Genomic DNA, 43,231 nt, shown 5'->3' with positions numbered 1-43,231 from the left:
GCCCCGGCCCCGCAGGCCGCGACCTACACCGGCCCGGCCGAAGGCGAGTACGACGTGATCGTGCTCGGCGGCGGGCCTGGCGGTTACTCGGCGGCGTTCCGCGCGGCCGACCTGGGCCTGAAGGTCGCGCTGGTCGAGCGCTACGCGACGCTGGGCGGCGTGTGCCTGAACGTGGGCTGCATCCCGTCCAAGGCGCTGCTGCACGTGGCGGCGGTGATGGACGAGGTCAAGCACTTCGCCGACCTGGGCGTCGAGTTCGGCGAACCCAAGGTCGAGCTGCCCAAGCTGCTGACGCACAAGAAGAAGGTCATCGGCAAGCTGACCGGCGGCCTGGCCATGATGGCCAAGATGCGCAAGGTCACGGTGATCCGCGGCTACGGCACGCTGCTGGATGCGAACCACCTGTCGGTCGAGGAGACCGGCGGCGAGGGCCAGGAGCGCACCGGCAAGACCCAGACGCTGAAGTTCCGCAAGGTCATCCTGGCGGCGGGCTCGCAGGCGGTGCGCCTGCCCTTCATGCCCAACGACCCGCGCGTGATCGACTCGACCGGCGCGCTGGAGCTCGCCACGAGCCCGAAGCGCATGCTGATCGTCGGCGGCGGCATCATCGGCCTGGAGATGGGGACGGTGTACTCGACGCTGGGCGCGCGCCTGGACGTCGTGGAAATGCTGCCCACGCTGATGACCGGCGCGGACCGTGACCTGGTCAAGGTCTGGCAGAAGATGAACGCGCCGCGCTTCGACAACATCATGTTGAACACGAAGACGGTCGCGGCCGAGGCCACGCCCGAGGGCATCAAGGTGACCTTCGAAGGCGAGGGCGCGCCGAAGGAGCCGCAGGTCTACGACCTGGTGCTGCAGGCGGTGGGCCGCACGCCCAACGGCAAGAAGATCGGCGCGGACAAGGCCGGCGTCGTGGTCACCGACCGCGGCTTCATCCCGGTGGACGTGCAGATGCGCACCAACGTGGCCAACGTCTTCGCGATCGGCGACATCGTCGGCCAGCCGATGCTGGCGCACAAGGCGGTGCACGAGGGCCACGTGGCCGCGGAAGTCATCGCCGGCGAACTGCTGGGCGACGACGCGCTGGCCAAGTCGCGCTTCGATGCGCGCGTGATCCCGAGCGTCGCCTACACCGATCCGGAGGTGGCCTGGGTCGGCGTGACCGAGGACGAGGCCAAGGCCCGCGGCATCAAGGTCAAGAAGGGCCTGCTGCCGTGGTCGGCCTCGGGCCGCGCGATCGCCAACGGGCGTGACGAGGGCTTCACCAAGCTGCTGTTCGACGAGGAGACCCACCGCATCATCGGCGGCGGCATCGTCGGCACGCATGCGGGCGACATGATCGGCGAGATCGCGCTGGCGATCGAGATGGGCGCGGACGCGGTCGACATCGGCAAGACGATCCACCCGCACCCGACGCTGGGCGAGTCGATCGGCCTGGCCGCGGAAGTCGCGCACGGCTCGTGCACCGACGTGCCGCCGCCGCGCAAGTAAGCCGCCACCACGGAGCCCGCGCCCGGATGCTGGTCCTCGACGCCGCCGCCACCGCGCGGGCGCTGCCGTGGTCCCTCCTGATGGAGGAGATCGCCCGGGTCTGTCGCGAGCATCGCGACGGCCGGCTCACCTGCCCGCCGCGGCAGGTGCTGCCGCTGCGCCAGGACGGCGTGCTGCTGGTGATGCCTTGCCTGAGCGACACCTTGTCGATCACCAAGCTCGTCAGCGTGCATCCGCGCAACGCGGCGCTCGGGCTGCCGACGATCTCGGGCGAGGTCGTCGTGCTGGACAGCCGTACCGGCCAACGCCTGGCGGTGCTGGACGGTCCCGCGCTGACCGCGCGCCGCACGGCCGCGGTCAGCATGCTCGCGCTGCAGCACCTGGCGCGCCAGGCGCCGCGCCGCGCGCTGGTGGTCGGCGGCGGCGTGCAGGCGCGCGCGCATGTCGAGGCGCTGCAGGCGCTGCATCCGCAGGCCAGCATCCATGTGCAGGGACACCAGTCGGTACCGGGCTTCGTCGAGGAACTCGGCGTCCAGCCGCTGGCCCCGGAGGCGCAGACGCGCCAGCCCTGGGACCTGATCGTCTGCGCGACGACGAGCCGCGTGCCGGTGCTGCGGCCGGGCGTGGGCGAGGGCGCGGTGGTGATCGGCGTCGGCGCCTTCCGCGACGACATGGTCGAGCTGCCGCCGGAGCTGGTCCGCGGCGCGCAGGTCTGGGTGGATGACCCGGTCGGCGCGCAAGCCGAGGCGGGTGACCTGATGGCGGCTGGCCGCTTCGAACCGCAGGACGCGATCGAGGATCTGGTGATGGGTCAGCAGCCGGTCGACGACCACCGCACGCGGTTGTTCAAGAGCGTGGGCTGCGCCCGCTGGGACCTGGCCGCCGCCCGAGTGGCAGTCCGCCCCTGACCCCTTCGCCCATCGACGTCACGCCCCCTTCGCCACTCGCCCCTCGCCGCCCCCTGGCTTCGCAAGACGATCTCAAGCCTCGTCGAGCATGTCCCGCAGCGTCTCATCCCACTGTTCGAGTTCGTCTTCGGGGAGGTGGAGCCAAGCCAATGCCGCGTCGCGGTTGGCTGCCCAATCCACGTCCGCGTCGAGTCCTTCGTGCTGTCGCATCAATTGCTCAGCGATGAGTCCAGCCGCGATCAGCGTGCGGACTTCAGGATCGATGCTGTCGTCATGGAGCGCCTCGAAGTCGTGATGAAGCCGGATGGCGGTCATCAACTCGGGCGCGAGGTTCCAGACCTTGATGACGAGCGCGCCGACGACGGCGTGGTCGGTGCGGTGGTTGACGTTCTCGGTCTTGATGTAGGGCCGGTCGATGCGTGCGGCGGCTTCGACCATGGTGGCGCCGTAGCCGCGCACGCTTTGCAGCAGTACCGGCATGCCGACATGGCAGAACAGGCCATAGCTTTGGGCGAGGTCCACGCGCATGCCGGGCAGTTGGCCGGCGATGAAGCCCATGGCGATGGCGCGTTTGGTCGAGCGTTGCCAGAAGCGCAGGAGGTGCGGGCTGTTGACCGGGATGGCGTGTCGCACCAGGAAGGCCTGCATCAGCGCGACGCTTTCGTCCAGGCCGAGGCGGTACATCGCCTGTCCGACGGTGGTGCAAGGCACGTTGCCTGCCACGAGGTGCAACGGGCTGTTGGCCACGCGCAGCAGCGTCGCGGACATGGCGACGTCGGCGGCGGCGACGCGACCGACCTCGTTGAGGTCGGGTTGCGGCAGCGACATCGCCGCGCGCAGCCGCTGCAGCAGCTCGGGGCACGGGGGGATCTGGATCTGGCGCAGCGGCCCGTTGGCGCGGGCCTGTTCCAGTTCCTGGCGGACGGCTTGGGTCTTCATGTGAGCGCCGGATTATCCCGGCGGGGCCCACGCGGGTGCGTGACGGCGGTGCGGCAAATTGCCGGTTGTCCGAGGCCGCGTCGTGGTTCGCCCGGGCGGGTGCACGGAGGCAGATACATTGCAGCGCATGTCACGTTTCGTCACTCGCACAGCGACGCGCGCTGCCCGGACCGTCCGGCCGGCGCTGGCGGCGCTGGCGTGCGTGGCGGGCTTGTGGTCCGCGCTGGCCTGGGGCTGGGACAAGGACCGGCTGGCCGAGTCGGCCGCCAAGCTGTCCCCGAAGACGCAGGCGGCGGTGCGGGCGATGGTGCAGATGGCGGACCGCGCGGCCGCCCAGGCCGACGAGCGCGACCGGCTGACCACGGTCAACAATTTCTTCAACCAGCGCGTGGCGTTCCGCGACGACATCGAGGTCTGGGGCCAGGTGGATTACTGGGCCACGCCGCTGGAGCTGCTGGACAAGGGCGCGGGCGACTGCGAGGACTACGCGATCGCCAAGTACATGAGCCTGCTGGCGGCCAACGTGCCGCAGTCCCGGCTGAGGATGGTCTACGTGCGGGCGCAGTTCCAGGGCCGGCCGCAGGCGCACATGGTCCTGGCCTACTATCCGCAGCCGGACGCCGAGCCCTTGATTCTGGACAATATCAATCCCGAGATCCGGCCGGCGTCGCTGCGGCCGGACTTGACGCCGGTGTTCAGCTTCAACGGCGAGGGCTTGTGGACCGGCGTCGGCGCGACCACGGCGGGCAATCCGCTGGCGCGCCTGTCGTTGTGGCGCGAGCTGCTGGCCAAGGCCAAGGCGGAGGGGTTCTGATGAGGCGGCCCGGCGACGGAGAATTCAACACATGTCCCTGATAAGACAAATCTGGTGCCTGGTCCTGGGCGCGGTGCTGGCCTCGGTGCTGGGCGGCGTGGCGGTGAGCACCTGGTCCTTGCGCGAGCTGCTGCAGACGCAGGCGCAGCTCAAGAACGCCGACAACGCCAACGCGCTGGCGCTGGCGCTGTCGCAGCAGAAGGGCGACGCGGAGTTGATGTCGCTGCTGATCTCGGCGCAGTTCGACGCCGGTGCCTACGAGAGCGTGCGCTGGCGCGACGGCAGCGGCGCGCAGGTGTTCGAGCGCCATCTGGAGACGCCGCAGCTCTCGCATGCGCCGGGTTGGTTCGTCGCGCTGCTGCCGCTGGACGTGGCGCCGGGCCTGGCCAAGGTGTCCGACGGCTGGAAGGCGGTCGGCGAGATCGAGTTGCGCGGCCAGACCGGCTACGTGCACGAGGCGCTGTGGCGCGCCACGCTCAGCACCGCGTCCTGGCTGGCGCTGGTGGGCGTGATCACCGGCGTGGCGGCGGCGGTGGTGCTGTCGCGGCTGCGCCGTCCGCTGGACACCGCGGTGCGCCAGGCCGAGGGCGTGACGCAGGGGCGCTTCGAGACAGTGCTCGAGCCGCGCGTGCCCGAGATGCGCGCGCTGACCAGCGCGATGAACACGATGGTGGTGCGGACCCGGCAGATGTTCGAGGCGCAGGCCGAGCAGCTGCGCACGTTGCATCACCAGTTGCTGTGCGACGAGCTGACGGGGCTGTCGCACCGGCGGCAGTTCGTGGCGGAGTTGAATTCGGCGCTGGAGCGCGACGACGGTCCGTTGCGCGCGGGGCTGGTGCTGCTGCGCCTGAAGGACCTGCAGGGCCTGAACCAACGGCTGGGCCATGGCGCGACCGACCAGGCGCTGGTGGCGATCGCGCAGGCGCTGCGCGTCTATCCGGAGCAGGTCCGCGGTTGCCTGGCGGGCCGGCTCAATGGCTCGGACTTCGCGTTGTGGCTGCCGGCGCCCAATGTCGTCGGCGACACGGCGCAGGCGTTGGCCGACGCGTTGCGCGCCGGCTTGCAGAACCTGGGCGCGGGCGTGGGCGTCGCGCTGGGCGCGGTCGAGCTGATGCGCGACCAGCCGATGAGCGCCTGGTTCGCCGCGGCCGACGCGGCGCTGGCGAAGGCGGAGCAGGGCGACGGCGTGGTGCTCGAGTTGCGCGAGGCGCCGCCGTCGGACGAAGTGGCGCAGGGCGAGCGCGCCTGGCGCGCGCTGATCTCGGACGCGCTGGCGCAGCAACGCAGCCGGCTGCTGGAGTTCCCGCTGATCGGCCGCGACCGCCAGGTGCTGCACCTGGAATGCCCGCTGCAACTCAAGCTCAATCCGGTCGGCGAATTCGAGCCTGCCGCGCGCTGGTTGCCGCTGGCGTTGCGGCACCGGCTGAGCGCCGAGGCGGATCTTCAGGCCTTGGCGCTGGCGCTGCAGGCGTCGCAGCAGGACCATCGCGCGCGCTGCGTCAACGTGGCGCCGGCCTCGCTGAACGACGGCAGCTTCATCGCCCGCGCCCGCGAACTGGTGCAGGCGGCACCGGCCGTGGCGCGGCGCCAGATCGGCCTGGAGCTGGCGGAGCCGGCGGCGGTGCAGCACTTCGAGGCGCTGCAGGAACTGGGGCGCCAGTTGCGGCCGCTCGGCGTGCAGCTGGGGCTGGAACACGCGGGGGCCGGACTGGCTCAAATCGATCGTCTTTTCCAGGCGGGCCTGGACTACGTGAAGCTCGACAGCGCGGTGGTCTCGGGCGTGTCGGCGGACGCCGGCCGCGCCGCCTTCGTGCGCAGCCTGGTGGTGATGCTGCGCAGCCTGTCGCTGAAGGTCTACGCCGAAGGCGTGACCGATGCGCTCGACGCGCAGGCGCTGTGGGACTGCGAGCTCGACGGCATCACCGGGCCGTGGGCGTCGGCGCAGGAGATCAAGCCCTGACTCATCCAAGTCGGTGAATCGCTTGATGGGCATCAAGCACTGTTGCAATCCGATTTGAAGCTCTCAGAATCCGCGCCTTCCTCTTGTCGTTGAAAGAGCAGGCGCAGAATGTCCGCACTTCTCCAGCCCATCGATTCCTTCATGCCTCGCGCAGACTTCCACGTCCAGATCGACGAGCAACTCAAGGCCCGTGTCGAGGCGTTGGCGAGTCGCCTCACGGTCGACATGAACGAGCTCGTCGAGTTCCTCGTCAAGCGCTGGGTCGAGCGCACCGATCCCGACGAGCCGAACGTGACGATTCACGAGGTGCTGATGGAGCGTCAGGAGGACAACGCCGTGAAGGCCGCCCTCCGTGGCGACACGGTGCCGCATGACGAAGTCATCGCCAAGTTCGACCAGTTGCTGGAACACGGGCGTGAGGACGGAGGGCGGTCGCCATCCTCGTCATCGGGTTCTGGCACACGGCGCAATTGAGGCCGATGCCCGACGGCGTGGGTGGCTGACGCGTCAGTCGATGTCCGCGGTGTGCAGCGGATACCCGGTGCCCGCGCGCCGGTCCTCGAAGAAGCGGCGCAGCGTTTCCTCGATCGTGTGGAAGGCGATCTCGTCCCAGGGGATCTCGTGCTCGTGGAACAGCCGCGCTTCCAGCGTCTCCGGGCCCGGATCGAACTCGGGGCTCAGCAGCGCGGCGCGGTAGAAGAGATGGACCTGCCCGACGCGGACCACGTTCATCACGCAGTACAGGTTCTGCAGCTCGATGCGCGCGCCGGCTTCCTCGACGGTCTCGCGCTGCGCGCCTTCGGCCAGCGTCTCGCCCAGTTCCATGAAGCCCGCCGGCAAGGTCCACTTGCCCCGCCGCGGCTCGATCGCGCGCTTGCACAGCAGCACCTGCTCGCCCCACACCGGCAAGGTGCCGACGACGTTCAGCGGGTTCTCGTAATGGATCGCGCCGCAGGCCGTGCAGGTCGCGCGCGGCCGGTTGTCGTCGGCCGGGACGCGGTAGTCGATCTGGCCGCCGCAGGTGGGGCAATGCTGGTAGCGCCGCGCTTGGAACATGGCGCGCAGTGTAGCGGCCTCGCGTGGCATGATCCCCCGCCATGCAGCTCTACAACTACTTCCGCTCGTCGGCTTCGTTCCGCGTGCGCATCGCGCTTGCGCTCAAGGGCATCGACTTCGACTACCGGTCGGTCCACCTCGCGAAGAACGAGCAGTTCAACGAGTCGTACGCGGCAGTCTCCGCGTCGCGGCTGGTCCCGCTGCTCAAGGACGAGGACGCGGTGGTCACCCAGTCGATGGCGATCATCGAGTACCTGGACGAGACCCATCCCGAGCCGCCGCTGCTGCCCGGCGACGCGCTGTGCCGCGCCTACGTGCGCGCGATCGCGCAGGACATCGCCTGCGAGATCCATCCGCTGAACAACCTGCGGGTGCTGCGCTACCTGGTCAAGGACCTCGGCGTCAGCGAGGACGACAAGACCCGCTGGTACCGCCACTGGGTCGAGAGCGGGCTGGCGATCGTCGAGCAGCGCCTCGCGCATGAAGGCCGCGCCGGGCGGTTCTGCTTCGGCGACACGCCGACGATGGCCGACTGCGTGCTGGTGCCGCAGGTGTTCAACGCACGGCGTTTCGATTGCCGCCTGGACCATGTGCCGACGGTGATGAAGATCCACGATCACTGCATGGCGCTCGACGCCTTCAACAAGACCCAGCCGAGTGCCTGTCCCGATGCGGAGTGACGCGGACGCCGGCCTCGACGCGCCGCATGCCGACTGGTTGCGCCCGGACTGGCGGGCGCCGCGGGTCGAGGCGTTCATGACCACGCGCGCCGGCGGCGTCAGCGGCGGACCGCAGGCGCCGGCCGACCAGCAGGGGTTGACCAGCCTCAACCTCGGACGATCGGTCGGCGACGAGCCGGCGAACGTCGCCGAGAACCGACGCCGCGTGGCCGCCGCGATCGGCGCCACGCCGGTTTTCCTGAAGCAGGTTCACGGGACCACGGTGTTGCATCTGCGCGCCGATCACGCGCTGCCCGGCGCGGATCCCGAGCCGGCCGATGCGTCGATCAGCACCGATCCGTCGCTCGCCTGCGCGGTGATGGTGGCGGACTGCCTGCCGGTGCTGTTCGCGGGGCCGGGCGTCGTCGGCGCCGCGCATGCCGGTTGGCGCGGCCTGGCCGGCGGCGTGCTGCGTCACACCGTCGACGCCATGTGCGACGCCGCGTTCTGCGCGCCCGACGAGCTGCAAGCCTGGATGGGCGCGTGCATCGGTCCGGCGCGTTTCGAGGTCGGTGCCGACGTGCTCGCGGCCTTCGGCGCCGAGCCGCTCGAGCGCGACCAACCGCTGTTCCGCTTCCAGCCCAACGAGCAGGGCGAGCCGCGCTGGCGCGCCGATCTCTACGGTCTCGCGCGGCAGCGGCTCGAAGCCGCCGGCGTCGGCGCCGTCAGCGGCGGCGGCTGGTGCACGGTCGGCGAGCCGTCACGGTTCTTTTCGTTCCGACACGAACGCGTCAGCGGCCTGCGCAGCGGGCGCATGGCCGCGGTCATCCGGCTGCGTTGACGTCGGCGTGGACCCGCCCGCCGCCGCGTCCGAGTGCGGAACGTCGGACATCTCCGCCTTGCGGCGTGCGGCGCGCCGCCGGGGCGCGCCCATCACGTAGATCACGATCGACAGCGGCAGCAGACCGTACAGCACGAACGTGACCAGCGCCCCGAGCACCGTGCCCTGCGGGCTGAAGGCCTCGACCACCGCCATCATCAGCACCACATACATCCAGGCGATGGCAACCAGATACATCAACGATTTCCTCGGGTGCTTCGCGACACCACCGTCACGCGGGGGTAAGCTGAACGGGCTACAAAGCGCCTGAGCATATGCGAAGCGCCCGGCCCGATCCCGCGATCGGCTGTGGCAAGCTTCTTGCTCGGGTCCGCAAGAGGAGACACATGAGCGCCAACAACGCCGAGGCCGGATTCACCGGCGCATCGTTCCCGGGTTTCGATCATTGGGCCCAGCAGGCGCAGCAGGCCGCCGGCAGCCTCTCGCACGGATTCGGCGACGCCCTGCGGCAGCTGCAGGCGATGCAGGTCGCGCCCGACGCCTGGAACCAGCTGCAGTCCGACTACCTCCGCCAGGCCGGCGAGCTGTGGAACACCGCGCTCGGCGGGCCGGAGGGCGCCGCGCCGGCCGCGACCGCCTTGAAGGACCGCCGCTTCGCCGACACGTCCTGGACCGACAACCGCCTGGCCCACTTCACCGCGCAGCTCTACCTGCTCAACGCGAAGACGCTGCAGCGCATGGCCGAGCAGGTGCAGGGCGACGACAAGACCCGCGCCCGCGTCCGCTTCGCGGTGCAGCAGTTCGTCGACGCCGCGTCGCCGAGCAACTTCCTGGCGCTGAATCCGGAAGCGCAGCAACGCGCGATGAACACGCAGGGCGAGAGCCTCGCCCGCGGGCTGCAGCTGCTGATGGCCGACGTCCAGCGCGGCCACGTGTCGCAGACCGACGAGACGGCCTTCGAGGTCGGCCGCAACGTCGCGACGACCGAGGGCCACGTGGTCTTCGAGAACGAGTTCTTCCAGCTGCTCGAGTACAAGCCGCTGACCGCGAAGGTCCACGCGCGGCCGCTGCTGATGGTGCCGCCCTGCATCAACAAGTACTACATCCTGGACCTGCAACCGGAGAACTCGCTGATCCGCTACGCGGTGGCGCAGGGCCACCGCACCTTCGTGGTGAGCTGGCGCAATCCGGACGCCGACTGCGTGCGCTGGACCTGGGACGACTACATCGGCCAGGCCGCGATCCGGGCGATCGAGGTGGTGCGCGAGATCGCCGGCACCGAGACCATCAACACGCTCGGGTTCTGCGTCGGCGGCACGATCCTGGCGACCGCGCTGGCGGTGCTGGCCGCGCGCGGCGAGCAGCCCGCCGAGAGCGTCACCCTGCTGACCACGCTGATCGACTTCAGCAGCAACGGCATCCTGGACCTGTTCATCGACGAGCCCGCGGTGCGGCTGCGCGAGATGACGCTGGGCGAGCAGGCGGTCAACGGCCCGGCCTTGCTGCACGGGCAGGAACTCGCGACGACCTTCAGCTTCCTGCGCCCCAACGACCTGGTGTGGAACTACGTCGTGGGCAACTACCTGAAGGGCGAGGCGCCGCCGGCGTTCGACCTGCTGTACTGGAACGGCGACGCGACCAACCTGCCGGGCCCGATGTACTGCTGGTACCTGCGCCACACCTACCTGCAGAACGAGCTGAAGGTCCCCGGCCAGCTGACCGTCTGCGGCGAGCGGCTGGACCTGGGCGCGATCAAGGCGCCGGTCTACATCTACGGCTCGCGCGAGGACCACATCGTGCCCTGGGACGCCGCGTACCGCAGCACGCAGGTGTTCGCGGGCAAGAAGCGCTTCGTGCTCGGCGCGTCCGGGCACATCGCCGGCGTCATCAATCCGCCGGAGAAGAAGAAGCGCAGCCACTGGATCGGCAAGGGCACCGCGCTGCCGGCCGACCACCAGCAATGGCTGCAGACCGCCACCGAGCATCCCGGCAGCTGGTGGACGGACTGGTCGCAGTGGCTGGGCGGCCACGCCGGCCCGCTGAAGGCCGCGCCGCGCGCGCCGGGCAACCGCGCGCACCCGGCGATCGAGCCGGCCCCGGGCCGTTACGTGAAGCAGCGTGCCTGACAGGGGCAAGCAACGGCTGCCACAGTCCCCCTTCCTCCCCACCCCGTCCACCTTCATCCCGCTGAGTCAGCAGTTTCGAAACAGGAGCGAGTCATGAGTTCACCGCAAGACATCGTCATCGTCGCCGCGGCGCGCACGCCGATCGGCAAGTTCGGAGGGACGCTGTCGAAGACCCCGGCCAGCGAGCTGGGCGCGATCGTCATCCAGGAGTTGCTGCGTCGCAGCGGGCTGCAGCCGGACCAGATCCATGAAGTGATCCTCGGCCAGGTGCTGACCGCGGGCGTCGGCCAGAACCCGGCGCGCCAGGCCGTCATCAAGGCGGGCCTGCCGGTCACCGTGCCGGCGATGACGATCAACAAGGTCTGCGGTTCCGGCCTGAAGGCCGTGATGCTGGCGGCGCAGGCGATCCGCGACGGCGACTCGGACATCGTCATCGCCGGCGGCCAGGAGAACATGAGCCTGTCGCCGCACGTGCTGCCGGGCTCGCGCGACGGCCAGCGCATGGGCGACTGGAAGCTCGTCGACACGATGATCGTGGACGGCCTGTGGGACGTGTACAACCAGTACCACATGGGCATCACCGCCGAGAACGTGGCCAAGGAGTACCACGTCAGCCGCGCGCAGCAGGACGAGCTGGCGTTGGCCAGCCAGCAGAAGGCCGCCGCGGCGCAGGACGCCGGCCGCTTCACCGCCGAGATCGTCCCGGTGACGATCCCGCAGCGCAAGGGCGATCCGGTCGTCTTCGCGCAGGACGAGTTCGTCAACCGCAAGACCAACGCCGAGGCGCTGGCCGGGCTGAAGCCGGCCTTCGACAAGGCCGGCTCGGTGACCGCGGGCAACGCCTCCGGGCTGAACGACGGTGCCGCCGGGCTGCTGCTGATGACCGACGCGAAGGCCCAGGCGCTGGGCCTGACGCCGCTGGCCCGGATCGCGTCGTACGCGAGCGCCGGCGTCGACCCCAAGACCATGGGCATGGGCCCGGTGCCGGCCTCGCGCAAGGCGCTGGAGCGCGCCGGCTGGCAGGCCAAGGACCTGGACCTGCTCGAGATCAACGAGGCCTTCGCGGCGCAGGCCTGCGCGGTGCACCAGGAGATGGGCTGGGACCTGAGCAAGGTCAACGTCAACGGCGGCGCGATCGCGCTGGGCCATCCGATCGGCGCGTCCGGCGCCCGCATCCTGGTCACGCTGCTGCACGAGATGATCAAGCGCGATGCGAAGAAGGGCATCGCCAGCCTGTGCATCGGCGGCGGCATGGGCGTGGCGCTGTGCGTCGAACGCTGAGCGCCGCGCGCGCCGAAGTTTTCCCCCGCGTCTGAACGATCCGATATTCCAGGGCACCCCGGCCGCGGACGCGGCGGCGCGGCGTGCCTCACAGGAGGCAAGCAAGATGAGTCAGAAAGTTGCATACGTCACCGGCGGCATGGGCGGTATCGGCACCGCCATCTGCCAGCGCCTCCACAAGGACGGCTTCAAGGTCATCGCCGGCTGCGGCCCGCACCGCGACCATGCCAAGTGGCTCGCCGAGCAGACCGCGCTGGGGTTCACCTTCTACGCGTCGGTGGGCAACGTGGCCGATTGGGATTCGACCGTGGGCGCCTTCGAGCACGCGATCGCCGAGCACGGCAAGATCGATGTGCTGGTCAACAACGCCGGCGTGACCAAGGACCGCATGTTCCTGAAGATGACCCGCGACGAGTGGGACACCGTCATCGACACCAACCTCAACAGCATGTTCAACGTCACCAAGCAGGTGGTGCCGGGCATGATCGACAAGGGATGGGGGCGGATCATCAACATCTCGTCGGTGAACGGCGAGAAGGGGCAGGCGGGGCAGACCAACTACTCCGCGGCCAAGGCCGGCATGCACGGCTTCACGATGGCGCTGGCGCAGGAGCTGGCGTCCAAGGGCGTGACGGTGAACACCGTCAGCCCGGGCTACATCGGCACGGACATGGTCAAGGCGGTGCGGCCGGACGTGCTGGAGAAGATCGTCGCCGGCATCCCGGTCAAGCGGCTGGGTGAGCCCGACGAGATCGCGTCGATCGTGGGCTGGCTGGCGGGCGAGAGCTCGGGCTTCACCACCGGCGCGGACTTCAGCTGCAACGGCGGGTTGCATATGGGGTGAGGAAGGACCGAGCTCAGTCCGGTGGACTGAGCGACGCCTTCCGAACGACTGCGGACCGGAGGTCCGCAGGCTGGGGAGGGTGGTTCACTTCGAACCAGCCCTCTCTCCGCAACGACGCAACGCCGGCGCGCCCTTCGGGCCGCCGGCGTTGCCGTTCCTGCTGGAGAGAATCCCCATGCCTCGTTCCTCGCGCCCCTCGTCCGGGCGCCGTTCCCTGCTGCTCGCGGCCGCCGCCGCGGCGCTCCCCGTCATGCCCGTCCGGGCATTGCCGCTCGACCCCGTTCCGCCATGGCCGAGGCGCCAGCGCCCCCTGCGTCTCGGCGTCATCGACCTCAGCTTCCATCGCGCCAGCGCCGGCGTCGTCGCCGAGGTGCTGCGCGCCGGTGGCGTGCCCGTCGAGCTGGTGGTCGATGTCCACGAGCGGATCTACGACCGCCTGCGCCGCGGCGAGATCGACATGGCGGTGTCCGCCTGGCTGCCCGGCAGCCATGGCGACTACATCCGCGGCCTCGACAACGACCTGCTGCGCCTGGGCGTCCTCTACCAGCCCTACGCGCTGTGGGGCGTGCCGGACTACGTGCCGGTGGAGATCCTGGACACCATCGGCGACCTTCGCCGCGACGACGTGCGCGCGGCGATCACGGTCAAGCGCATCCAGGGCATCGGTCCCGGCGCGGGCATCAGCCGTTTCTCGCGCGAGATCATGCAGCGCTACGACCTGGGCGCGCATGGCTACGAATTCATGAACGGCTCGCTGCGCGACTGCGTGCAGGCCTTCGAATCCGCCGTCGCCGAGCGCCGTTGGGTCGTGGTGCCGCTGTGGCGCCCGCAGTACCTGCACGCGCGCCACCGCATCCGCGACCTGCGCGATCCGGTCGGCCTGCTGCGCGGCGTCGACGACGCGACGCTGCTGCTGCGCCGCGACGCGAGAGCCTTGATCCCGGACGCGACGCTGAAGGTGCTCGCCGGCATGTCGCTGGGCAACGAGACGGTGGCCGCGCTCGACGAGCAGGTCGGCCGCGACGGCCAGCCGGCTGAGCGGGTCGCGGCCGAGTGGCTGGCCCGCCATCCGACGCGGCCGACCGAATGGGCGCTCGCGGGCGACAGGGTATTGGCCGCCGCGCCGGCCGCCGTGCCCTGAACGCGGCCGCCGCGCCATGACGAAGGGCTGCCGCGGCAGCCCTTTGGTCATCGCGGCCGGCCATTCCCCGGCCGGCCGGCGGCGTCAGTCCTTCTTCATCAGCACCAGCAGCTGCGACAGGTTCTGCGCGGCCGCCTGCAGCTTGGGCAGGCCCTGCTCGAGCAGCACCTGCGGCGGCGTGCGCGACGCATGCGTGCTGATGTTGATCGCGGCGACCACCTTGCCGTCCCGGCCGGTGATCGGCACGGCGATCGTCAGCACGCCGTCCTCCAGTTCCTGGTCCACCAGGCACCAGTGCTGGCGCCGCGCCTGCTCGACGGCGGCGCGCAGCTCCTCGTGGGAGCGCACCGTGTTGCCGGCGCGCCGCGCGATCTGCGCCTGCGCGACGCGGTGCTCGCGCTCCTCGATCGGCAGCGAGGCCAGCAGCACGCGGCCGGTGGCGGTGGCCCAGGCGGGCAGCCGGCTGCCCACGCCCATGGGCTCCGACATGATCTTGCGCAGCGGCGCGCGCAGCACGAAGACCACGTCGTCGCCGTCCAGCACCGCGATCGAGACGGACTCGCGCACCTCGTTGGCGAGCTGCATGGCCACCGGATCGGCGAAGCGCCACAGCGGTTGCGAGGACAGGTAGGCGAAGCCGAGGTCCAGGATCTTCGGGGTGAGCTCGAACATCCGCCCCTCGGAGCGCACGTAGCCCAGCGTCTGCAGCGTGAGCAGGATGCGCCGCGCGCCGGCCCGTGTCAGGCCGCAGCGCTTGGCGACGTCGGTGAGCGTCTGCCGCGCATGGTGGGTGTCGAAGGTCCGGATGACCGACAGGCCGCGAGCGAACGACTGCACATAGCTGTCGCCCGGCTTCAGGGGAGTATTGGTTGCGCTTTCGTCTTGAGACATGGGCGTCATGACCGCAGTTTGGAAAGGCCGCGAAACGCTAACATCGCGCCCGTTTCCTTAGGAAGTGACAAAGAGGTGAAGACCATGGCCATGGATGTTGTCGACTACGAGATCAAGGGTGCCGAAATGCAGTTCGTCGAGGTCGAGCTCGACCCCGGCGAAGCGGCAATCGGCGAAGCCGGCAGCATGATGTTCATGGATGCCGGCATCGGCATGGACACGGTGTTCGGCGACGGGTCGGCCAACCAGGGCGGGTTCTTCGGCAAGTTGCTGGGCGCTGGCAAGCGGCTGGTGACCGGGGAATCGCTGTTCACCACGATCTACACGAACCAGGCTCATGGCAAGCAGCGGGTCGCGTTCGCGGCGCCGTATCCCGGCAAGATCCTGCCGATGGATCTGGCCAAGCTGGGCGGCACGCTCATCTGCCAGAAGGATGCGTTCCTGTGCGCGGCCCGCGGCGTGTCGCTGGGGATTGCTCTCCAGCAGCGCCTGTCGACCGGCTTCTTCGGTGGCGAAGGGTTCATCATGCAGAAGCTCGATGGTGATGGGCTGGCCTTCGTGCACGCGGGGGGTACCGTGGTTCGTCGTACGCTCCAGCCCGGGCAGACGGTGCTGGTCGATACCGGGTGCGTGGTGGCCTACACCCCGAATGTGAGTTTCGAGATCCAGTACGTGGGCAAGATCAAGACCGCCCTGTTCGGCGGCGAGGGCCTGTTCCTGGCCAAGATGACCGGCCCGGGCGAGGTCTGGCTGCAGAGCCTGCCGTTCTCGCGCCTGGCGTCGCGCGTGTTCGCCGCGGCCCCGCAGCGCGGCGGCTCCCGCGAGGAGGGCTCGGTGCTGGGCGGCTTCGCCACCGGCGGCCTGCTGGGCGGGCTGCTCGGCGGCGACGACGAATAAGGCCTCGTCGAAGTTCGCCATGCGCAGACTTGCCGCAACGCTGGCGGCAAGTCTGGCGCAACCGGATGCAACCGTGAGGCCCCCGCGAAGCCCGCATCAACAGGGCGTCGGCGGCGCTGTTCCGGCCTGGACCTAGGGAGAACCCGCCTACACTTGAGGGCTGCGCGTCGCCTGGCGCGCCGGACATCTCCTGTTGAGGATCTCCATGCTGTCTTCCCTCGCGCGGTCGGTGCTGGCCGCCGTGACGCTCGCCGCCTCGGGCGCGCTGCTCGCTCCCGCCGCGGTCGCTTCCGCCGGCAGTCCCATCTTCGTGCTGAACTCGCTGGACGCCGACGTCAGCGTGATCGATCCCAAGGGCTTCCGCGAGGTCAAGCGCATCCCGACCGGCAAGGAGCCGCATCACCTGTACCTGACGCCCGACCGCAAGACGATGGTCGTGGCGAACGCATTGGGCGACTCGCTGACCTTCCTCGACCCGGTGACCGCGGAGGTGCAGCGCACCGTGCGCGGCATCCCCGACCCGTACCACCTGCGCTTCTCGCCCGACATGAAGTGGCTGGTGCTGGCCGGCAACCGGCTGGACCATGTCGACGTCTACAAGTGGCAGCCGCAGAACGCGGCGCAGCCGCTGGCGCTGTTCAAGCGCTTCTCGGCGCCGAAGACGCCGAGCCACCTCTCCATCGACAGCAAGAGCTCCGTCGTCTACGCCAGCCTGCAGGACAGCAGCGAGCTGCTGGCGATCGACCTGGGCACGATGAACCCGCGCTGGAAGATCCCGGTGGGCAAGCTGCCCGCCGACCTCTACCTGACGCCGGACGACAAGTTCCTGCTGGTCGCGCTGACCGGCGAGCGCAGCGTCGAGGTCTACGACGTCGCCGGCGCGCAGCCCCGGCTGGTGAAGAAGATCGAGACCGGCGACGGCGCCCACTCGTTCCGCGCGCTGGGCGACAAGAAACACGTGCTGGTCAGCAACCGCGCGGCCAACACGATCAGCAAGATCGCGCTGGCGGACTTCAGCGTCGTCGACACCTTCAAGGCGCCCGGCGGTCCGGACGACATGGAGATCCTCACCGACGGCCGCACGCTGATGTTCACCTCGCGCTGGGCCCGCAAGCTGACGGTGATGGACCTGCAGACCAAGCAGATCCTGCAGCAGGTCAAGGTCGGCAAGTCGCCGCATGGCGTCTGGACGCTGGACCAGATGCCGCGCCAGTGAGCGCGGTCCGACGAAAGCCGCGCGCGTGAAGCTCCCGCCCGTCCTGCGGCATGGCGCCGCGTTGCTGCTCGGCCTGACGATGGCCGCGCAGGCCCAGCCGCAGGCCGCGTCGAACGCGGCCGCCTCGACGCCGCCTTGCGACAAGCCGGTCTACCTCACCTTCGACACCGGCCACATGGGCGTGGCGCCGCTGATCGTGGACACGCTCAAGCGCTTCGACGCGAAGGCGACCTTCTTCCTGGCGCAGGAACCCACGATCGACGGCGGCCAGACGCTGGACGACAAGTGGGCGCCGTGGTGGCGTCAGCTGGCCGAGCAAGGCCACGACTTCGGCTCGCACACCTGGTTCCACGACACCTGGTCGGCGGACCTGCCCGACGGGAAGTTCCGCTTCCGGCGCGCCGCCGGCGAGCAGGTGCCGCAGACGGTGGTGCTGAGCAGCGCCGACTATTGCGAGGAACTCAAGCGCCCCGCGCGCCGTTTCCTGGAAATGACCGGGCGGCCGATGTCGATGATCTTCCGCGCGCCGGCCGGGCGGACCTCGCCGGCGTTGCTGGCGGCGGCGCAGGCCTGCGGCTTCCGGCACGTGGGCTGGAGCGCGGCGGGATTCCTCGGCGACGAGCTGCCCAGCGACAAGTACCCCAACCAGGCGCTGCTGGAGCAGGCGCTGCGCCGCGTGAAGCCGGGCGACATCCTGATGGCCCACCTGGGCATCTGGTCGCGCCAGGACCCGTGGGCGCCGGCGGTGCTGGAGCCGCTGCTGCAGGGGCTGAAATCCCGGGGCATGTGCTTCGCGCCGTTGCGCGATCATCCGGAATACGTCGCCTGGATGCGCCGGCCGCAGGAAGCGGTCGCGCTCAAGCCTCCGGGCGCGGCGGCCGCCGGCTCCGGCGCGAGCCCCAAGGACGCGCTCCGGCGCTGACGCCGCCTCGTTGCGGCATCGACTGACGAGAGGACCGACGGCGTGATGGACTGGTTCACCGATCTGTTCGGGCAGGCGCAGCAGGCGCTGTTCGAAGGCGTCATCCAGCCGATCGTGTTCGGCCTGGGCTACGGCAACCTGCTCGAGGACGCGTTCGACGCGACCGGCTGGCTGCTGGTCGGCCTGGCGCAGATCGTCGTGATGCTGGCGGTCATCGGCGCGCTGCAGCGCTGGCGGCCGGCCGAGGCGGTGACCGACCGGCGCGCGATCCGCGTCGACATCGTCTACACGCTGATCCAGCGGCTGGGCCTGTTCCGGCTGGCGATGTTCTTCTCGCTGGATCCGCTGTTCGACAGCCTGGTCGGCGAGCTGCGCATGCTCGGCGCGCCGAGCTTCCAGCTCGACGCGATCTGGCCGGGCGTCACCGACCAGGCCTGGCTCAGCTTCGTGCTGTACCTGGTCGCGTTCGACCTGCTGCAGTACTGGCTGCACCGCGCGCAGCACTCGTGGCACTGGTGGTGGGCGCTGCACTCGCTGCATCACAGCCAGCGCCAGATGACGATGTGGAGCGACAGCCGCAACCACCTGCTGGACGACGCGCTCATCGACAGCGCCGTGGCGCTGACGGCGATCCTGATCGGCGTCGGGCCGGGGCAGTTCGTCGCGCTGGTGGCGATCTCGCAGCTGCTGGAGAACCTGCAGCACGCCAACCTGCGGCTGAGCTTCGGCCGCGTCGGCGAGCGGCTGCTGGTCAGCCCGCGCTTCCACCGGCTGCACCACTCGATCGGCATCGGCCACGAAGGCTTCGGCCGCGGCACGCTGGGCGGCCACAACTTCGCGGTGCTGTTCCCGGTGTGGGACGTGCTGTTCCGCACCGCCAACTTCGAGGACCGCTGGGACCCGACCGGCGTGCGCGACCAGCTCCCGGAGGAGGGCGGCCGCGACTACGGCGAGGGCTACTGGGCGCAGCAATGGCTGGGGCTCAAGCGGCTCTTCGGGCGTGACAAGATCGCGCCCTCGACGATGACGATGCCCGGCCGCTCGCCGGCCGGAGGGGACGACTGATGATCAAGCCGATGAGCCGCGTCGCGGACGCGTTCTGGCGCGCCGCCGCGTACTGCCTGCACCCGCGGGTGATCGGCCTGTCGCTGTTGCCGCTGGTGGTGTCGGCGGCGCTGGCCTTCGGGCTGGGCTACTTCTTCTGGGAAGCCGCGGTCGCCGGCGTGCGCGCGACGATGGAGTCCTGGAGCCTGGTCGACGCGCTGCTGAAGTGGCTGGACAGCCTGGGCGCCGCGTCCTTCCGCACCGTGCTGGCGCCGATCGTCGTGCTGGCGATGGCGGTGCCGGCGCTGGTCGTGCTGAGCCTGCTGCTGGTGGCGCTGCTGATGACGCCGTCCATGGTGGACCTGGTCGCGCAGCGGCGCTTCGCCGGCCTGGAGCGCAAGCGCGGCGCGGGCTTCGTCGCCAGCCTGAGCTGGTCGCTGGGCCACACGGTGCTGTGCGTGGTGCTGCTGGTCGCGTCGCTGCCGTTCTGGCTGATCCCGCCGCTGGCGCTGATCCTGCCGCCGCTGATCTGGGGTTGGCTGGGGTATCGCGTCTTCACCTTCGACGTGCTGGCCGAACACGCCTCCGGTCCCGAGCGCCGCCGCCTGCTGAACGAGCACCGGCTGCCGCTGCTGCTGCTGGGCCTGGCCACCGGCTACCTGGGCGCCGCGCCGGCCGCGATCTGGGCCATGGGCGCGCTGACGATCGCGTTCGCGCCGGTGCTGATCCTGGTCTCGGTGTGGCTGTACACGCTGGTCTTCGCCTTCAGCTCGCTGTGGTTCGCGCATTACGCGCTGGCCGCGCTGCAGGACATGCGCCGCGCCGACACCGTCGCCGAACGCGCGCCCGATCCGGTGATGGACGCGCTGCCCGCGAACTACGCGACCCAGCCGCCGTCGCTGGCCGACGATCCCGACCCGGCCCCGCCGGCGATCGAGAACAAGCCGTCGCCGCTCTGAACCTTCCGTTCCCACGCCCGCGCAGGACACCCGCATGAACATCGGCCTCTTCATCATCGGCGACGAGATCCTGTCCGGGAAACGCCAGGACAAGCACCTGTCCAAGGTGATCGAGCTGCTCTCGGCGCGCGGCCTGTCGCTGGCCTGGGCGAAGTACCTCGGCGACGACCGCGAGCAACTGGTCCGCGAGTACCGGGACGCGTTCGCCAGCGGCGACCTGTTCTTCAGCTGCGGCGGCATCGGCGCGACGCCGGACGACCACACGCGCCAGGCCGCGGCCGCTGCGCTGGACCGGCCGCTCGAGCTGCACCCCGAGGCCGCCGAGCTGATCTGGCAGCGCGTGCAGCAGATGGCCGCGGAGCAGGGCACGACGCCCGAGCGCGACCACCCCGACACCCGCCGCCGGCTCGAGATGGGCGTGTTCCCCCAGGGCGCGGCGATCATCCCGAATCCGTACAACAAGATCCCCGGCTTCTCGGTCGGCGCGGCGTACTTCGTCCCCGGCTTCCCGGTGATGGCGCATCCGATGATCGAGTGGGTGCTGGACCACCTGCACGCGGACCTGCACCGCGACGTCGGCACGCGGGAGCGCTCGCTGATCCTGCAGGGCGCGATGGAGGCCAGCCTGACGCCGCTGATGGAGCGCATCGAGGCCGACTTCCCCGGCATCAAGGTGTTCTCGCTCCCGAGCGTCGACCATCCGCAGTGGGGACGCCACATCGAACTGGGCGTCAAGGGCGAGGCCGCGTCGATGGCGGCCGCCTACGACGCGCTGCGCGCCGGCGTTGTCCAATTTGGTGCCGTCATCAGCACCGAATTGGTGCGATGATGCACCGCTTCGGGACTCTCCCCCGGACGACGGGACGACTGGTCTGACGCCGGTCCGCTCCGGACCGCGGATGCCGCCCTCGCGTGGCGCGCTGGGCATCGAGGTTTGGCGCGTCATGCACCGGTCTGGCGCCTGGCTGTCACGGGGATGCCATCCGTTGGCATGCAAACTGCTAAATCGTCCGCGCAGGGCCGAAGCCCGACGACTCTTTCTTTCTCATCCAGCCCCCTAGGAGTGATTGATGGCCACCAAGACCGTCGCCGACGTGATGAACATGGTGAAGGAGCACGAAGTCAAGTTCGTTGACTTCCGCTTCACCGACACCCGCGGCAAAGAGCACCACGTGTCCGTGCCCGTGTCCGCGTTCGACGAAGACAAGTTCCAGTCGGGCCATGCCTTCGACGGTTCCTCGATCGCCGGCTGGAAGGGCATCGAAGCCTCCGACATGCTGCTGATGCCGGACCCGAACACGGCCAACATCGACCCGTTCTTCGAAGAGCCGACGCTGATCCTGTCGTGCGACGTGATCGACCCGACCGACGGCAAGGCCTATGAGCGCGACCCGCGCTCGCTGGCGCGCCGCGCCGAGGCCTACCTGAAGTCCTCCGGCCTGGGCGACACCGCCTACTTCGGTCCGGAACCCGAGTTCTTCATCTTCGACAGCATCCGCTGGGGCGTCGACATGTCGGGCTGCTTCGTGAAGATCGAGGCGGAAGAAGCCGCCTGGAACACCGGCAAGGAATACGAGCACGGCAACAGCGGCTACCGTCCGACGGTCAAGGGCGGCTACTTCCCGGTGCCCCCGGTCGACAGCGGCCAGGACATGCGCTCGGAGATGTGCCTGATCCTGGAACAGATGGGCATCCCCGTCGAGGTCCACCACCACGAGGTCGCCAACGCCGGCCAGATGGAGATCGGCACCAAGTTCAGCTCGCTGGTCGAGCGCGCCGACTGGCTGCAGCTGCAGAAGTACATCATCACGAACGTCGCGCACGCCTACGGCAAGACCGCCACGTTCATGCCGAAGCCCATCGTCGGCGACAACGGCTCGGGCATGCACGTGCACCAGTCGGTCTGGAAGGACGGCAAGAACCTGTTCGCCGGTGACGGCTACGCCGGCCTGAGCGACTTCGCGCTGTACTACATCGGCGGCATCATCAAGCACGCCCGCGCGCTCAACGCGATCACCAACCCCGGCACCAACTCGTACAAGCGCCTGGTGCCCGGCTTCGAAGCCCCGGTGAAGCTGGCCTACTCGGCCAAGAACCGCTCGGCCTCGATCCGCATCCCGTACGTCGCGAACCCGAAGGGCCGCCGCATCGAGGCGCGTTTCCCGGATCCCTCGGCCAACCCGTACCTGGCCTTCGCCGCGCTGCTGATGGCCGGCCTGGACGGCGTCGAGAACAAGATCCATCCGGGCGAAGCCGCCACGAAGGACCTGTACCACCTGCCGCCGGAAGAAGACGCGAAGATCCCGACCGTCTGCCACAGCCTGGACCAGGCGCTGGACTACCTGGACAAGGACCGCGCGTTCCTGACCAAGGGCGGCGTGTTCACCGATGCCTACATCGATGCCTACATCGACCTGAAGATGCAGGAAGTCCAGCGCTTCCGCATGACCACCCACCCGGTCGAGTTCGACATGTACTACTCGCTGTGATCGCGAGCGCGGAGCGCGCCATGACCGCTTGGGCACGGTGCGCACCGCCTCCTCATCACGCAGGGGGACGGCCATGGCCGTCCCTTTTCGTTGGCGGATCCTTGCTGGGCGTGTCGGACGTTGCGCAGCGGTACACCTGGCAACAGCGTGTGTGCGCGTCGTCGCGAACGCGACTGACCGATTGCGTCACAATGCCCGACGACTCTGGTCAGTTAGAAGCAGGGAATGCAGATGACGCTGCAGATCACACGGGTGGGACGTTGGGTGAGCCGGTCGGCATGGGGCGCGTTGGCGCTGGTCGCCGGCCAGGTGTCGGCGCAGGGCGTGGTGTACCGCTGCCCGGGACCGCCGGTGCTGTACACCGACGCGATGACGGCCAAGGAAGCCGCCGAGAAGGGCTGCCGCAGCATCGAGGGCACGCCGATCTCGGTGATCGCGCCGATCAAGCCGCGCGCGCCGACGGCCGGCGGCTCCGGCCCGGTCGTGGGGTCGCAAAGTGCTGACCTCAAGGTCGACGCCAAGGACCAGCGCGTGCGCGACGACGATCGCCGGCGCATCCTCGAGCAGGAACTGCGCGAGGCCGAAGGCAAGCTCGCCAAGCTCCAGCAGGAATACAACAACGGCCAGCCCGATCGCCGCGGCGACGAGCGCAACTATCAGAAGTACCTGGACCGCACGGCCGAGCTCAAGGCCGCCGTCAGCCGCCAGGAAGCCGACATCCAGGCCCTCAAGCGCGAGCTCGGCAAGCTGCCCTGACGATCCGGTGCCGCCGGTCCGGGGCGCGTGCGTCGAGCCGGGCCCGGGCGACACCCGATGACCTCCTCTTCCTCACCTTCCCCGGACGCCGCGCCGCGGCCCGACGCGGCCTACCAGTGCTTCGACCTGCTGGCGACGCTGGTCGCGGTGGTCCGCCCGGACGGCACCTGCGAGTTCGCCAACACCGCCGTCGAGACGCTGTTCAACCTGCCGCGGCGCGCCGTGCAGGGCTCCAACCTGCTCGAGTGGTTCCCCGACACCGGCCGGCTGGTCGAGGCGCTGGACGGCGTGAGCCGCAACGCGTTCTCGAGCTCGCGCTTCGACGCGACCATCCGCCGCGGGCCGCGCACGCAGGACGACCTGCTGCCGGTGCACGTGATCGTCAGCCAGACCGACGATCCCGGCCGGCTGGTGATCGAGCTGATCGAGAACGCGCAGCAGACGCGCCAGGACCGCGAGGAACGCAACCTCGACCAGGTCCACGCGACCAAGGAGCTCACCCGCAACCTCGCGCACGAGATCAAGAACCCGCTGGGCGGCATCCGCGGCGCGGCGCAGCTGTTGGCGCTGGAACTGCAGCCGACGGACCTGTGGCGCGAGCTCGAGGAATACACCGAGGTCATCATCCACGAGGCCGACCGGCTGCAATCGCTGGTGGACCGGCTGCTGGCGCCGCACCGGCGCGCGCAGGTGGTGGCCGACGTCAACATCCACGAGATCTGCGAGCGGGTGCGCTCGCTGGTGATGGCGCAGTACCCCCGGGGCCTGGCGCTGCAGCGCGACTACGACATCTCGCTGCCCGACTTCCGCGGCGACCGGGAGCAGCTGATCCAGGCGGTGCTCAACATCGTCCAGAACGCGGCGCAGGCGCTGCATGAGCGCATCGCCGCCGGCGACGCGGTCATCGTGCTGCGCACGCGCGTCGCGCGGCAGGTCACCATCGGTAAGCAGCGCTGGCGCTTGGCATTGGAATTGCATGTCGAGGACAACGGCCCGGGCGTGCCCGAGGAGATCAAGGACCGCATCTTTTTCCCGCTGGTGTCGGGGCGGGATGGGGGCTCTGGTCTCGGGCTGACGCTGGCGCAGACGATCGCCCAACAGCACCAGGGGATGATCGACTGCGACAGCCAGCCGGGCCGGACCGATTTCCGAATCACCCTGCCTTTGCCCTGAGCCGCGGCCACAAGTCGACAACGGGGAAAAGGGGAGCCATAGATGAAGTCGATCTGGATTGTTGACGACGACCATTCGATCCGTTTTGTTCTCGAGAAGGCGCTGGCGCGCGAGGGCCTGCCGGTGCGCACCTTCAGCCAGACACGGGAGGTGCTGGCGGCGCTGGCGGACGACACGCCGCAGGTGCTGGTGTCGGACATCCGCATGCCGGGCGGCTCGGGCCTGGAGCTGCTGAGCACGATCAAGAAGCAGCTGCCGGGACTGCCGGTGATCATCATGACGGCCTACTCGGACCTGGACAGCGCGGTGAGCGCGTTCCAGGGCGGGGCCTTCGAGTACCTGCCCAAGCCCTTCGACCTGCCGCGCGCGGTGGAGCTGATCCGGCGCGCGCAGGAGGAGAGCGAGCGCGAGGCCGTCGGCGAGGCCGAGAAGGTCGAGATGCCCGAGATGCTGGGCCAGGCGCCGGCGATGCAGGACGTGTTCCGCGCGATCGGGCGGCTGAGCCAGAGCCATGTGACGGTGCTGATCACCGGCGAGTCGGGCTCGGGCAAGGAGCTGGTGGCGCGCGCGCTGCACAAGCACAGCCCGCGCGCGGACGGGCCCTTCGTCGCGATCAACACCGCGGCGATTCCGAAGGACCTGCTGGAGTCGGAACTCTTCGGCCATGAGCGCGGCGCGTTCACCGGCGCGCAGGCGACGCGGCGCGGCCGCTTCGAGCAGGCCGAGGGCGGCACGCTGTTCCTGGACGAGATCGGCGACATGCCGCTGGACCTGCAGACGCGGCTGCTGCGCGTGCTGTCGGACGGGCAGTTCTATCGCGTCGGCGGGCACAGCCCGCAGAAGGCGAATGTGCGGGTGGTCGCGGCGACCCACCAGAACCTGGAGTCGCTGGTCAAGGAAGGGCGCTTCCGCGAGGACCTGTTCCATCGCCTGAACGTGATCCGGCTGCGGCTGCCGCCGCTGCGCGAGCGCCGCGAGGACGTGCCGCTGCTGGCGCGCTACTTCCTGCAGCGCAGCGCGAGCGAGCTGGGGGTCGAGCCCAAGCGGCTGTCGGAGGCGGCGCTGCAGCGGCTGGTCGGGTTCGACTTCCCGGGCAACGTGCGGCAGCTGGAGAACATCTGCCACTGGCTCAGCGTGATGGCGCCGAGCCTGGTGGTGGAGGCCAAGGACCTGCCGCAGGAGTTGCTGGCGGGGCCGGGCGCGGCGGGCGTGGCGATGGCGGGGGCGCTGTCGCCGGACGTGGTGCCGCTGGCCAGCGGGCTGACCGGCGTGGCGAGCGCGGCGGCGCCGATGCCGCTGCCCGCGGTGGCGATCCCGCCGTCGCCGGACGCGTGGGTCGCGGAGATGGCGCGCGAGGCCAGACGGCTGCTCGCCGCCGGAGAGCCCAATGTCTGGGACGTGCTGACGCGGCGCTTCGAGGCCAGCCTGATCCTGACGGCGCTGGACCTCACGCGCGGAAGGCGCATCGAGGCGGCGCAGAAGCTCGGCATCGGGCGCAACACGATCACGCGCAAGATCCAGGAGCTCAACCTGGACGCCTGAGCGGTGGCGGCTCCCTCGCCCGCACTGCGGGAGAGGGCGGGGGGTGAGGGTCTGCGATCAGCCTCCGGCCTTGCCCAGGCGATCCAGCCACACCCCCAGCCCCTGGGCGTTGAGTTCGACATCCAGCGCCAGCAACTCGGCCACGCGCGTCGGTGACATCCTGTCGCCGAGGTGCTCCGCGACGCGGCGCTGGTACAGCGCCAGCAGCTCGCGCTTGAGCGCCTCATGCCGGTCCGGCGCGTCCTTGAGCCGCAGCCCGATCGCCTCCATCTCGTCGATCTGCGACAGCAGCAGCGCCGCCAGGCGCTCGACGTCCGCGGCGTTGCGGCCGATGCGGCTGTAGTGGGTGACGTACATCCGCGACGGCTGCGTCGCCATCATCCGGCGGATCGACGCGCGCAGCGGCTCCGGCTCGAACTGCACCGGCGTGCTCGTCGGCACGATCCAGGCGCCGCGCTCCGGATCGTCGAACTCCCGATACGACAGCCCGAAGGTGTCGCCGGTGAACCAGCCGCCGCTGGTCTCGTCCCAGATGCAATGGTGATGGCGCGCATGCCCCGGCGTGTCGATCAACCGCAGCGTGCGCCGGCCCAGCGCGATGCGCTGCTCGTCCGCGCTGGCCTGGGCGCGCGACTCCGGCACGCCGACCACCTCGCCGTAGGAACGACGCATTTCCTCGTCCCCGTAGACCGCGCTCGCGCCGGCCCACAGCACCCGTGGATCGACCATGTGCCGCAACCCGCGCGGATGCACCAGCATCGTCGCGGCGGGCAACTCCGCCATCAGCGCGCCGACGCCGCCCGCATGGTCCAGATGCACATGCGTCGGGATCACCCAGTCCACCGCGTCGCGCGACACGCCCAGCGCCTCCAGCGCGCCGAGCAGCCGCGGCACCGCGAAGCGCGTGCCGGTGTCGATGAAGGCGGCACGGCCGTCGTCCACGATCAGGTAGGCAGCATCGAAATGGTCGCGCTGGAAGGCGGTGTCGACGGCGTAGACGCCGTGGCCGAGCGGTTCCAGATACGAGGGAAGGGCGGTCGTGGCGCTCACGGCGGTCTCCTGGAGGGCGTTCTTAAAATGGCCCGCAGGTTACGCGATGCCGCAAGACGACGCCGTCGCCGGCAGGTCATCGCCCCACGCCGCGTCCCCACCGCATTTTTCACCGCATTCCCACCGCCCCTCACACCGAAGGAAGCATCCATGGCCGTCCGCGAGATCCTCAAGATGGGCGATCCCCGCCTGCTGCGCCACGCCCAGCCCGTCCAGGCCTTCGACACGCCCGAGCTGAAAGCGCTGCTCGAGGACATGGTCGACACGATGAAAGCCGCCAACGGCGCCGGCCTCGCCGCGCCGCAGATCGGCGTGGACCTGCAGGTGGTCGTGTTCGGCTTCCAGCGCAACGAACGCTACCCCGACGCGCCGCCCGTGCCGATGACCGTGCTCATCAACCCGACCATCGAACCGCTGTCCGACGCGACCGAGGAAGGCTGGGAAGGCTGCCTGTCCGTGCCCGGCCTGCGCGGCGTTGTGCCGCGGCTCAGCCGCATCCGCTACCGCGGGGTCGACGAACACGGCCAACCCATCGACCGCGAAGCCGAAGGCTTCCATGCCCGCGTGGTCCAGCACGAATGCGATCACCTGGTCGGGACGCTCTATCCCATGCGGATCAAGGACTTCAGCCGGTTCGGGTTCACCGAAATCCTGTTCCCGGGGTTGGATCCGAATACCGACGATTGAGGGAGGATGGGAACGCCGTTCGCCCTTGCGACGAGCGCGCCGTCGGGATGCCAGGCGCGGGCTCTCCACGGGGCATGAGGGCTCCCTCCAGGACCCTCAAGCCCCATTCCGGCCCCACAGGCACTCGCTGCCCACGGGGCTGCGGCATGGTCGTCGGCGTGGGCCGCGACTTGGTCCTGGAATCTGGTTTTCGGGCGGGTGTATGGCGTCCGCTTGACGGTTCGGCAATAGGGCGTCAAGTTGTAAGGAGACGTGCACCGGGTTGTCGGTGTCACGTTAAGAAACGATCGCGGAACTCCGCAACCCGCCTGCCGCCGGACTCCGGCGCAAGCTCACGGCCATGACCCACACGATGTCCCGCTCCCCGATGCCGCGCTGGCTGATCGCCGCCTCGATGCTGCTGGTCGGGCTGGCGCTCGTGCTGGCCCATGGACCGGCCCTGGCGGACCCGCCGGCGCGCGCCGGCCGCCTGGCCGACCTGACCGGCACCGTCTGGCTCTACGACGCCGATGAGCGCGAATGGGTCCAGATGCAGCGCAACCAGACCGTCGGCGACGGCGACCGGTTGCGCGCCGACGACGGCAGCGGCGCCGTCATCTCGATCGGCACCGCCACGATGTGGCTCGACCAGCGCAGCGAGGTGGAGTTCAACGCGCTCGGCGACAACCGCATCGCGGTGCAACTGGTCAAGGGCTCGGTGGGGCTGCGGCTGCGCGGCCAGGAATCGGCCGACGAATGGTCGCTGCGCACGCTGGAAGGCCGCTTCGGCTTCGAGCGCGAAGGCCTGTACCGCGTCTCGCAGCTCGAGCGCGGCAGCGAGGCGCAGGCCTGGCAGGGCAAGCTGCGCTTCGAATCGCGCGCGACCGACGCGCAGCCGGTGTTGCTCGGCACGAACGAGCAGGCCGAGTTCTGGTGGGACAACGGCCCGCGCACCGAACGCCAGCCGCTGGAACAGGACGGTTTCGCCCGGCTGATCCTGGCCGACAGCCGGGACACGGTCCAGCCGCTGGTCGGGACCGGCACGCCGGTGCCCTACGTCTCGCCCGAGATGACCGGCGCCGAGGACCTGGCGCGCTACGGCGCCTGGGAGCAGAGCACCGATTACGGCGCGGTCTGGGTGCCGACGGTGGTCGTCTCGGACTGGGCACCGTACCGCTATGGGCGCTGGATGTGGAGCTCGCGCTGGGGCTGGACCTGGGTCGACGACATGCCGTGGGGCTTCGCGCCGTTCCACTACGGGCGCTGGGCCTACTGGCGCGACCGTTGGTGCTGGGTGCCGGGGCCGTACGCGCGCCGGCCGGCCTACGCGCCGGCGCTGGTGGGCGGAGTGGGGCCGGGCTTGTCCGTCGGCGTCGTGATCGGCGGACGCCGCCCGCCGCCGCCGCGCTACGGCACCTGGGTGCCGCTGGCGCCGCGCGAGGCCTGGACGCCGGGCTACCGGCACAGCCCGGGCTACTGGCGCCGGCTGAATCCCGATCCGAATCCGGTCACCGTCGTGCGGCCCGGCGAGCGCCCGCCGGTGTACCGGCATGAGCGCGAGCATGGCGCGCTGTTCACGCAGCGTCCGGTGATGGGCCCGCTGCCGGCGGCCGCGCTGCAACCGCAGCGGTCGTGGCCGCCGCGGCCGAGCGACCAGACGGTGAACCGCCCGGACGGCCGGCCCATCGTCGACCGCAACCATGACGGTCGGCCGGACGGCCGCCCGATCGTCGACCGCAACGGCGACGGCAAGCCCGATGGTCGCAACGACGGTCGTCCGTTCATCGATCGGAACCATGACGGTCGTCCGGATGGATTCGGCGACGCGCGGCCCGGCGATGGCCGCCCGACGCGCGGCGTGATCAAGCCGGAGCCCGACAACGCGACGGTGCGCCCGCAGACCCCGTTCCCGACGCCGCAAGGCCCGGGCACGCCGCAGACGCAAACGCCGGCCCCGGCGGTGCAGCCGGGCTTCCCGGCGCGCGGTCCGGATGCGCAGCGGCCGAACGATCGCCGCGAAGGCGACCGCGATGGCTGGCGCCAACGCGGCCCCGAGGGCGTGGACCGCGGCGATCGCGGCGACTGGGGCCATCGCGGCCGCGACGGCCGGCAGGACCCGGTCCGGGTCGCGCCGCCGACGCCACCTCGCATCGAGCAGCCCCGGGTCGAGCAACCGCGCATCGAGGCGCCTCGTCCGGAGCCCCGCATGGAGCCGCCGCGCTTCGAGCGCCCGCAACCGCAGCCCCAACCGCAGCCGCGGATGGAGCAACCTCGCATCGAAGCGCCGCGTCCGATGCCGCAGCCGCGGATGGAAGCGCCGCGCGCCGAGCCGCCGCGGCCGGCGCCGCGAGTGGAACCGCCGCGCGCGGAACCGCCTCGCCGCAATGACGGTGCGAGCCGTCAGCAGGAGCGCTGAGCGGGCGCGTCCGGGCGCGTCCGGCCGAGCCGCCGCGCGCCGGAACGCCGGAGCCATCACGGCATCCGGCGCCTGATCGGGCTGATGTGCCAGATCGACCTGATCGACCTGATCGAGGTCAATCGATCCTGAACGACACGCCCGTGATGAACAGCGTGTCGTTCTTCTTGAGGCCTTCGCCCGGATTGCTGTCGTAGCGGTGCTGGACCGTGGCGGTGAGGCTCAGCCGCTTGGTCATCGCCACGGAGACGCCGCCGTCGAAGGTCGCGCGGTACTCGCCGCTGTTGCGCAGGTCCGGCAGGTAGGCCAGCCGTTGCTTGAGCGTCGTGGAATCCGAGATCTTGTGGTTCGACTCCTCGGCCAGCAGCAGCTCGGTGTTGCCGTACTTGCTGCGCACGACGCCATCCTGGATCTCCGGCTCGACATACCGCTCGCGGGTGTAGCCCAGACCGCCGGAGACATCCCAGGTCAGGTCGTCGCGCTTGATCAGGTGATAACCGGCGCCGGCGCCGACGGACAGGCGCGAGGACAGGTTGGCCGGCTCGTCCTTGAGCGCGTCGAACTGCCCGAAACCGAAGACGCGTTCGGTGAGGTCGCGCTGGTAGTGCGTGCCGAAGGCGTAGCGCTGCTCGGAGTCCGCGTCGTCGTTCTTCAGGTAGAGCGCGCGGCCGTTGATCGTCAGCTTGTCGGCCTTGGTGGCCTTGACCGCCTCGCCGCTGAGATTGATCGTCGTCGAATCGCTGTTGCCGGACGACACGCTGGCCCCGGCGGTGAAGAGGGCCCGCCACTGGCCGTCGTCCTTGACGGTGACCTGCGCGAACGAGGCGAGGGGGAGCGCGGCGAGGCAGGCGGTGGAAATGCGGGAAGCGAGGCGTGCGGAGAGAAGGCGCGTCGGCGGCATGTCGATTCCTTGGGGAGAGGTGAACATGCCTTCGTGCCGGCAACCTCCGATCCTGTTTGGCGGGATCGAGGAGGTTGCCGCCGTCATCCGACGCGATCCGTCGGCTTCCTCCGACAACTCGGCGGCATGATCGCCGCCGGCGCCGTGCGCGCAACGCGCGCCGGATGTGTCCGACTGTGCGGCCGGGTCAGGCCACCGCCGGCAGCACCGTGCCGATGCACGGACCGAAGCCGATCGCCCGCCGGCCCGGCGCCTCGCAGCGCCCGACCAGCGCGACGCTGTCGCCGTCCTGCAGGAACACGCGCTGCTCGCCGTTGGGCAGCGTGATCGGCTGCTTGCCGCCTTGGGTGAGCTCGAGCAGCGAGCCCCCCTGGTCCGCCGCGGCGCCCGACATCGTGCCGGAGCCGAACAGGTCGCCCGGCTGCAGGTTGCAGCCGTTGCTCGCGTGATGGGTCAGCATCTGCGCGACGGTCCAGTAGGCATCGGCGAAGTCCGATCCCATCAGCCGGGCCGGGGCGACGCCCTCGTCGCGCATCGCGCGCGTCTGCAGGTGGACCTCGAGCCGGATCGAGATCGCGCCGCGCTCGCGGTTGGCCGCGCCGTCGAGGTAGGGCAGCGGCTGCGGATCGCCGTCGGGCCGCGTGAACGCGCGGCGGAACGGCGCCAGCGCCTCCATCGTGATCACCCACGGCGACAAGGTCGTCGCGAAGCTCTTGGACAGGAACGGCCCCAGCGGCTGGTACTCCCAGGCCTGGATGTCGCGGGCCGACCAGTCGTTGAGCAGCACCAGGCCGAACAGATGCTGCTCCGCGTCGCCGATCGCGATCGGATGCCCCTGCTCGTTGCCGGTGCCCACCAGCGCGCCGATCTCGAGCTCGTAGTCCAGGCGCTTGATCGCGCCGACGCTGGGCGTCTCCGCGTCGGGCGCCTTGGTCTGGCCGACGGGACGACGGAAGCTCTGGCCGCTGACGCCGATCGACGAGACCCGCCCGTGATAACCGATCGGGACCCACTTGTAGTTCGGCAGCAGCGGGTTGTCCGGACGGAACAGCTTGCCCACCGCGGTGGCGTGATGGATGCCGGCGTAGAAGTCGGTGTAGTCGCCGATGCGGCAGGGCAGCGTCATCTCGACATCGCCGATCGGCACCAGCGCTGGCGCCAGCTGCTCGGACTGCTTCGGGCCCGCGTCGGCGTTCAGCGCCGCGACCAGCTCATGACGCAGTTGCCGGCGCAGTGCCGGGCCGATCGCCATCAGCGGGTTCAGGCCGAGGCCCTCGCAGGTGCGCAGCACGGCGCCGAGCGACTCGGACAGCGCGCCGAGTTCCGCCGCGGCGATCAGGTCCAGCACCTGGTCGCCGATGGCCGTGCCGGGCCGGAACGAGCCGGTCGCGCCGGCGCGGCGGAACATGCCCAGCGGCAGGTTCTGAATGGGGAAGTCGGTGTCGTCCGTGTTGGCGGACGCGATCCAGCTGCGCAGCGCGGGATCGTGGGTGTGGTCGAGGTCGGGCAGGGCGCTCATGGCATCAGGCTTTCGTTGTTCTGGTTGTCGTGGGTCGAGGGGCGGCGGCAAGGCTCATGCCGGCTTGAACTTGTCCTTCAGCGCGCCCCAGCAGGCGGCGTAGTTCGCGTCGAGCGCGCCGCCATGCAGCGCCCACTTGGACGGGCGGAAACGCCAGCGGCTCTCGAACATGAAGGCCAGCGTGTGGTCCAGCTTCTGCGGTGTCAACGCACGGGTGCTGGCGGCTTCGAAGGCGTCGGCATCGGGGCCGTGCGGCACCAGGCAGTTGTGCAGGCTCGCGCCGCCGGGACGGAAGCCCTCGGGCTTGGCGTCGTACTGGCCGTGGATCAGGCCCATGAACTCGCTCATCACGTTGCGGTGGTACCAGGGCGGACGGAAGGTGTCCTCCTGCACCAGCCAGCGCGGCGGGAAAATCACGAAGTCGCAGTTGGCCGTCCCGGGCGTGTCGCTCGGCGAGGTGAGCACGGTGAAGATCGACGGATCCGGATGGTCGAAGCTGATCGAGCCGATCGTCATGAAATGCTTCGTGTCGTACTTCAGCGGCGTCAGGTTGCCGTGCCAGGCGACGACGTTGAACGGCGTCACCGCCTGCGCGTTGCGCCACAGCGCGCCGCCGGTCTTGCGGATCACCTCGTAGGGCGCGCCATCGGCCTCGTGCGCGGCGACGGGCGCGAGGAAGTCGCGCGGATTGGCCAGGCCGTTCGAGCCGATCGGCCCCAGCTCCGGCAGGCGGAACGCGGCGCCGTAGTTCTCGCAGATGTAGCCGCGGGCCGCGCCGTCGTGCGCCTCGACGCGGAAGGTCACGCCGCGCGGGATCAACGCGATCTCGCCAGGCACCACGTCGAGCAGGCCCATCTCGGTCGTGACGCGCAGGCCGCCTTGCTGCGGGACGATCAGCATCTCGCCGTCGGCGTTCATCAGCGCGCGGCGCGTCATCGGACGGTTGAAGGCGTAGACCAGCGCGGCCATGCCGGTCTGCGCGTCGGGATCGCCGTTGCTGACCACCGTCTTCAGGCTGTCGACGAAATCGACCGCGGCCGCGGCGCCGCCGTTCGCGGCGGCCTCGTCCGGCATCGGGAACGGATGCCACCGCAGCGGATCCGGCGGGGCCGCCACGCCACCGGCCGCGCCGCTGGTCCAGAACGGCTGCTCATACGCATGGAACGCACCCGTCACCACCGACGGCTGCCGGCGATACAACCAGGTGCGACGGTTCTCCACCCGCGGCGCGGTGAAGGCACTCCCCGACAGCAGCTCGGGATACAAGTCCATCGGCGCGCGCTGCGGGCTGTTGCGGCCCTGCGGCAAGGCGCCCGCGACCGCCTCGGTCTCGAACTGGTTGCCGAAGCCGCTCTGGTACGCCAAGGCGCTCGTCGTCGGTGCCGACGCCGATGCCGCCGCGTCCGACGGGCGAAGGGTCTCTGGTGCGTTCATGCTTGTCCTCGTGATGACACACGACCCGGATCGGTCGCGTCGATGGGAATGGATCGGGCCGCGGCCGACAACGCCTCCAGCAGCACGTCCTGCCGGCCAATGTGATTCGCCAACAGCAGGATCAAGCGCGCATTGAAGGCCTGACTCGCCGCGACGTCCAGCGATTGATGCGCCGTCAGCAGGGCTTCGTAGAAGTCGTCGCCGGATTCGAAATTCGGGGCGGTGATCAGCGGCATGGGACCTCCTCGCGATGCAGCGCGCGATGCAAGGCGGTGAGCAACGCTGCTTCCGTTGGCGGAGCGGTCCAGCGGGCGCACTCGTGCTGGTCGGGGCGCAGCAGCACCACCGCGCCGGTGGTGGCGGCGTAGCGGCGGTGGGCCAGTCCGGCTGGATCGCTCTCGGGGGTGATGCGCAGGATCGTGAGACCACCTTCGGCCGCATCGCCAGGCGCGGGCTCTTCACGGGGCATGGGGGATCCCTCCTGGACCCCCAAGCCCCATTCCGGCCCCAGCCACGCTCGCTGCCCTTCGCCTGCCGCCTCCGAGCGCTCTTGCGGCGGCATCGCTTGCTCCTGGTTTGGGCGCTGGGGCGCGCGGGTCGTGTCGTCTTCGAAAACCAGCGCGGTGAAGCGGCCCGGTTTCATCTGGCGCAGCAGCCAGTCGTCATGGCCGTCGATGTGGATCGGCGCGTCCGCGGCAGGCGCGCCGTACCGCGTCGTCGGGACCGAGAGGCGGCCGCTGTTGACCAGGCGGCGCGCGAAGTCGAAATCCCTCGCCAGGGTCAAGGTCGCGTCGCGGAAGACGCGGCTGACCTCGCTCTTGGGCGTGATGAAGTCCGTCGAGCGCGTCGAGTTCAAGATGTTCTCGTCCGCGGCGATCTCGCGCTCGCGCGCATAGCTGTCGAGCAAGCGGTCCGGCGCCCGGCCCTGGATCACCGCCGCCAGCTTCCACGCCAGGTTGTCCGCGTCCTGGATGCCGGAGTTGGCGCCGCGCGCGCCGAACGGCGACACGCCATGCGCCGCGTCGCCGGCGAAGAGCACCCGTCCGTGCCGGAAGCTGTCCATGCGCATGCAGGCGAAGGTGTAGACGCTGGCCCAGACCAGCTCGATCTCCGGCACCTGTCCGTCGCCGCCCGCGGCGATCGAGGCCTCGCGCATCAGCGTGCGCACGCGCGGCAGGATGCGCTCGGGCTGCTTCTCGACGTCCGGATCCGCGTCCCACCCCAACTGGAAGTCGATGCGCCACACGCCGTCGGGCTGGCGGTGCAGCAGCACGCTTTGTCCCGGGTGGAAGGGCGGGTCGAACCAGAACCAGCGCTCCGCCGGGAAGGGCGCGTTCATGCGCACGTCGGCGATCAGGAATCGGTCCTTGAAGGTGCGGCCGTGGCTCTCCTGGCCGACGAGCCGTCGCAGCGTCGAGCGCGACCCGTCGCAGGCGACGACGTGATCCGCCCGCAGCGTGTAGGGGCCGTCCGGCGTGTCGACGGTGAGCGCGACGTGGTCCTCGTGGGCCTCGAGGCCGCTGACGCCGTGATGCCAGCGCAGGTCGACGAGCGGCAGTTCGAGCGCGCGCTCGACCAGGAAGCCCTCGACGTAGTACTGCTGCAGGTTGACGAAGGCGGGCCGCTGGTGGCCGGCCTCGGCCAGCAGGTCGAACTGGTAGACCTGCTCGTCGCGGAAGAAGACACGGCCCACGCCCCAGGACACGCCCTTGTCGACGAGCCGCTGTCCGCAGCCGAGCCGGTCGAGGATCTCCAGCGTCCGCTTGGCGAAGCACAACGCGCGCGAGCCCACCGAGAGCCGTCCGTCGTTGTTGAGCAGCACGACCGGGATGCCCTGCAGCGCGAGGTCGATGGCGACGCACAAGCCCACCGGCCCCGCGCCCACGACGACGACCGGATGCCGCGCGGGCGCGCCCGCGTCATGGCTGTCCTGGTCCGCGCTGCGCCGGTACGGATAGACGACGCGTTGGTAGTCGACGTCGGACATCGCGCGTCCCGCCTTCAGCCTTCGAGCGTCGCCCACATCTCCTGGTCGCGCTGCGCGGTCCAGATGCGCGGATCCCGGAACTGCGTGACCTCGTCGTAGCAGCGGGTGACGTCGAACGGCATGCAGTGGTCGAAGATGACCCAGTGGCCGTACTTCTGCTTCATCAGCGCGAACGTGTCCTTGTAGACCGCGTTGAGGTCCTTGCCCGCGGCGACGCCGGCCTTCACCGACGCATGCAGGTCGGCGATGAACGCCCGCGTGCCGGCCAGGCCCTGCGAGACGGATTCCGGCGTGGTCAGCGCCGCGCCGCGTCCCGGGACCAGCGCCGCCGGCTTCAGCGCGGCGAGGTTGTCCAGCGTCTTCGGCCAGTCGGTGAAGTACGCGTCGCCGGCGTAGGGCGTGGCGTCGAACTCGACCAGGTCGCCGGAGAAGAGGATCTTCTGCTGCGGCAGCCAGACGACCGTGTCGCCCTTGGTATGGCCGCGCCCGAGCTGCAGCAGCTGCACCTCGAGCTTGCCCAGCCACAGGCTCATCGCGCCCTGGAAGGTGATCGTCGGCCAGGTCAGGCCGGCCGGCACGGATTCGACATTGCGGAACAGCCGCGGGAAGCGGCCGATCTCGCTGGCCTTGTCCTGCTCGCCGCGCTCGACGATGAGGTCGTAGGTGTCGCGGCTGGCGATGACGTGCTCGGGCCGGTAGGCCGACGCGCCCAGCACCCGCACCGCGTGGTAATGGCTGAGCACGACGTACTTGATCGGCTTGTCCGTGACCTCGCGGATGCGCCGGATCACGTCCTGCGCCATCACCGGCGTGGCCTGGGTGTCGATGACCATCACCGCGTCGTCGCCGATGACGATGCCGGTGTTCGGGTCGCCCTCGGCCGTGTAGGCATAGGCGTTGTCGCTGAGCTTGACGAAGGAGACCTGCTTCTCCTCGACATCGGCGTGGCTGGCGAACTGCTTGGTCATGGCGTGTCCCGGGCGATTGGCTGGTTGGCTGGAAGGGGAACGGAATTCAACAAAACGGAATCCGTTCGTTGGATGCGAATATAGCTGTGTCGTGGAATTCGTTCAACAATAGCGAAATGAGTACCCAGGATATGACCGACGACGGCCCCGATTCCAATGACCGCGAGGACCGTCGGGGGATCCAGAGCATCGAGGTGGGCGGGCGGCTGCTGAAGGCCGCCGCCGCGCGCGGGCAGCCGCTGCCGCTGAAGGTGTTGTCGCAGGCCGCGGAGATGAGCCCGGCGAAGGCGCATCCCTACCTGGTGAGCTTCTGCAAGCTCGGGCTGATGCGGCAGGACCCGGCGACCGGTTATTACGGGCTGGGGCCGCTGGCGATGGAGATGGGGCTGATCGGCATCCAGCAGATCGATCCGGTGCGGCTGGCGACGGCGCGGCTGGAGGCGCTGGCCGAGGAGATCGGCCAGACGGTGGCGATCGCGGTGTGGGGCTCGCAGGGCGCGACGATCGTGCGCACGGCGGCGTCGCCGGCCGCGGTGCACGTGACGATGCGGCATGGGACGGTGGTGTCGCTGTCGGACACCGCGTCGGGGCCGCTGTTCGCCGCCTACCGGCCGGAGGCGGAGATCAAGGCGATGCTGGCCGACGCGCGCCGCAAGGGACCGACGGACCTGGTGCGCGTGGGGCGGCACGATCCGCCGCAGGCGCTGCCGTCCTGGGCGGAGTTCTCGCGCACGCTGGCGGAGATCCGCGGCCGGGCGCTGCATCGTTCGGTCGGCGGCATCGTCGAGGGCGTCAGCGCGCTGGCGGTGCCGGTCTTCGACAGCGACGCGCAGATGGCGCTGGCGTTGACGGCGATCGGGCCCTCGGGCGCGTTCGACGCCGAATGGGACGGCGCCGTGGCGCGCGGGCTCACCGCGGCGGCGACGGAATTGATGCGGGAGATCGGTGGGCGGTTCCCGGGTTGACGGCGAAGTCAGGCCGGCGGCGAAGCGTCCGGCCCGAGCTCGATCCGCGCCACCGCGTCGACCTCCGACAACACCAGCGTGAAGCGCCAGCCGAAGCGTTGGCAGATGCGTCGCGCGATCAACTGGCCGATGCCGAATCCCGGCGCCGACGGCCGCTCCGGCAGGCGGTTCCGGACGACCAGGGCATCGACCCGCAGGCTCACCTCGATCGGCGCGTCCGCGCCGTGGAAGATCGCGTTCTTCAGCAGGTTGGCGACCAGCACGTGCAGCATCGTCTCCGGTGCGTCGAGCCGCGGCGGCGCCTGTTCGTCGATCGTGAACGCATGCGGCGCCTCACCGCCGCCGAGGTGATGGAACAGCGCGGTCACCCACGCGGTGTCGATGACGACCGGCGCCGACGGCGCCGCGGGACGGTCGGTCGAGAGCCTCAGGAAGGTGTCGATCAGCGCCTGCATGTCCCGCAGGCCGCGGTGCGCGCGCGCCAACGGGCGCACCTGCTCCGGCCGGGCATGCGCCTCCAGGCGCTCCAGCGCGGACTGGATCACCGCGGCCGGCGTGCGCAGCTCGTGGCTGGCGAACTGGGTGAAGCTGCGTTCGCGGTCCAGCACGTCCGCGGTCCGCTGCAGGGCGCTGTTGACCTGCTCGACCAGCGCGATCAGCTCGACCGACGAGCCCGGTGGGATCGCCAGCGGCTCGAGGCTGTCCGGCGCCCGCTCCGCCGCGAGGCGGCCGACGTCCCGCATCGGCGCGGCCACGCGCCGCGTGATGCGCTGGCACAGCCACAGCAGCAGCAGGCCCAGCGGCACCATGCCCATCAGGTACCAGGTGAAGACCTGGTACTCCATCGTCTCGTTGGGCTTGACCTCGGAATGGAACTCGACGACGTAGAACGCCGGACCGCCGTCCACCGAGCGCGCGAGCACGAAGTAGTCTCGCGCGCGATTGCCCAGCTCGAACAGGCCGCGCGCCTCGGGCTTGAGCAGCGCGCGCAGGTGCGCCGGCATCAGCTCGTGGCGCGGATAGACGATGGTGACCGGGTCCAGCCCCAGCGGCGCCCGCAGCGGCGGCTGGGTGCTCCAGTACTCGGCGATGCGCTGAAGCCGGCGCTCGGTCTGCGCCTCCGAGCCCAGCTGCAGCGTGCCGGTCACGAGGAAGGCGTGTACGACGAAGGTCGCCAGCATCAGCGCCAGCAGCGGATGCCACATGCGCGCGAAGAGCGTGCGTGGACGGCCAGAGCGGAAGAAGGGAAGGCGCCGCATCACAAGGCCAGGCAGTAGCCCTGCTTGCCGCAGGTGCGGATGACGGCCGGACCGCCGGCCTGCTGGATGAGCCGGCGCAGCTGGTAGAGGTGCGTGCGCAGCGCATCGCTGGAGGGGCGGTGCTCGTCGCCCCACAGCGCGCTCTCCAGTTCGTCGCGCGAGACCACGCGCGGCGCATGCCGCATCAGCGTGTGCAGCAGGCGGCCCTGCAGCGGCGTGAGCGCGCAGGTCGCGCCGCCGGGCAGCAGCAGCTGGCAGCGGCCGGTGTCCAGCGCGAGGCCCTCGGCCTGCACCAGGCCGGCCCCGTCGGGCACGCGCAGGTGACGCCGGACCGCCGCGCGGATCCGCGCGACCAGCACGCGGGCCTCGAAGGGCTTGACGATGTAGTCGTCGGCGCCGCGCTCCAGGCCCTGGACGATCTGGTCCGCGGCGCCCTGCGCGGTGAGCATCAGGATCGGCGCCCGGAAACCCTCGCGGGGCAAGGCCGAGCAGACCTCGAAGCCGCTGAGCCGCGGCAGGCCGACGTCCAGGATCACCGCGTCGAAGGGCGGCCGCGTCGACAGCGCCAGCCGCAGGCCGTGGTCGCCGTCGCCGGCGTAGTCGGGCTCGAAGCCGTTCTCCTCGAGGGTCTCGAGCAGCGACGCGGCGAGGTCGCGATGGTCCTCGACCAGCAGGATGCGGTCGCGATGGGCGGGAGCGTCGTTCATGGCGGTGGGCGGGCGGTGCCGCGTCGGCGGGCGGGCCGGCGCGCGCCCCGCATTCTGGCAAGAGACCCGTGGCGCCGTCCGATGGCTCGGCCCGGCGGCGCGGGTCGGAGGCGGTCAGAACAGATAGAGGTAGGACAGGCGGGCGCTGTCCTGGCGGCGGCGCTCGACCAACGGGCTGTCCTGGATGGCGTCGCCCAGGCGCGTGGTGCTCAGGTCCAGCGACAGCCGGTGCCGCGGCGCGATCGCGTAGCCGACGCGCAGGCCGAGCTCCAGGTTGGTCGACGCGGCGCCCGCATGCGCGGCGCGCCGCGCGGTCGCCTCCTCGGCGCGCACGCCGTAGTAGTAGTCGACGAACTTGCGGTCGACGCGATGCCCGACCACGCGCGGCGTCAGATCGAAGGCGCCGGCGGAGAAGCGTCGCTCGACGCCCAGGCTCATCCGGGTGCCCTTGCTGTGGCCGCTGGCGTCGCCGAGCACCTCGGCCGACAGCGTGGCCCAGCCCGTCCGCCACGCGGCCGCGCCGCCCAGCCAGAAGCTGGACTTGCGCTCGGCCATGCCCTGCAGGAACGGCGAGTCGTCGGCCTCGTAGCCGTCGCCGGCGTAGCGCAGGCGCAGGCCCGCGGTCCAGGACTCGCGGCCCAGCAGCTTGAGGTCGAGCGTCGGTCCGGCGACGCGCACCCAGCGGTTCTCGTAGACGAGCAGGGGCAGCACCTGCGTCTCGTCGTCGAAGTCGCGGTAGGGCTTGCGGTCGAGGCCGACGGTGAGGCCCAGGCCCCACGAGGAGCCCGTGCTCGACGACGCGTCGGCCTGAGCGGCGGACGAGGCGGTGGACAGGGTGAGCGCGCCCAGCAGGAGGGATAGTCGGCGCATGAGGGGCGTGAGGCGCGGGAGGTGAGGCAAGGGGAACGATGGAGTGGGCATCTTGAAGCTCGCGTGAGGTGAGGGCTGACGGACGAGGGGGTCCGGCGGCGCGATTGGGCGGCGGGGCCGGTGAAGCAACCGTGAGGGACCCGGGCGGCTCAGGGCACGATCGTGTTGGCGATCAGGCCGAGGTACTCGGCGCGCATCAGCACCTCGTCGCCGGGCTGCAGGTAGTGGCCGTCGGCATGCGCTTCCAGCAGCATGCGGTCGACCATCAGGCTCGGCGTGGTCCAGCGCAGGCTGACCAGCCACTGCGTGACGCCGATGAAGAGCTGCCGCGCCGACGGCGGCCGCACGACGACGCCGTCGGTGGTCCCCGACAGGAGGATGGTGCGTGCCGGCAGCGTGCCGTCCGCGGCGATCGGCAGCTTCACCGTGTTGCGGCCCATCGGGAAGGCGAGGTCCCGGCGCGCGAAGGTCTCCTGCAGCATGCGGTCGAGGTCCCAGGTCAGGTCCTTGGGCATCGCGACCTGGCGCAGCCGGTCGTTGACGTGCAGGCGCAGCTCGAGCTTCCTGTGGAAGGTCCGCACGTCCTTCGGGATGACGAACAGCGCGCCCACCGGCATCGCGGGCACCAGCGACTTCGCCGCGGCGAAGGCCAGCCCGGTGCTGACGTCGCCGATGTTGAGGTCGCGCAGCAGCCGGTCGCGGTCGGTGTAGTCGGAGGCGAGCACCAGCCCGAAATGCGAGGGCCGCTCGCCGGGTTTCAGCGCCTGGAGCGCGACGACGCCGAGCTCGATCTCGTAGTCGAGCAGGAAGGTCCGGCTGGGCACCGGCACGTTCCAGGCCTGCGCCGCCAGCAGCTTGGGAAACACGAAGGGGCGCGGGATGCGGGTCTCGCCGGCGTGCGCGGGGTAGGTGCCGCCCATGCCGACCTGCGCCGTCGTGGACGCGAAGGGCACCGCCAGGGCCGCGGCCGGGAGGCTCACCGCGGGGCCGTCCGCCGCGGCGATGGCCTCGTAGTCCGAGCGCTGCCACAGCGTGATGGGATCCGGCTCGCCGCCGCCAGGTTGCGCGGCGGTGATGTCGACACCGGACACCATCCCGTGCTCGTAGCGCGACACGCGCATCAGGCGCAGGCCGGACGCGTCGCGGAAACGCGCGAAGGTGAGCGCTTCACGCAGCGGCGCGATGGCGACGCCGTCGCGCCGGGGGGCCGAGCTCAGCGCCTGCGCGGCGCCGTAGGGCGAAACCGGCGCCGGCTCGGTGCCGTTCAGCGCGATGGCGTAGGCCAGGCCGAACAGCCCGAGCGCGCACCACGCGCCGAGGCCAAGGAGTTTCTTGAGAGGGGGCATGTCGCGCTCCACGATGAAGGAGCGCGCATTGCAGCCGCCGCGCGGTGAAGCGACCGTGAGGCGAGGGCGAGGGCGGGGCCGGAACCGGGAATGGGAAGGGGAAGGGGAAGGGGAGCGGGACTGGGAGCGGGACTGGGAGCGGGGCTGGCCTTCAGCAGCGCTCGCCGGCTCTCAGCCGCCGCAGGCAGCCGCGTTCGCTCGCGCGGTCGTCGTCATTGCCCCAGTACGTCGGCACGTGGTTCCAGACGGGGCCGCCCCAAGGCAGCGCGAGGTTGCGGTACATGCTGGTCACGTAGAAGTAGTCGGCGCGCGATGCCGACAGCGCCGCCTGCATCTGCGCCTGCGTCGCGGAGTGGACCAGCACCCAGGTCTTGACGTTCATCGAGGCCGCGAGCGTCTGCACCGTCCCGTTGATCGCGTCCGCCGACGCGAGGTGGTCCGCATAGGCGGCCTCCTGCACGACGACGTGTTCCCCGCCATGCGCCGCGCGGACGAAGCACCCGTTGGCACCGGGGCGGCCCGCCTGCCACACCATGGTGCCGCCGACGCCGGCCTCGGTGAGCAGGCCCCGCACCTTCTCCCACTTCGCGAGCGTGCCCGCGCAGGCCTTGGCGTCGTCCACCGTCGGGCCCTCGTGCGCCGCCTGGGCGAAGAAGTAGCCGTCGACGCCGCCCAGCGCCGTGGCGTAGGCGCTCAGTTCGGCGGGGATCGCCTTGAAGCGCAGCTGGTCGTCGTTGGCGCTGCCGTCATGGCCGGTGGGCACGTAGCCGAGCACCTTGCCGCCCTGCGCGCGGATGCTCGCGATCACGGCCTTCCAGCTGGCGACCTGGTCCCGGCCGAGGCCCGAGGCGCCGTCGGCGGGATTGATGACGACCAGGCTGCCCGAGGGGATCCGTCCGCGGTAGGCGCTGGGGTCCTTGTCCCAGTAGGCGAGCATGCCGAAGCCGCCCGGTGCCGCGAGCGCCGACCCCATCGGCAGCGCCAGCGCCGCGGTGATCGTCACCATGGCAGCCGCGACGATTGACGCCGCTGGACGGGCTGGCCGACATCCGCCGTCCACGGCCGCGATCGACGCGACCGGCCGTTGGGCGATGAGGGACGGCGAGCGGACTGTCTGCATGTCTTCTCCTGCGGGAGCCGGAACGGCGCCGATCATCGCGCGGGCGCAAAGGCCCGAAGGATCCGAGGGCC

General features: G+C 70.4%; 40 protein-coding genes. 24 read left to right on the top strand and 16 right to left on the bottom strand.

What is annotated here, in order from left to right; all coding sequences use genetic code 11:
* Positions 1 to 1,494, top strand: a 1,494-nt coding sequence (gene lpdA, locus N5D62_RS07475; RefSeq protein ID WP_279757036.1) for a dihydrolipoyl dehydrogenase, incomplete at its 5' end; no start/stop codon positions are given.
* A gap of 26 nt (positions 1,495 to 1,520) precedes the next feature.
* Positions 1,521 to 2,402, top strand: coding sequence for a delta(1)-pyrroline-2-carboxylate reductase family protein (locus N5D62_RS07470; RefSeq protein ID WP_279757035.1), 882 nt, complete (start codon positions 1,521 to 1,523; stop codon positions 2,400 to 2,402).
* Between the two features lie 72 nt (positions 2,403 to 2,474).
* On the opposite strand, the gene N5D62_RS07465 is transcribed toward N5D62_RS07470, so the two are convergent.
* Positions 2,475 to 3,341, bottom strand: a complete 867-nt coding sequence (locus tag N5D62_RS07465) for an HDOD domain-containing protein (protein WP_279757033.1) — start codon at positions 3,339 to 3,341, stop codon at positions 2,475 to 2,477.
* 127 nt (positions 3,342 to 3,468) lie between these two features.
* Here N5D62_RS07465 and N5D62_RS07460 point away from each other — a divergent pair, with 127 nt between their 5' ends.
* From N5D62_RS07460 to N5D62_RS07450, 3 genes are all read left to right on the top strand, one after another.
* The gene (locus N5D62_RS07460) at positions 3,469 to 4,155 is read left to right on the top strand and encodes a transglutaminase-like cysteine peptidase (RefSeq protein ID WP_279757032.1); all 687 of its coding nucleotides are present in this window, start codon (positions 3,469 to 3,471) and stop codon (positions 4,153 to 4,155) included.
* A gap of 31 nt (positions 4,156 to 4,186) precedes the next feature.
* Positions 4,187 to 6,115 (top strand): LapD/MoxY N-terminal periplasmic domain-containing protein, encoded by a 1,929-nt coding sequence (locus tag N5D62_RS07455; RefSeq protein ID WP_279757031.1) that lies wholly within the window; start codon positions 4,187 to 4,189, stop codon positions 6,113 to 6,115.
* A 108-nt stretch (positions 6,116 to 6,223) separates the two neighbouring features.
* Complete coding sequence (locus N5D62_RS07450; protein WP_279757030.1) at positions 6,224 to 6,589, top strand: hypothetical protein; 366 nt, start codon at positions 6,224 to 6,226, stop codon at positions 6,587 to 6,589.
* A 33-nt stretch (positions 6,590 to 6,622) separates the two neighbouring features.
* Here N5D62_RS07450 and N5D62_RS07445 read toward each other — a convergent pair whose 3' ends face one another.
* The gene (locus N5D62_RS07445; RefSeq protein WP_279757043.1) at positions 6,623 to 7,171 is read right to left on the bottom strand and encodes an NUDIX hydrolase; all 549 of its coding nucleotides are present in this window, start codon (positions 7,169 to 7,171) and stop codon (positions 6,623 to 6,625) included.
* A 41-nt stretch (positions 7,172 to 7,212) separates the two neighbouring features.
* Between N5D62_RS07445 and maiA the strand changes: the two genes are divergently transcribed.
* Positions 7,213 to 7,851 (top strand): maleylacetoacetate isomerase, encoded by a 639-nt coding sequence (maiA, locus tag N5D62_RS07440; protein WP_279757029.1) that lies wholly within the window; start codon positions 7,213 to 7,215, stop codon positions 7,849 to 7,851.
* 76 nt (positions 7,852 to 7,927) lie between these two features.
* The gene (gene pgeF / locus N5D62_RS07435; RefSeq protein ID WP_279757028.1) at positions 7,928 to 8,671 is read left to right on the top strand and encodes a peptidoglycan editing factor PgeF; all 744 of its coding nucleotides are present in this window, start codon (positions 7,928 to 7,930) and stop codon (positions 8,669 to 8,671) included.
* Here pgeF and N5D62_RS07430 read toward each other — a convergent pair.
* Entirely contained in the window at positions 8,591 to 8,908 is a 318-nt protein-coding gene (locus N5D62_RS07430) for a hypothetical protein (protein WP_279757027.1), read from the bottom strand. The genes pgeF and N5D62_RS07430 overlap by 81 nt on opposite strands.
* Before the next feature lie 149 nt (positions 8,909 to 9,057).
* Here N5D62_RS07430 and phaC point away from each other — a divergent pair, with 149 nt between their 5' ends.
* The 4 genes from phaC (at position 9,058) to N5D62_RS07410 (ending at position 14,063) form a co-directional block, all read left to right on the top strand.
* Positions 9,058 to 10,797, top strand: a complete 1,740-nt coding sequence (gene phaC / locus N5D62_RS07425) for a class I poly(R)-hydroxyalkanoic acid synthase (protein WP_279757026.1) — start codon at positions 9,058 to 9,060, stop codon at positions 10,795 to 10,797.
* Between the two features lie 93 nt (positions 10,798 to 10,890).
* Positions 10,891 to 12,078, top strand: a complete 1,188-nt coding sequence (locus N5D62_RS07420) for an acetyl-CoA C-acetyltransferase (protein ID WP_279757025.1) — start codon at positions 10,891 to 10,893, stop codon at positions 12,076 to 12,078.
* A 106-nt stretch (positions 12,079 to 12,184) separates the two neighbouring features.
* Complete coding sequence (gene phbB / locus N5D62_RS07415) at positions 12,185 to 12,922, top strand: acetoacetyl-CoA reductase (protein WP_279757024.1); 738 nt, start codon at positions 12,185 to 12,187, stop codon at positions 12,920 to 12,922.
* A 175-nt stretch (positions 12,923 to 13,097) separates the two neighbouring features.
* Complete coding sequence (locus tag N5D62_RS07410) at positions 13,098 to 14,063, top strand: glycine betaine ABC transporter substrate-binding protein (protein WP_279757023.1); 966 nt, start codon at positions 13,098 to 13,100, stop codon at positions 14,061 to 14,063.
* A gap of 84 nt (positions 14,064 to 14,147) precedes the next feature.
* On the opposite strand, the gene N5D62_RS07405 is transcribed toward N5D62_RS07410, so the two are convergent.
* On the bottom strand, positions 14,148 to 14,954 hold the full coding sequence (locus tag N5D62_RS07405; RefSeq protein ID WP_279757022.1) for an IclR family transcriptional regulator C-terminal domain-containing protein: 807 nt from the start codon (positions 14,952 to 14,954) through the stop codon (positions 14,148 to 14,150).
* Between the two features lie 84 nt (positions 14,955 to 15,038).
* Here N5D62_RS07405 and N5D62_RS07400 point away from each other — a divergent pair, with 84 nt between their 5' ends.
* The 10 genes from N5D62_RS07400 to ntrC all read left to right on the top strand — a co-directional run bounded on the left by N5D62_RS07400 (position 15,039) and on the right by ntrC (position 25,952).
* Entirely contained in the window at positions 15,039 to 15,851 is an 813-nt protein-coding gene (locus N5D62_RS07400; RefSeq protein WP_279757021.1) for a TIGR00266 family protein, read from the top strand.
* 205 nt (positions 15,852 to 16,056) lie between these two features.
* Complete coding sequence (locus N5D62_RS07395; protein WP_279757020.1) at positions 16,057 to 17,067, top strand: YncE family protein; 1,011 nt, start codon at positions 16,057 to 16,059, stop codon at positions 17,065 to 17,067.
* A gap of 79 nt (positions 17,068 to 17,146) precedes the next feature.
* Entirely contained in the window at positions 17,147 to 17,989 is an 843-nt protein-coding gene (locus tag N5D62_RS07390) for a polysaccharide deacetylase family protein (RefSeq protein ID WP_279757042.1), read from the top strand.
* Positions 17,990 to 18,034: 45 nt separating this feature from the next.
* Positions 18,035 to 19,054 (top strand): sterol desaturase family protein, encoded by a 1,020-nt coding sequence (locus N5D62_RS07385; RefSeq protein WP_279757019.1) that lies wholly within the window; start codon positions 18,035 to 18,037, stop codon positions 19,052 to 19,054.
* Positions 19,054 to 19,992 carry an EI24 domain-containing protein gene (locus N5D62_RS07380; protein ID WP_347881808.1) on the top strand — a complete coding sequence of 313 codons (939 nt, stop codon included), beginning with the start codon at positions 19,054 to 19,056 and terminating at the stop codon, positions 19,990 to 19,992. The genes N5D62_RS07385 and N5D62_RS07380 overlap by 1 nt, the downstream gene beginning before the upstream one ends.
* 34 nt (positions 19,993 to 20,026) lie before the next feature.
* Complete coding sequence (locus N5D62_RS07375) at positions 20,027 to 20,821, top strand: molybdopterin-binding protein (RefSeq protein WP_279757018.1); 795 nt, start codon at positions 20,027 to 20,029, stop codon at positions 20,819 to 20,821.
* 241 nt (positions 20,822 to 21,062) lie between these two features.
* Complete coding sequence (gene glnA, locus N5D62_RS07370; protein ID WP_279757017.1) at positions 21,063 to 22,481, top strand: type I glutamate--ammonia ligase; 1,419 nt, start codon at positions 21,063 to 21,065, stop codon at positions 22,479 to 22,481.
* A 231-nt stretch (positions 22,482 to 22,712) separates the two neighbouring features.
* Positions 22,713 to 23,237 (top strand): hypothetical protein, encoded by a 525-nt coding sequence (locus N5D62_RS07365; protein ID WP_279757016.1) that lies wholly within the window; start codon positions 22,713 to 22,715, stop codon positions 23,235 to 23,237.
* Between the two features lie 57 nt (positions 23,238 to 23,294).
* A complete protein-coding gene (gene glnL / locus N5D62_RS07360; protein ID WP_279757015.1) occupies positions 23,295 to 24,410 on the top strand; it encodes a nitrogen regulation protein NR(II) in 1,116 nt (371 codons plus the stop codon).
* A gap of 42 nt (positions 24,411 to 24,452) precedes the next feature.
* Positions 24,453 to 25,952, top strand: coding sequence for a nitrogen regulation protein NR(I) (gene ntrC / locus N5D62_RS07355; RefSeq protein ID WP_279757014.1), 1,500 nt, complete (start codon positions 24,453 to 24,455; stop codon positions 25,950 to 25,952).
* A gap of 57 nt (positions 25,953 to 26,009) precedes the next feature.
* On the opposite strand, the gene N5D62_RS07350 is transcribed toward ntrC, so the two are convergent.
* Positions 26,010 to 27,002 carry an MBL fold metallo-hydrolase gene (locus N5D62_RS07350; RefSeq protein ID WP_279757013.1) on the bottom strand — a complete coding sequence of 331 codons (993 nt, stop codon included), beginning with the start codon at positions 27,000 to 27,002 and terminating at the stop codon, positions 26,010 to 26,012.
* A gap of 150 nt (positions 27,003 to 27,152) precedes the next feature.
* On the opposite strand from N5D62_RS07350, the gene def reads away from it, so the two are divergent.
* The gene (def, locus tag N5D62_RS07345; protein ID WP_279757012.1) at positions 27,153 to 27,689 is read left to right on the top strand and encodes a peptide deformylase; all 537 of its coding nucleotides are present in this window, start codon (positions 27,153 to 27,155) and stop codon (positions 27,687 to 27,689) included.
* 352 nt (positions 27,690 to 28,041) lie between these two features.
* A complete protein-coding gene (locus tag N5D62_RS07340) occupies positions 28,042 to 30,084 on the top strand; it encodes a DUF6600 domain-containing protein (protein WP_279757010.1) in 2,043 nt (680 codons plus the stop codon).
* A 118-nt stretch (positions 30,085 to 30,202) separates the two neighbouring features.
* Here N5D62_RS07340 and N5D62_RS07335 read toward each other — a convergent pair whose 3' ends face one another.
* The 6 genes from N5D62_RS07335 to N5D62_RS07310 all read right to left on the bottom strand — a co-directional run bounded on the left by N5D62_RS07335 (position 30,203) and on the right by N5D62_RS07310 (position 36,893).
* A complete protein-coding gene (locus N5D62_RS07335; RefSeq protein WP_279757009.1) occupies positions 30,203 to 30,985 on the bottom strand; it encodes a DUF481 domain-containing protein in 783 nt (260 codons plus the stop codon).
* Between the two features lie 187 nt (positions 30,986 to 31,172).
* Positions 31,173 to 32,504 carry a fumarylacetoacetase gene (gene fahA, locus N5D62_RS07330; protein ID WP_279757008.1) on the bottom strand — a complete coding sequence of 444 codons (1,332 nt, stop codon included), beginning with the start codon at positions 32,502 to 32,504 and terminating at the stop codon, positions 31,173 to 31,175.
* Positions 32,505 to 32,558: 54 nt separating this feature from the next.
* Positions 32,559 to 33,938 (bottom strand): homogentisate 1,2-dioxygenase, encoded by a 1,380-nt coding sequence (gene hmgA, locus N5D62_RS07325; RefSeq protein WP_279757007.1) that lies wholly within the window; start codon positions 33,936 to 33,938, stop codon positions 32,559 to 32,561.
* A complete protein-coding gene (locus tag N5D62_RS07320) occupies positions 33,935 to 34,174 on the bottom strand; it encodes a DUF2783 domain-containing protein (RefSeq protein ID WP_279757006.1) in 240 nt (79 codons plus the stop codon). Before N5D62_RS07320 ends, hmgA begins: the two co-directional genes overlap by 4 nt.
* Positions 34,165 to 35,925 carry an FAD-dependent oxidoreductase gene (locus tag N5D62_RS07315; protein ID WP_279757005.1) on the bottom strand — a complete coding sequence of 587 codons (1,761 nt, stop codon included), beginning with the start codon at positions 35,923 to 35,925 and terminating at the stop codon, positions 34,165 to 34,167. Before N5D62_RS07315 ends, N5D62_RS07320 begins: the two co-directional genes overlap by 10 nt.
* 14 nt (positions 35,926 to 35,939) lie before the next feature.
* Entirely contained in the window at positions 35,940 to 36,893 is a 954-nt protein-coding gene (locus tag N5D62_RS07310; RefSeq protein ID WP_279757004.1) for an MBL fold metallo-hydrolase, read from the bottom strand.
* Positions 36,894 to 37,009: 116 nt separating this feature from the next.
* Here N5D62_RS07310 and N5D62_RS07305 point away from each other — a divergent pair, with 116 nt between their 5' ends.
* A complete protein-coding gene (locus N5D62_RS07305) occupies positions 37,010 to 37,858 on the top strand; it encodes an IclR family transcriptional regulator (protein WP_279757003.1) in 849 nt (282 codons plus the stop codon).
* Between the two features lie 8 nt (positions 37,859 to 37,866).
* Here the strand turns inward: N5D62_RS07305 and N5D62_RS07300 are convergent, their stop codons facing one another.
* The 5 genes from N5D62_RS07300 to N5D62_RS07280 form a co-directional block, all read right to left on the bottom strand.
* Positions 37,867 to 39,063 (bottom strand): HAMP domain-containing sensor histidine kinase, encoded by a 1,197-nt coding sequence (locus tag N5D62_RS07300; protein ID WP_279757002.1) that lies wholly within the window; start codon positions 39,061 to 39,063, stop codon positions 37,867 to 37,869.
* Positions 39,064 to 39,116: 53 nt separating this feature from the next.
* Positions 39,117 to 39,824, bottom strand: a complete 708-nt coding sequence (locus N5D62_RS07295) for a response regulator transcription factor (protein ID WP_279757001.1) — start codon at positions 39,822 to 39,824, stop codon at positions 39,117 to 39,119.
* A gap of 114 nt (positions 39,825 to 39,938) precedes the next feature.
* On the bottom strand, positions 39,939 to 40,694 hold the full coding sequence (locus N5D62_RS07290) for a MipA/OmpV family protein (protein ID WP_279757000.1): 756 nt from the start codon (positions 40,692 to 40,694) through the stop codon (positions 39,939 to 39,941).
* A gap of 149 nt (positions 40,695 to 40,843) precedes the next feature.
* Positions 40,844 to 42,040, bottom strand: coding sequence for a fumarylacetoacetate hydrolase family protein (locus N5D62_RS07285; protein WP_279756999.1), 1,197 nt, complete (start codon positions 42,038 to 42,040; stop codon positions 40,844 to 40,846).
* A 151-nt stretch (positions 42,041 to 42,191) separates the two neighbouring features.
* Positions 42,192 to 43,046: a spherulation-specific family 4 protein gene (locus tag N5D62_RS07280; protein WP_279756998.1), complete on the bottom strand. Its 855-nt coding sequence runs from the start codon at positions 43,044 to 43,046 to the stop codon at positions 42,192 to 42,194.
* Positions 43,047 to 43,231: the final 185 nt, after the last annotated feature.

This window comes from Mitsuaria sp. GD03876 (assembly GCF_029840635.1).
GTDB lineage: Bacteria > Pseudomonadota > Gammaproteobacteria > Burkholderiales > Burkholderiaceae_C > Roseateles.
The sequence above is the reverse complement of the archived record's forward strand: the minus strand, read 5'-3'. Positions and strand labels throughout refer to the sequence as shown.

Coding starts and splice junctions, on each gene's coding strand:
- N5D62_RS07470 (WP_279757035.1), top strand. CDS start 1,521: ATGCTGGTCCTCGACGCCGCCGCCACCGCGCGGGCGCTGCCGTGGTCC.
- N5D62_RS07465 (WP_279757033.1), bottom strand. CDS start 3,341: ATGAAGACCCAAGCCGTCCGCCAGGAACTGGAACAGGCCCGCGCCAAC.
- N5D62_RS07460 (WP_279757032.1), top strand. CDS start 3,469: ATGTCACGTTTCGTCACTCGCACAGCGACGCGCGCTGCCCGGACCGTC.
- N5D62_RS07455 (WP_279757031.1), top strand. CDS start 4,187: ATGTCCCTGATAAGACAAATCTGGTGCCTGGTCCTGGGCGCGGTGCTG.
- N5D62_RS07450 (WP_279757030.1), top strand. CDS start 6,224: ATGTCCGCACTTCTCCAGCCCATCGATTCCTTCATGCCTCGCGCAGAC.
- N5D62_RS07445 (WP_279757043.1), bottom strand. CDS start 7,171: ATGTTCCAAGCGCGGCGCTACCAGCATTGCCCCACCTGCGGCGGCCAG.
- maiA (WP_279757029.1), top strand. CDS start 7,213: ATGCAGCTCTACAACTACTTCCGCTCGTCGGCTTCGTTCCGCGTGCGC.
- pgeF (WP_279757028.1), top strand. CDS start 7,928: ATGACCACGCGCGCCGGCGGCGTCAGCGGCGGACCGCAGGCGCCGGCC.
- N5D62_RS07430 (WP_279757027.1), bottom strand. CDS start 8,908: ATGTATCTGGTTGCCATCGCCTGGATGTATGTGGTGCTGATGATGGCG.
- phaC (WP_279757026.1), top strand. CDS start 9,058: ATGAGCGCCAACAACGCCGAGGCCGGATTCACCGGCGCATCGTTCCCG.
- N5D62_RS07420 (WP_279757025.1), top strand. CDS start 10,891: ATGAGTTCACCGCAAGACATCGTCATCGTCGCCGCGGCGCGCACGCCG.
- phbB (WP_279757024.1), top strand. CDS start 12,185: ATGAGTCAGAAAGTTGCATACGTCACCGGCGGCATGGGCGGTATCGGC.
- N5D62_RS07410 (WP_279757023.1), top strand. CDS start 13,098: ATGCCTCGTTCCTCGCGCCCCTCGTCCGGGCGCCGTTCCCTGCTGCTC.
- N5D62_RS07405 (WP_279757022.1), bottom strand. CDS start 14,954: ATGTCTCAAGACGAAAGCGCAACCAATACTCCCCTGAAGCCGGGCGAC.
- N5D62_RS07400 (WP_279757021.1), top strand. CDS start 15,039: ATGGCCATGGATGTTGTCGACTACGAGATCAAGGGTGCCGAAATGCAG.
- N5D62_RS07395 (WP_279757020.1), top strand. CDS start 16,057: ATGCTGTCTTCCCTCGCGCGGTCGGTGCTGGCCGCCGTGACGCTCGCC.
- N5D62_RS07390 (WP_279757042.1), top strand. CDS start 17,147: ATGGCCGCGCAGGCCCAGCCGCAGGCCGCGTCGAACGCGGCCGCCTCG.
- N5D62_RS07385 (WP_279757019.1), top strand. CDS start 18,035: ATGGACTGGTTCACCGATCTGTTCGGGCAGGCGCAGCAGGCGCTGTTC.
- N5D62_RS07380 (WP_347881808.1), top strand. CDS start 19,054: ATGATCAAGCCGATGAGCCGCGTCGCGGACGCGTTCTGGCGCGCCGCC.
- N5D62_RS07375 (WP_279757018.1), top strand. CDS start 20,027: ATGAACATCGGCCTCTTCATCATCGGCGACGAGATCCTGTCCGGGAAA.
- glnA (WP_279757017.1), top strand. CDS start 21,063: ATGGCCACCAAGACCGTCGCCGACGTGATGAACATGGTGAAGGAGCAC.
- N5D62_RS07365 (WP_279757016.1), top strand. CDS start 22,713: ATGACGCTGCAGATCACACGGGTGGGACGTTGGGTGAGCCGGTCGGCA.
- glnL (WP_279757015.1), top strand. CDS start 23,295: ATGACCTCCTCTTCCTCACCTTCCCCGGACGCCGCGCCGCGGCCCGAC.
- ntrC (WP_279757014.1), top strand. CDS start 24,453: ATGAAGTCGATCTGGATTGTTGACGACGACCATTCGATCCGTTTTGTT.
- def (WP_279757012.1), top strand. CDS start 27,153: ATGGCCGTCCGCGAGATCCTCAAGATGGGCGATCCCCGCCTGCTGCGC.
- N5D62_RS07340 (WP_279757010.1), top strand. CDS start 28,042: ATGTCCCGCTCCCCGATGCCGCGCTGGCTGATCGCCGCCTCGATGCTG.
- N5D62_RS07335 (WP_279757009.1), bottom strand. CDS start 30,985: ATGCCGCCGACGCGCCTTCTCTCCGCACGCCTCGCTTCCCGCATTTCC.
- fahA (WP_279757008.1), bottom strand. CDS start 32,504: ATGAGCGCCCTGCCCGACCTCGACCACACCCACGATCCCGCGCTGCGC.
- hmgA (WP_279757007.1), bottom strand. CDS start 33,938: ATGAACGCACCAGAGACCCTTCGCCCGTCGGACGCGGCGGCATCGGCG.
- N5D62_RS07320 (WP_279757006.1), bottom strand. CDS start 34,174: ATGCCGCTGATCACCGCCCCGAATTTCGAATCCGGCGACGACTTCTAC.
- N5D62_RS07315 (WP_279757005.1), bottom strand. CDS start 35,925: ATGTCCGACGTCGACTACCAACGCGTCGTCTATCCGTACCGGCGCAGC.
- N5D62_RS07310 (WP_279757004.1), bottom strand. CDS start 36,893: ATGACCAAGCAGTTCGCCAGCCACGCCGATGTCGAGGAGAAGCAGGTC.
- N5D62_RS07305 (WP_279757003.1), top strand. CDS start 37,010: ATGAGTACCCAGGATATGACCGACGACGGCCCCGATTCCAATGACCGC.
- N5D62_RS07300 (WP_279757002.1), bottom strand. CDS start 39,063: ATGTGGCATCCGCTGCTGGCGCTGATGCTGGCGACCTTCGTCGTACAC.
- N5D62_RS07295 (WP_279757001.1), bottom strand. CDS start 39,824: ATGAACGACGCTCCCGCCCATCGCGACCGCATCCTGCTGGTCGAGGAC.
- N5D62_RS07290 (WP_279757000.1), bottom strand. CDS start 40,694: ATGCGCCGACTATCCCTCCTGCTGGGCGCGCTCACCCTGTCCACCGCC.
- N5D62_RS07285 (WP_279756999.1), bottom strand. CDS start 42,040: ATGCCCCCTCTCAAGAAACTCCTTGGCCTCGGCGCGTGGTGCGCGCTC.
- N5D62_RS07280 (WP_279756998.1), bottom strand. CDS start 43,046: ATGGTGACGATCACCGCGGCGCTGGCGCTGCCGATGGGGTCGGCGCTC.